Genomic DNA, 56827 nt, shown 5'->3' on the forward strand with positions numbered 1-56827 from the left:
GACAACGTGAACCCCACGATCGTGCCGCGCACCTCTACCGCGCGCAGCCGTGCCCCGCGGGAGAAGTCCGCCTGACCCGCCACCCGCCGAGGTGGAGGCCCGGTCCGCCGAGGGAGAGACCTGGTCGCCCGAGGTAGCACCGTGGATCGGGTCTCGGGCCGGCGCGGTCGGGTCCCCGGTGGGGGCGACCAGCGTTCTACGTCGGCAGCACCGAGGGGTGGTAGGCCCGGCCGGCGAAGTGGCGCAGGGCGGCGTCGAGGTCGCGCGCGACGGGGACGTCGAGGTCGGCCGTGAACGGGACGGTCGACAGCAGGCGCTCGTGCGTGAACGGCTCGGGGAGCACGAGGCGAGCGAGGGGCGCGGGGTGGTCGGCGACGTCGCTGCCGGCGTACGGGCACCACAGCAGCGAGACGGTGACCGAGCTGGCCGGGCCCTTCGGCACGAGGTGGGTGCTCGCCGGCCGGACGGCGGTGACGTGGACCGCGACGGCCTCCAGGTCGGCCCAGTCGAGCCGCAGGGTTCCGGCGCCGAGCGCCAGGCCGTCGCGGCCGACGGTCATGGTCTGTCGCGGCGCCCGCACGAAGGCCCAGACGGTCGCGGCGCCCAGCCCGCCGAGGAACGCGACGACGAGCGTCAGGAGCACCACCGCGACCGGGACGGGCACCTGCACCGACTCCGGGTAGAGCACGACCTGGCGCAGGACGAGCACGGCCGCGGCGATCAGCGCGAGCCCGAGGACGAGGAAGAACGGCCGCCGCTCGGCGAGGCGCAGGACCAGCGGGTGGTCGCCGTCGGGCGTCCAGGTCCCCGGCTCGGGCGGACCGTCGGGACGGGCGGGCGGCGCGCTCACGGCCGGACGTCGCGGTCGTCGCCGGCGAGCCACTCGCGCGCCGCGGCGACGAGCAGGGCGACGCCCAGGTCGAGCGTCGGCTCGGGGACCGGGGCGAAGAACGGGGAGTGGTTCGGCGCGACGCCGTCGGGCAGGTTGCCCATCCCCGTCGCGGTCGCGAGGTCGAACGCGGCGAACAGCGCCGGGTCGAACCCGCCGAGGTTCCAGTAGACGAGCGGGACGTCCGCCGCGGTGGCGAGGTCGCCCACGTCCTCGGAGCCCGGCAGCGGGGGCAGTGCGACGACGACGGGTCGGCCACCGGCGTCCTCGATGCGCCCTCGCTGCTCGTCGAGGGTGCGCGCGAGGACGACGCGGGTCCGCTCGGCGGCGACGGGGTCGTTCACCATGAGGTCGAACGTCGAGACCTCCTCGTACTCGGGCGCCGCGGGCGCACCGGAGGCTGCCGCCTCGGCGTCGACGATGCGGTGGATCGCGGCGAGCACGCGGCGGCGGACGTCGGGCGTGAACGACCGCACGTTGACCAGCAGCTCGGCCGAGCCGGGGATGATGTTCGCCTGGGTGCCGGCGCGCAGGGCACCGACGGTGACGACGGCGGACTCCCCCGCCCCGACCTCGCGCGACACGACGCCCTGCAGCCGCATGACGGTCGCGGCCGCCATGACGACGGGGTCGACCGTCGACTCCGGGCTGGACCCGTGCCCGCCCTTGCCGTGCAGGGTGACGCGGAACGAGTCGGTGGCGGCCATCGCGGGCCCGGCCGTGAGGTTGACGACGCCGACCGGGAGCGGCATGACGTGCTGGCCCAGGACGACGTCGGGCCGCCCGCCCGTACGGTCGAACAGGCCGTCGGCGACCATCGCGCGGGCTCCCCCGCCCACCTCCTCGGCGGGCTGGAACACGACGACGAGGGTGCCGGTCCAGGTGTCGCGGCGGGCGGCGAGCTCGGCGGCGGCCCCGAGCAGGCACGTGACGTGCACGTCGTGCCCGCACGCGTGCATCGTCCCGGACTCGTGCCCGTCGGGCGTGGTCGCGGTGTCCGTGGACGCGTACGGCAGCCCGGTGCGCTCGGTGACGGGGAGCCCGTCCATGTCCGCGCGGAGCAGGACGCGCGGACCGGCGCCGTTCGCGAGGACGCCCGCGACGCCCGTCCCGCCCAGGCCCTCGTGAACCTCGTAGCCCCACCCGCGCAGCCGCTCCGCGACGATGCCGGCGGTGCGGTGCTCGGCGAACGCGAGCTCGGGGTGCCGGTGGAGGTCGGTGTAGACGTCGGTGAGCTCGGCGGTGGTGAGCGGCGTCGCGGTCATGCACGCATGATCGCGCGCCGGGCCGCGGGAGGCGAACCCGGGCGCCCTCGTCGCCGCACACATCGCGGGCGGTCACGAGCCTGGCTCGCGTCCGCCCGCGCCGTGCCGTGCGCGGTCACGCGCCGACGGGCTCGCTCTCCCGCGCCGGTTCGCCGGCCCCGCCCCCGGCAGCGGGCGGCGTGCGGAGCAGCACCGCGCTGAGGAGCGCCGCGACGAGCGCGATGACCCCAGCTCCGAGGAAGACTGCCGAGTACCCGTCGGTGAGCGCGACGAGGTCGTCGCTCGCGGTCGCCCCGAACGCCGCTCCGACGGCCGTCATCGCGGCGAGCCCGAGCGCGGAGCCCACCTGGTAGCTCGTGTTGACGATCCCGGACGCGAGGCCGCCGTCCTGCGGCGGGGCGCTGGAGATCGCGGTGCCGAGCGACGGGATGAAGGCGAGCGACATGCCGAGCGCCGCGACGAGCGTCGCGGGCAGCACGTCGACGGCGTACGCGCCGTCGGGCCGGACGAACGAGAGCCACCCGAGACCGACCGCGAGGACGAGCAGGCCGGAGACGACGAGCGCCTTGCTGCCCCAGCGGGCGATGAGGCGCGGGGCGAGCGCGACCATCCCGACCATGACGAGCGCGGTCATCGGCACGAGCGCGGCGCCCGACGCGAACGCCCCGAGCCCGAGGACCTGCTGGAGGTACAGGTTGAGGTAGAACCACATCGCGACCCAGGCGGCGCCGAGCAGCGCCTGGGCGAGGTTCGCCGCGCCGAGGTTGGGCGTCCGGAAGATTCGCAGCGGCACGAGCGGCTGGCTGCGCCGCGCCTGGCTGACGACGAACCCGGCGAGCAGCAGGAGCGCCGCGCCGAGCACGAGCCAGGTCTGCGCCGCTCCCCACCCGACCTCGGGGGCTCGCACGACCGCGAAGACGAGGGCGCCGAGGCCCACCGTGACGGTGAGAGCGCCGACGACGTCGACGGACCCGCGCGTCCGCGACCCGGCAGGGAGCAGGACCCGCGTGACGGCGAGCACGAGGACCGCGATCGGCACGTTGATCCAGAACACCCCGGGCCAGCTCGCGTACTCGGTGATGAGTCCGCCGAGGAAGACGCCGGCGGTGCCGCCCGCGGGTGCCGCGGCACCGTAGACCGCGAGCGCCCGGGTGAGCTCGCGCGGGCTGGATCCGAAGATCGACATGAGCAGGGTGAGCGCTGCGGGGGCGACCAGTGCCGCGCCCGCGCCCTGGACGATGCGGCCGACGAGCTCGACGGCGACGCTGTCGGCCGCCCCGGCGACGACCGACCCGACGAGGAGCACCGCCCAGCCGATCGTGAAGACGCGGCGTGCGCCGAAGAGGTCGGCGAGCCGGCCGCCGAGAAGCAGGAGGCCGGCGAACGCGACGACGTAGGCGTTGAAGACCCACGACAGGTTGCCCGGCGAGAAGCCGAGGTCCTCCTGGATGCGTGGGAGGGCCACCCCGATGATCGAGGTGTCCATGATGACCATGAACTGTGCGGTGGCGATGAGCCCGAGGGCCCACCCCCGCCTCGATGCGTCCGACATCGAGCGTCCTCCTCCGGGCCCCGTCGGCCCCGCCTCGCCGCCGCGGACGGCGGCTCGTGTGACGACGGGGTCCCGTCGCCAGATACCCCATGGGGGTATCTGGCGGTGAAAGTACTATACGGGTGGGGGGTATGCAAGGGTCGCGTTCCGGGGGGTCAGCCCACGAACACGCAGAACGGGTGCCCGGCCGGGTCGGCGTAGACGCGCAGCGGCTCGTCCGGGTCGTCCGACCGGTCGTGGAGCAGCCGCGCCCCGAGCGCGAGGGCACGCTCGTGCTGCCGGTCGAGCTCCGCGACGTCCGGCACGGTGCAGTCGAGGTGGAGCTGCTGCGGCACGCCGTCGTCCGGCCACGTCGACGGCGGGAGCGCGCCGACCTGCTGGAACGCGAGCTGGACCCCGCTCGGCGCGGCGCGCAGCACGAGCCAGTCCGCACCCGCCGGGTCGGGCTCGCCCGCCGGTGGCGGCGCGTCGCCCGCGCGGTACTCGAGCCCGAACAGCGCGCGGTAGAACTCCGCGAGCGCGCGGGCGTCGGTCGTGTCGAGCACGACCTGGGCGATCCGGGGGAACACGTCGGCCACGGCGACCACCTCCGCTCGCCACCGTCGCGCGGCACGGGGGCGCTCGCAAGCAGGTCGACGCCGGGCGCGGGAGGATGGGCCGGTGCGAAGGCCGACGACCATCCCGCAGGAGGCGACGTGACCGACCAGGACGCGCGGCTCGCGCGGCACGTCGCCGAGGCGGCGGACGCCTGGCTCCGCGACCCGCTCGACGCCGGGGTCTACCGGCGCCTCGTCGACGCGACGCTCGCGTGGCGCGCCGGGGGCGGCCGCGTGACGCCGAGCACGACGGCGGCGCCCGCCCCGTTCCCCACCGACGCCCCGCGAGCCGTGACCGACGCCGCGGCGTCGACCGGCGAGGCCGACGACCCGGACGACGACGCCCGCTACCTCCGCCCCGAGCGCGCGCCGCGCGCGGTGGGCAGCACGCTCGCTGACGTCGCGAGCATGCTGCGCGCGCGAGCGATCGCGGCCACCCCGGAGAGCAAGACCCCGACAGAAGAGCCGCAAGAACGCGACGAGCAGGTCTGACCGGGACGTAGGGTGAGGTCATGACGCGCGTCCTCGTCACCGGTGCCGACGGCGGCATCGGCCGCGCGACGGTGCGCCATCTCCTGGACCGCGGGTACGAGGTCACGGCGCTGTCCACCGCGTTCGAGCACCCGTGCCCCGCCGACCGGCTCGTCGTCGGCGACGCCCGTTCCGCGGAGGGCGTGGGCCGCGGGCTCGAGGACGCGGACGCCGTCGTGCACCTCGCGGCGATCCCGCACCCGAACCTGGGCACCCCGCTCGAGGTGTACGCGACCAACACGACCGCGACCTGGGCCGTGCTCTCGCTCGCGGGTGAGCGGGGCGTGCGGCGCGCGGTGGTCGCGAGCAGCATCAACGCGTTCGGGGTCCCGATGAACCCGCACGACGTGCACCCCGCGTACTACCCCCTCGACGAGGACGTGCCCGCCGACGTCGCCGACGCGTACTCGCTCTCGAAGCAGGCGGACGAGGCCGCGGCCCGGGCCGCGTGGCGGCGGTGGGGCATCGACGTCGTCGCGCTGCGCTTCCCGCACGTGCGCGACGCGGCCGGCCTCCGGGAGACCGCCGACGCGGTCGCCCGCGATCCGCGCGTCATGGCGCGCGAGGGCTGGGCCTACCTGGACCTGCGCGACGCAGCCGGGGCGATCGAGGCCGGGCTGACGGCCGACCTCACGGGCGCGCACGTCGTCGGGCTCGCCGCGGACGACACGCTCCTGGACACCCCGACCCCCGAGCTCCTCGCCCGGTACGCGCCCGGCGTTCCCCTCACCTGCGCGATCGGACCGCACGACGGCCTCGTCGACACGCGCCGCGCGCGCGACCTGCTCGGCTTCCGCCCTCGACACTCCCTCCACCGCCCCGACGCCCGACCCACCCCGGAGACCCCGTGACCGACGCCCCGCTCAGCACCGTCCACCCCGTCGACCCGGCGTTCGCGAACCCCTGGCCCGCGCGCGACGGCACGCGCATCACCGGCGTGCGCGCGATCGTCACCGCGCCGGACGGCATCCCGCTCGTCGTGGTGCGCGTCGACACGAACGTGCCCGGCCTCTACGGGCTCGGGTGCGCGACGTACACGCAGCGGTGGCACGCCGTGGCCGCGTACGTCGAGCAGCACCTGGAGCGGATCGTCGTCGGTCGCTATCCCGGTGACATCGGCGACCTCGTGCGCCTCGCGCGGCTCGCGCCGTACTGGCGCGAGGGCCCGGTGGGGAACAACGCGATCTCCGGCCTCGACATGGCGCTGTGGGACATCGCCGGCAAGCGCGCGGGCATGCCGGTGCACGAGCTGCTCGGCGGCAAGGTGCGCGACGCCGCCGACACCTACCTCCATGCGAGCGGCCGCACCGTCGAGGAGACGATCGACGACGCGCGCCGGATCGTCGACGCCGGGTGGCGGCACGTGCGCATCCAGACCGGCCAGCCGGGCATCGGCCACTACGGCACGGCCCAGGACCCCGAGCCCGGGTACCCCGCCGCGCCCAACCCCCACGGGTGGAGCGTCGAGGAGTACCTGCGCCGCACGCCGCGGCTCTTCGCCGCCGCGCGCGAGGCGCTCGGCGAGCAGGTCGAGCTGCTGCACGACGTCCACTCGCGCCTCACGCCCAAGCAGGCCGTCATGCTCGCCCGGGCGCTGGAGCCCTACCGCCCGTTCTTCCTCGAGGACGTCCTCGCGCCGGAGCACTGGGACCGACTGCCCGAGGTGCGCGCCGCCTCGCCCGTACCCATCGCGGTCGGCGAGCTCGCGACGTCGTTCCCCGACGCCGCGCGCCTCGTGCTGGGCGGCGGCGTCGACCTCATCCGCTGCCACATCAGCGCGATCGGCGGGCTCAGCGCGGGCCGGGCGCTCGCGACGGCCGCCGAGATGGTCGGGGTGCGCACGGCCTGGCACGCGCCGGGCGACACGTCGCCGGTCGGCGCGGCGGCGAACGTCGCGCTCGACGTCACGTCCACCGCGTTCGGCATCCAGGAGGGCCACGTGTACTCCGACGCCGTGCACGAGGTCTTCCCCGGGACGCTGCGGATCGTCGACGGGTGGCTGCGCCCGCACGACGCGCCGGGCTTCGGCGTCGACCTCGACGAGCGCGCCGCGGCGCGCTACCCGGCGGACCTCGCGGGCCACGACGCGTGGGCCGCGGGGGTCCGCGCGCCCGACGGCGGCCTGGTCGCCCCCTGAGGGCGAGTCACCCCGCGGCGCACGTCGGGGTCGGGGGCTCGCCCGCGAGGCGCGCCTCGGTCCACCGCACGAGGTCCGGGGCGAGCGGGGAGTCGGCCTGCACGAGCCCGACGTGGTCCCGCCCCTGGTACGTGCGATAGTCGACCGGCTGCCCGGCGGCGCACCGCGCGCCGACGTACGCCTCCTGCGCCGTGGGGAGGATCAGCGTGTCGGACGCCCCCTGGGCGACGAGCAGCGGCGCGGCGACCGGACCGGTCGGCACGTTCTCGGCCAGGCGCTCGCCCAGCGGGCCGGCCGTCGGGTCGGTCGTCCACAGCGGCTGGTCCATCGACAGCGCCTCGGCGACGGAGACGAGCGCGCCCGGCTCCGACAGGCAGCGCGACGCCATCTCCCGCACGATGAACCGCGCTCCCGGGCGCACGTACCCGGCCGCGCCGCTGTCCGGGTAGATCGCGTCGTACGCCTCCACGACGAACGACGCGAAGACGCTGCCGCCCGCGACGTTCTCCAGGTGGGAGACCAGGCCGGTGAGGTCGCTCGCGGGTGCGAGCGCGGCGACGCCCGCGAGGGGGACGTCGGGCGCGTACTCGGGGGCGACGGCCCCGGTCCACAGCGCGGCGTGGCCACCCTGCGAGTGACCCCAGACGACGGTCTGCTCGCCGAGCGCCGCGCCGTCCAGCTCGCGTGCGGCGCGGACGGCGTCGAGGACGGACCGCGCCTCGCCCTGGCCGACGAGGTAGGGGTGCGGGCCGTCGGTCCCCAGGCCCACGTAGTCCGTGGCGACGAGCGCCCAGCCGTGCGCGAGGACGTCGTCGAGCAGGAAGAAAGCGCCGGACTCGAACGGCTCGGCGAGGACCGACGGCGCGCAGCCGCGCGCGTAGCCCGTCGTGCCGTGGGCCCACGCGATCACGGGCGGTGCATCGGCGTCAGCGTCGACGGCGTCCGGCACGACGACGATCCCGCTCGCCACGGCGGGCTCGCCCTCGTCGCGGGTCGTCGTGTAGAGGATGCGCCACGCCGTCGCGCCGTCGGGGATCTCGCGGGTGAACGGTTCGGCGCGCAGGAGCCGGCCGGGCTCGCCCGGGGCCGACGCGGGCGGGTCGTAGAACGCGTCGACCTGCGGCGCCGCGCGGTGCAGCCCGACGCTGACGGTCGCGAGCCCCCCTGCCGCGACGACGGCGAGGACCGCGCCGACGAGCGCGACCCGGCCGTGGCGGCGAGGCCCGGGCGGGCCGGGCGCCGCGGGCGCGCCTCCCGCACCGTCGGGCACGGCGGTGTACGAGGCGCCGGGTGGTCCCGCCTGCGCACGGGCGCGGCGGATCCCGGCGACGGCGAGGCGGACGCCGAGGACGACGACGCGGACGCCGAAGACCACCGCGACGACGAGCACCGTGACGTCCGGCCACACGAGGGCCAGCACGCCCAGCACCACCGAGGCCGCACCGAGCGCCAGGCGCGTCCAGCGGTCGACCCCTGCCGACCGGATCCCCTCGACCCCGTCCAGGACTCCCGCGACGACGAGCCCGACGCCGACGAGGACCGCGACGACCACGATCGACGGTGCCGGCCACACGACGACCGCCACCGCGAGCGCGAGGAACACCAGGCCGCGCGCGACGTGCGGCCAGCGTGGGCCCTGCGGTGCGCCGGGGTCCTCGCCCCGGTCGGGCGACCGGCCTCCGACGAGCTCCGTGATGCCGACCACGACGGCGCCGACGACGACCGCGACCACCAGCAGCGCGAGCGACGCGAACGGGCGCAGGAGGAGGACCGCGCCGACGACGGTGCACACGACGCCGAGCGTGACGGAGACCCACGGCGGGACCCTCTCCCCCGCGGCGGCGGCGGACGCACGCATCCTGGCTCCGAGGCGGCTCACGCCGCGAACGTACCGGGCGTGGTGGCGGTCCGCGCGCCGGCCCGTCGTGGACGCCCGACGTGCGGAGGCGGCTCAGGCCGGCGGTGCGGCCTCGTGCGCGGGGCGCAGGTCGGTGCGCGAGAAGTCGTCGCCCACGAAGAGGAGCCGGTCACGAGTCGCCGCGGCCAGCGCGTACGCGAAGCAGTCCCCGAGGTTCAGCCGCGCGGGGTGCCCGCTCCCCCGGCCGAACTCGCGGTACGCCTCGCGGGCGATCTCGGCGTGCTCGGCCGTGAAGGGCTCGACCTCGATCCCGTACAGCTCGAGGAGCGCGTCGAGCCGGCGGCGTTGCGCCGGGGACGACCGGTTGTCCAGGACGGCGTAGAGCTCGACGAGAGTGGGTGCGGCCATGCGCGGGCGGCTGGCTGCGAGCAGGATCTCGGAGAGCGTGTCGGCACCCGGCTCGCCCAGGACGACCGTGACGATCGCCGAGGTGTCGACGATCACCGAGGGAGACCGCTCTCGTCGTAGAGCGACGCCTCGGCGGCGCGCACGCCCTCGACGTCGAGGTCGACGCGGATCTCGTCGAGGAGCCGGGCGATCTCGGCGCGTCGGGCGGCGACGGCCTCGTCGCCCCTCGACCGGGACTCGAGCACCTCGTCGAGACGACGCTGGACCGCGTCCTCGATCGCGCTCGTCTGCGACTGGCCCGTGGTCTCCGCGAGCCGGCGCACCAGCGCGTGCGTGCGCTCGTTCTTGATGTTCAGGCTCATGGGCACCTTTCTACCCGTGTCGGACCGATCGTCTACCCAGGGTAGACGGGTCTGTCACGAACGTCCACGGCTCCCGCCAACCCGCCCGGTCGGCGGAGGACGCTGCGCAAGAAATCAACGGTAGATCGCAATATCGCTACAGAGTCTTGTGCTCACCCCGACGGCGCTCTAGTGTTCGGCACGAACGACCCTGCGCGGAGGTGCGACCGCGCAGCGGGCCGGAGGGTCAGCACGCCCTCCGGTGAGCACGGAGGCGGACGCCTCCCGAGAGAAGACGGGTCAACGATGATTCGCAGCACGAACCACCCCGCGGCACGGCGACGCGCCCGGGTCGCGGCCGCCACCGCCGTCGCCCTCACGCTCGTGGCGGGCACCGCGTCGTCGGCCCTCGCCCACGGCAAGCCCCAGCCCCCGGCCCCCGCGGTCGTGACGCGCGCCGCCGTCGACCCGGCGCTCGTCGAGGGTCGTGGGGCCGCCGTCCCGTTCCTCGAGCAGGAGGCCGAGAACGCCGTGACGACCGGGACCGTCATCGGCCCCGGTCGTGACGCGTACACGATCGAGGCCGAGGCGTCGGGGCGCTCGGCGGTCCGCCTCACGGCGGGCCAGAACGTGGAGTTCACGCTCCCCGCCGACGCCAACGCGATCACGGTCCGGTACTCGATCCCCGACGCCCCCACCGGGGGCGGGATCACCTCGCCGCTCGACGTGTCGGTCCTGCGCCAGGGCAAGAAGGTCGGGCTCGACCGGCGCATGACGCTCACGTCCGCCTACTCCTACCTGTACAACCAGTACCCGTTCACGAACGACCCGACGGCGGGCCTCCTCCAGCCCGGCTGGTGGGTCGCCGAGTGCGCGTGCGTCCCCGCGGAGACGACACCGACCCCGACGTTCGACACGCCCTTCCGGCCCATGAAGTTCTACGACGAGCAGCGCCTGCTGCTGGGCCAGACGTACAAGAAGGGCGACGTCGTCCGCCTCACCGTGCCCACGCGCGGCGCCGCGGAGTGGACCGTGGTCGACCTGCTCGACTCGGAGAAGGTCGCGCCCCCGAAGGTGCGCCTGCTCGCGGCGAACGCGCTGCTCTTCGGGGCGGACCCCACGGGCAGGCGCGACTCCGCCGACGCACTCGACAAGGCGATCGCGTTCGCCAAGAAGCACCGGCTCGAGGTCTACGTCCCGCCGGGCGTCTACCAGGTGAACCGGCACATCGTCGTCGACGGCGTGACGATCCAGGGCGCCGGGAGCTGGTACACGATCTTCACGGGCAAGGAGGTCGCGCTCGACGCGCCCGCGCCCGACGGGTCCGTGCACACCGGCGTCGGCTTCTACGGGAAGTACGCGGACGAGGGCGGCAGCACGAACGTGCACCTGCGCGACTTCGCGATCGTCGGGGACGTGCGCGAGCGCGTCGACACCGACCAGGTCAACGGCATCGGCGGCGCGCTCAGCGACTCGTCGATCTCCGGCCTGTACCTCCAGCACACCAAGGTCGGCCTGTGGTTCGACGGGCCGATGGACGACCTGCGCGTGGAGAACACCGTGATCGTCGACCAGATCGCCGACGCGCTGAACTTCCACGGGGGCGTGACGAACTCGGTCGTGCGGAACGTCTTCGTCCGGAACACCGGCGACGACGGCCTCGCGATGTGGTCGGAGAAGGTCGCCAACGCGGGCAACGTCTTCGAGAACAACACGATCCAGTCGAACACCCTGGCCAACGGCATCGCGATCTACGGCGGCACGGACAACACGGTGCGCGCGAACCTCGTCGCGGACCCCGTGCGCGAGGGCAGCGGGCTCCACGTCGGGTCGCGGTTCGGCGCCGAGCCGTTCGCGGGTCGCCTCGACCTCACCGACAACACCGCCGTGCGCGCGGGCACGCTCGAGCTCAACTGGAACATCGGGCTCGGCGCGATCTGGTTCTACGCGCTCGACCGCGACATCGACGCGGACGTCCGGGTCACCGGCGACCACTACCTCGACAGCACCTACAACGCGATCATGCTGGTCTCCGACTGGGGGGTGAAGGACCAGGTCGCGATCGAGGGCGTCGCGTTCAAGGACGTCCGGGTCGACGGCACCGGCACCTCCGTGGTGAGCGCGCGCGTGCGCGGCGGCGCGTCGTTCGAGAACGTGGACGCGCGGAACGTCGGCTGGGCGGGCGTCAACAACTGCGGCGCGTTCAACTTCCCCGACGGGGGCACCGAGTTCACGCTCACCGACCTCGGCGGCAACGACGGCACGTCGCTCAGCCCGTGGGAACCGGGCACCGTGAACTGGCTCGGCCGGTTCGTGCCCAACGCGCCGAGCTGCAACGACCGCCCGCCGGTCGTCGCTCCCCCGGCGCCCTCCCCCTGGGTCCAGCCGATCGGCTGACCCCACCCCCGCTGGGTGCATGAGACAGTCGCGGTCGGATCGACTCGGCCGCGACTGTCTCATGCACTCACGGGCGGGGCGGCGGGTAAGGTCCTTCGGTGCTTCTCCTCGGACCGGACGACGACGTCGTCGCGCGCCTCGGGCGCGTGCCGCGGCGGATCGCCGTGGCTGGGGTGTCGGGCGCCGGGAAGACGACGCTCGCTCGCCGGCTCGGCGCGCGGCTGGGAGTCCCGCACACCGAGCTCGACGCGCTGCACCACGGGCCCGCGTGGACGCCCCGGCCCGCGTTCCTCGACGACGTCCGCGCGCTGGTCGCGCAGGACGCGTTCGTCACCGAGTGGCAGTACACGACCGCGCGACCGCTCGTCCTCGCTCGGGCGGAGGTCGTCGTCTGGCTCGACCTGCCGACGCGCGTGACGATGCGGCAGGTGGTCGTACGGACGCTGCGCCGGTCCGTCCGGCGCGAGGTGCTGTGGAACGGGAACGTCGAGCCACCCCTGTGGCGCACCTGGTACCGGGCACCCGAGGAGAACATCGTCCGGTGGGCCTGGACGACGCGCCACAAGTACCGCGACCTGCCGGCAGAGGTCGCGCGGGACGCTCCGGACGTGCTCGTCGTCCGGCTGCGTTCGCGGCGCGAGGTCGAGCGCTGGCTCGCCGCGATCCCGGTCGTCGACGGCGCCTGACACACCTCGCGACGCCGGCACGGGGTACCGGTCTGACCGCTGTCAGACCGCCTCGGCCGCCACCTGGCGCGCGATCGCCTCGACGATGCGGACGTCGGCGTCGAGCCACGGCACGGTCAGCCAGCTCCCGGCGTCGAGCCAGGTCAGCTCGTCGTGCTCCACGAGCGGCTGCGGCTCCCCGGCGGTGATCCGGGCGAACCACAGGCGCATGACGTGGCGGTCGGTGATGATCCACGTCCCGTGGTCGGGCCCCACGAGCTCGTCACCGAGCTCGACGGCGACGCCCAGCTCCTCGCGCAGCTCGCGGTGCAGCGCCTGCGTCGGGGTCTCCCCGGGGTCGACCTTGCCCCCGGGGAACTCCCACCGACCTGCGAGGTGCGACGGACGGGACCGGCGCGCGCTGAGCAGGAGCCGCGGAGCGACGAGATCGTCGACGATCGCCGCGGCCACCACCAGTCTGCGCAGAGTCATACGCGGAGTGTCGCACGGCGTCGTGTCGTGCGGGTGACGCGGTCACGCCTCCGGCCCGCCATGGTGGACGGGCCGGCGGTCAGCGCAGGCCGGCCGCCCGTGCCCAGGCCACGGCCTCGGCGCGGGTCGAGACACCGAGCTTGCGGTAGAGGCTGCGGACCTGCGACTTGACCGTGTTGCGCGTGACGAAGAGCTTGGTGGCGATCTGCTCGAGCGTGACGTCCTCAGACAGGTTGGACAGGACGACCCGCTCGCGGCGGGTCAGCGGGGCGATCGGCGTGCCGATCAGCTCCGACGGGGCCGCCAAGGGGCGGACCAGCTCGATGGTGCTCATGTTCTCCTCCAGTGGCTCTCCGGTCACGTCATCCCCACGTGGCGAGTTCCGGTGTGTTGCTACAAGAAGAGACGGACGAAGGTCCCGTTCATGACGCGGCTTTTCACCCCGAGATCTGACCGAACGTCAGAAGCCGAGCGCTGGACGCCGACACGATCGTGTCTTGGCAGGTCAGGGGTTCTTTTCCGGACGACAGAACCGGCGCCGGACAGCGCGAAGGAAGGCCTCCACGCGCCGCCTGACGCCGGTTCCTCAGTGTGATCTACATCACACTTGGTCGATCAGATCAGTTCCCGACGTGCGCCGCGTACTGGTCCGGGGTGAGCAGGTCGCCCGTCTCCGTGACGTCGACCTTGAACAGCCAGCCGTCGGTGTACGGGTCGGAGTTGACGACCGCCGGGTCGTCGATCGCGGCCTGGTTCACCTCGACGACGGTGCCCGTGACGGGCGAGAAGAGCTCCGACACCGACTTGGTGGACTCCACCTCGCCGATGACGCTGCCCGCGGTCACCTCGGAGCCCACCTCCGGCAGCTCCAGGTAGACGATGTCACCGAGCGCCTCGGCGGCGGTCGCCGTGATGCCGACGACCGCCGGGTTCGAGCCGTCGATCCACTCGTGCTCCGCCGTGTACTGCAGGTGGGCCGGGAACTGGGCCTCGGTCATGGGGTTCTCCTTCGAGCTCTCTGGGACGGCTGGGCGGGTCAGGACTGCTGGGGACGACGGTAGAACGGGAGCGGCACGACCACCACGGGCTCCGCGCGGCCGCGCACGTCGACCGCGAGCTCGGTGCCCTCCGCCGAGAGCTCCGGCGTCACGTACGCGAGCGCGATCGGGTAGCCCAGCGTCGGCGAGGGCGACCCGGAGGTCACGGTGCCGACCCGGCGCGCAGACTCCCCCACCGCTCCCCCGGGCTCGGCGTCGGTGAGCACGACCGCGTAGCCCGCACGGGCGGGACGGCGCCCCAGGCCCTTCAGGCCGACGAGCACGCGCGCGGGCGCGGACGCCCGGCGCGCCGCGAGCGCGGCCCGCCCGACGAACTCGAGCGGCGTGCCGTCGTCGGCGACCTTGTCGAGCTTCACGACGCGACCGAGCCCGGCCTCGTACGGCGTGGTCGTGGTGTCGAGCTCGTGCCCGTACAGCGGCATGCCCGCCTCCAGGCGCAACGAGTCGCGCGCGGACAGGCCGGCCGGCACGAGGCCCAGCGGCGCACCGGCCGCGAGCACCGTGCGCCACAGGTCCGCGGCACGCTCCGCGGGCACGAACAGCTCGAAGCCGTCCTCCCCCGTGTACCCGGTCCGCGCGACGAGCGCGTCGACGTGCCCTGCGTCGGTCCGCAGCGCCAGGGGCACGGCGGCGTAGTACTTGAGGTCGCGCACCGCCTGCGCAGCGGCGGCGTCACCCGGGTCGGCCAGGCCCGCGACGATCTCCTCCGCGCGGGGACCCTGCACCGCGACGAGGGCCGTGTCCGCACCCTGGTCCAGCACGGTGGCGTCGAAGCCGGCGGCGCGGGCCACGAGCTCGCGCGCGACGAGGTCCGCGTTCCCCGCGTTCGCGACGACGAGGAACCGCTCCGCACCCAGCCGGTACACGACCAGGTCGTCCAGGACCGCACCGTCCTCCTGGCAGATCATCGTGTAGCGCGCCCGCCCCGGCGCGACCGCCGTGAGGTTGCCGACGAGCGCGTGGTCCAGCGCCGCCGCGGCCTGCGGGCCGGCGACCTCGATCTCCCCCATGTGCGAGAGGTCGAACAGCCCCGCCGCCTCCCGGACCGCGCGGTGCTCCGCGAGGTCGGACGTGTAGCGCAGCGGCATCAGCCAGCCGCCGAAGCTCGTGAGGTTCGCGCCCAGCGCGACGTGCTCGTCGTGCAGCGGGCTGCGCCTGTCCGTCGGCCTGACGGCCGGCTGGTCGATCGGATCGATCGGCTGGTCGGTCATGCGAGGTCTCCCGTCACGTAGGACTCCACAGGCGGGCACGAGCACACCAGGTTGCGGTCGCCCCGCGCACCGTCGATGCGGCGCACCGGCGGCCAGTACTTCCCCGCGCGAAGGCTCGCGACCGGGTACGCCGCGAGCTCGCGCGAGTACGGCTTGTCCCACGCCTCGGCGACGAGCGCCGCCGCCGTGTGCGGGGCGCCGCGCAGCGGCGACTCCTCCACGCTCCAGCGACCCGAGGAGACGGCGTCGATCTCGCCGCGGATCGCGACCAGGGCGTCGACGAACCGGTCGAGCTCGGCCAGGTCCTCGCTCTCGGTCGGCTCGACCATGAGCGTGCCCGCGACCGGGAACGACAGCGTCGGCGCGTGGAACCCGTAGTCCATGAGCCGCTTCGCGACGTCCTCCGCCGTCACGCCGGTCTCCGCGGTGATCGGGCGCAGGTCGAGGATGCACTCGTGCGCGACCAGGCCGTTCGGCCCGGTGTAGAGCACCGGGTAGTGGTCGGCGAGGCGGCTCGCGACGTAGTTCGCCGTGAGGACAGCGGTCTTCGTGGCCTCGGTGAGCCCGTCGGGACCCATGAGCGCGACGTACGCGTACGAGATCGGCAGGATCCCGGCCGACCCGTACCGCGTCGCCGAGACAGGGGTCGCGGTGGACGAGCCGGGCACGAGCGGGTCGCCGGGGAGGAAGGGGACGAGGTGCTCGGCGACGGCGACCGGGCCGACCCCGGGCCCTCCCCCGCCGTGCGGGATGCAGAACGTCTTGTGCAGGTTCAGGTGCGAGACGTCTCCCCCGAACTCGCCCGGCCGCGCGAGACCGACGAGCGCGTTGAGGTTCGCTCCATCGATGTACACCTGCCCACCGGCCGCATGTACCAGGTCGCAGACCTCGCGCACGTGCTCTTCGTAGACACCGTGCGTCGACGGGTAGGTGATCATGATCGCCGCCACGCGCGGGCCGTGGTCGGCCAGCTTGGCGCGCAGGTCGTCGAGGTCCACCTCGCCGCTCTCGGCCGTCCGCACCACGTCGACCTTCAGACCCGCCAGGGCCGCCGACGCCGCGTTCGTCCCGTGCGCCGAGGCCGGGATGAGGCACACGTCGCGCGCCGTGTCACCGCGCGACACGTGGTAGTCGCGGATCGCCAGCAGCCCCGCGAACTCGCCCTGCGACCCCGCGTTCGGCTGCACCGAGACCCCCGCGTAGCCCGTGATCTCCGCGAGCGCGGACTCCAGGCCGCCGATGAGCTCCTCGTAGCCCCGCGCCTGGTCAGCCGGCACGAACGGGTGGAGGTCCGCGAACTCCGGCCAGGAGATCGCCTCCATCTCCGCCGTCGCGTTGAGCTTCATGGTGCACGAACCCAGCGGGATCATCGTGCGGTCCAGCGCGAGGTCCTTGTCCGAGAGCCGGCGCAGGTAGCGCAGCATCGAGGTCTCGGAGCGGTGCAGGTGGAAGATCGGGTGCCGGAGGTACGGGGTCGCACGGGTCGCCCAGCCCGGGAGCGCGCTCGTGGTCGGGGCGGTCAGGGCAGCACCGTCGGCGGGGACACCGAAGGCCTGGAGCACCGTGGCGAGAGTCGCGGACGTGGTGGTCTCGTCGCAGGCGATCTGTACATGGTCGGAGTCGGGGTTGTACAGGTTCACTCCCGCGGCCGCTGCGGCAGCGACGACCGCGTCAGCGCGGCCGGGGACGAGAGTGCGGACGGTGTCGAAGAAGGTGTCGTGCTCCACGGTGACGCCGCCCGCACGCAGGGCGTCCGCGAGGGTCGTGGCGTGGGTGCGGGTCCGTTCGGCGATCGCGCGGAGGCCGTCAGGGCCGTGGTAGACGGCGTACATCGACGCCACGATGGCGAGGAGCGCCTGCGCGGTGCAGATGTTGCTCGTCGCCTTCTCGCGGCGGATGTGCTGCTCACGCGTCTGGAGCGCGAGCCGATAGGCGGTGTCGCCGTCGGCGTCGATCGAGACGCCCACGAGGCGGCCGGGGAGCGAGCGCTCCAGACCCTTGCGCACCGCCATGAACGCGGCGTGCGGGCCGCCGTAGAACAGCGGGACGCCAAACCGCTGGGCCGAGCCGACCGCGACGTCGGCTCCGAGCTCGCCGGGGGAGACCAGCAGCGTCAGGGCCAGCAGGTCGCTCGCGACCGTGACCAGCGCACCCGCGGCCTTGGCCTCCGCGACCACGGGGCGCCAGTCCACGACGCGTCCCGACGCCCCGGACTGCTGGACGACGACGCCCACGAGCTGCGCGTCGTCGTCCACCCCGGCGGGGAAGGCCCCCGCCGCGCGGGCCGCCGCGAGGCCGGCGTCCAGGCCGCCCGACAGGTCCACGACCACCACGGGCAGGCCGACGGCGTGCGCGCGGCCCAGCGTCACCGCGAGCGTCTGCGGGAAGAGGTCGGCGTCGAGGGCCACGTAGCCGCTCTTCGCGCGCGACGCACGCCACATGAGCGCGACGGCCTCGGCGACCGCGGTGGCCTCGTCCAGGAGGGACGCGTTCGCGACGTCGAGGCCGGTGAGGTCCTCGACGACCTGCTGGAAGTTGAGGAGCGCCTCGAGTCGGCCCTGCGAGATCTCCGGCTGGTAGGGCGTGTACGCGGTGTACCAGGCGGGGGACTCGAGGACGTTGCGGCGGATCACCGGGGGAGTGACGGTGCCGTAGTACCCGAGCCCGATCATCTGCGTCTTGACGACGTTCTTGCCGGCCAGCGCGCGCAGGTGGTCCAGCACCTCGGTCTCGGTGCGCGCCGCGGGCAGGTCGAGCGGACGCTCGGTGCGGATCGACGCCGGGACCGCCGCGTCGACGAGCGCGTCGAGCGAGGCGTAGCCGAGCTGGTCGAGCATCACGCCGACCTCGCGCCCGCGCGGGCCGAGGTGGCGCGGCGCGAACGCGCCGGTCGCGGCGTTGTGCCGTGAGCTGGGGTCGAAGGACGGCTGGGTCACGAGGGACTCCCGGTGGAGGGGACGACGGCGGGTCCCTCCCCGCTCTGTCATCGGACGCACGCGTCGACCTGAGAGTTTTGCCGGTCCGCCGTGCCACGAGGGCCGGGGCGCGCCGACTTGCACCGTCGGTGGGCCGAGGCCGCCGGAGTTCCGACGAGCGCACGGCCGCTTTCCAGAGTTGCCTCACCTCGACGGTACGGGGGCCTGAGAGATTCCCGGGGAGGGCTTGCTCCTTCGGCGCCGGCGCCGGTCGGTAGGACCGTGACGCCGAGCTCTCCCGTCGTGGTTCGGGCGGCTGTACTGCAGTTGTGGGCTCGATCATACCGGTCGGGCCGCGGCACGCGCCGAGGCGTCCGCTCCGTCGAGGTCTCACCTGGCAACTAATAACTACGGACCCCGAACGATCCGCGCTAGCGTCACCGCGGACGAAGCGACGACGCACGTGGGTGGGGGAGTCATGACGACCGAAGGTGCGGCCTCGCAGCCGCCGCTGGGGGAGCGGGTCCGACGCTGGACGACCATGTGGGGGCTGCTGCGGCACGCGGGGGTCCCCCTCGTGGCGGTGGGCCTCGCGCTGAGCGTCCTGCTCGCGCTCCTGCCGCTCGTGTCCATCGTCGCCCTGGGCCGCGTGCTCTTCCTCCTGCCGAGCATGACCGACGGCGCGGCGAGCGCCGGGTGGGACGACCTGCTCGCGGTGCTCGGCGTCGCGGTCGGGGCACTGGTCGTGCAGCAGCTCCTCGCGCCGTTCCAGACGGGGATCGTCGAGACGATCGGGCGTCGGGTCGACCAGCGCTGCATCGACCGTCTTCTCGGTGCCGCGCTGTCCGACGCCCCGCTCGCGCTGCTGGACGACTCCGAGGTGCTGGACGTCGTCGCCGACGCCCGCGCGGCGTTCGCGCGCCAGAGCATGAGCCCCGGTGACGCGGCCGGGGCGCTCGTCCCGCTCGTCGGCCGCTACGTGCAGCTCGTCGGCGCGGCCGTGCTCGTCGCTGTCGTCGTCTCACCGCTCGCGGGCGCCGTGATCCTCGCGACGGCCCTCGTCATGCGTGCGGGGGTGCGGGGCACGTTCAGCAAGCTCACCCCGATCTGGAAGACCCTGCATCCGCAGCGGCGCCGGATGTACTACCTGCGCGAGCTCGCGACCACGCCCGGGATCACCAAGGAGGTCCGCCTCCTCGGCGTGCTCGGGTGGCTGCGCGAGCGCCTGCGCCGGGAGACGATGGCGTACCTCGAGCCGCAGTGGACGGTCAACCGTCGGCTCCAGCTCTGGCCGTTCGTGGGGTTCTCGGCGATCGGCCTGGTCGGCGGCACGATCGTCCTGGTCCTGGTCGCGATCGACGACGTGCTCGACCTCTTCGCGCTCGGCGTCGCGATCCAGGCGGTGCTCATCCCCCTGCGGTTCGGCGTGTACTTCCCCGAGTGCGACGTGCGGACGCAGTTCGGCCTGCTGTCGTTCGACGCGCTGGAACGGTTCGAGCAGCGGCTGCGGTCCGCCACGCCGGAGGTCACCCGGGCGGACGACGGCACCCCCGTCCCGCGCGGGGTGATCCGGTTCGAGGACGTGTGGTTCCGGTACTCCGACGACGGCGCGTGGGTCCTGCGCGGCCTCGACCTCACGCTCGTCCCGGGCACGTCGACGGCGATCGTCGGGCTCAACGGCGCCGGCAAGACGACGACCACCAAGCTCCTCGCGCGCCTGTACGAGCCGACGCGGGGGCGCATCACCGTCGACGGGGTCGACGTGCGCGACCTCCCGCTCGAGGCGTGGCGGCGCCGCCTCGCCCTGATCTTCCAGGACTACGTCCGCCTCGAGCTCTCCGTCAGCGACAACGTCGGGCTCGGCGCACCCGAGCTGCACGACGACGCCGACCGGCTGCGCGAGGCGATCTCCGCCGCGGGCGCGGACGGCGTCGTGGCCGGCCTCGCCGACGGCCTCGACACCGTGCTCTCGGGCGGGTACGCGGGGGGCCGCGACCTGTCGGGCGGCCAGTGGCAGCGGGTCGCCCTCGCACGCGCCCTGCTCGCCGTCTCGGGCGGCGCGGACGTCCTCGTCCTGGACGAGCCGACGGCGCAGCTCGACGTGCGCGCCGAGGCCGAGTTCTTCGAGCGCTTCCTCGCCCACGGCGCGGTCGCCTCGGTGGCGCGCGAGCGCGCGGTGACGTCCGTCGTCATCTCGCACCGCTTCTCGACCGTCCGGCCGGCCGACCAGATCGTCGTCATCGCGGAGGGCCGCGTCGTCGAGCAGGGCACCCACGACGAGCTGCTCGCCGCCGACGGCCGCTACGCCGAGCTCTTCGTGCTGCAGGCCCGCCGGTTCCGCAGCGACTCGCCCGACGACAGCGACTCGCCCGACGACCCCGAACCCGACGCGCCCCGCCCCGCGACGGCCCTGACCTCCGGAGGTGCCCGATGAAGCGCGTCGCGCTCGCCGCCCGGTTCATGATCTCCCTGGCCTGGCGGACGGACCGGCGCCGCCTGCTCGTGGCGGTCGTGCTCCTGACGATCGGGTTCCTCGCCGGTCCCCTGGTCGGTGTCGGGCTGGGGCTCTTCACCGACGCGCTGGTCGACACCGACGTCGCGCGCGCCGTCGGGCTCGCGTGCGCGGTCGCGGCCCTCGTCATCGCCGAGCTCATGCTGGGCCACTTCGCCCACCTGTCGTACTTCGAGGTCGCGGACCTCCAGCAGCTCCGCCTCCTGGACGAGGTCGCCGAGCTCACGCACGGCTCGACGGACCTCGCCGAGCTCGAGGACCCGGACCGCGTCCGTCTCCTCACGTCGGTGACGGAAGGCCTGCAACGGGTCCGGCTGGCGCTCGAGGGCACGCTCCAGCTCGGCGGCATGGTGCTCCAGGTCCTGGTCACCACGGTCATCCTCGGTCTCGTCGAGCCGTGGCTGCTCCTGCTGCCCCTCGCGGCCCTGCCGCCCGTCTGGCTCGCCGACCGTGCGCAGCGGGTGCTCGACGCGGCGCGCGACGTCACCGCGGACGACGTGCGCCTCTCCCGGCACCTCGTCAGCGCCGGGACGACGGGTTCGTCGGCCAAGGAGATCCGGCTCTTCGGCGCGCGCCGCCTCGTCGCGGACCGGCAGCGCGCGGCGTGGGACCGCACGACGGCGGTCCTGTGGAGCGCGCACCGGCGCTCGGCGCTGCTGCGCGCGGCGGGCCAGGTGTGGTTCGCGCTCGCCTACGGGGCCGCGGTCCTCCTCGTGCTCCGCAGCGCCGCGTCGGGCACGGCGGCGATCGGCCAGGTCGTGCTCGTCGTCACGCTCGCCATCCAGGTCAGCACCCAGGTCGCGGGCGCGCTGTCGCTGTTCGGGAACCTGCAGGACGCCGGACGGACGGTCGAGAAGCTCCTCGAGCTGCGCGGGACCACGACTGCCCCCGGCCGGGTCGGCGCCGCGGGCCCGACGCCCGCCCAGGTCGCGCCCGCCGTCGGGCGGCTCCCGGCTCGCCTCGAGCACGGCGTGCGCGTCCAGGACCTGACGTTCACCTACCCCGGCGCGGACCGACCCGTCCTCGACGGCGTCACGCTCGACCTGCCCGCCGGGGCGACCGTCGCGCTCGTGGGGGAGAACGGCGCCGGCAAGTCCACCCTGGTCAAGCTCCTGTGCGGGCTGTACCGGCCGACGTCGGGCCGCGTCCTCGCCGACGACGTCGACATCGCCGAGGTGGCGCCCGGCGCGTGGCAGTCGCGCGTCGCGACGCTGTTCCAGGACTTCCCGCGCCTCGAGCTCTCGCTGCGCGAGGACGTCGGGATCGGACGTGTGGACGCGCTCGGAGACGACGACGTCCTGTGGGCCGCGCTCGACGAGGCCCGCGCCCGACCGATCGTCGAGCGCTCGGCGGACGGCCTGGACCAGGTCCTCGGCACGGGCTACGCCGACGGCGCCCAGCTCTCGGGCGGGCAGTGGCAGACGCTCGGGCTGGCCCGCACGCTCCTGCGCCCCGACCCGCTCCTGCTCGCGCTCGACGAGCCCGCGTCCGCGCTCGACGCGACCGCGGAGCACGCCCTGTTCGAGCGGTTCACCGAGACGGCACGGCGGACCGGCACGACCTCCGGCGGCGTCACGCTGTTCGTCTCGCACCGCTTCTCGACCGTGCGCGACGCCGACCTCATCGTCGTGCTCGACGGCGGCCGCGTCGCCGAGCTCGGCACCCACGACGAGCTCGCCGCCGCGGGCGGGTCGTACGCCGAGATGTACGCGCTCCAGGCCCGCGCCTACCAGTGACGGCCGTCTGACAGGGTGGAGCCATGACCGCCGACACGATCGCCGACGTGGTCCTCCTGCTCGTGCTCGCCGGAGCCGGGGTCCTGCTCGTCTGGTGCGCCCGGGCGACGGCGTCCGGTCGCGTCGGTCGCAACCAGGTCGCCGGGATCCGCACCGTGACGACGCTCGCGAGCGACGAGGCGTGGCAGACCGCCCACCGTGCGGCGCGGCCGCTGAGCGAGGCCGCGGGCTGGGTGCTCGTCGCCGCCGCCCCGGTGCTGTTCCTCGTCGGCGACGACGCGGGTCTCCTCGTCGTCAGCGTCGCGGCGGGACTGACGCTCGCCCTCACGGTCGGCGGGCTCGTCGTCGGGACCCGCGCCGTGCGGCGCGAGGCCGACCACAGCCGCTGACGCGCGCTCGGGCGGGCGGGATCCCGTCGGGCGGACCCCGCGTCAGGCGGGCTCGGAGACCAGCTCACGCTCCGCCGTCGGGCCGGGCTGGGGCACCTGGGCCGCGCGGCGCGACGCCGGGCGGCCGTAGGTGAGGTAGAGGGGGAGGCCGGTGAGGAGCAGGCCGCCGACGAGGTTGCCGAGCACGGTGGGGATCTCGTTCCAGACGAGGTAGTCCATGATCGTGAACTCGCCGCCGAGCAGCAGCCCGGACGGGAACAGGAACATGTTGACGATCGAGTGCTCGAACGACATGAAGAAGAACAGCATCACGGGCATCCACATCGCGATGGCCTTGCCGGGCACGTCCTTCGCGATCATCGCGCCGATGACGCCCATGGAGACCATCCAGTTGCACAGCATCCCGCGCACGAACAGCGTGAGCATGCCCGACGCCCCGTGCTCCGCGTACCCGACCGTGCGGCCCTCGCCGATGTGCCCGATCGCCTGACCGACCTCGTTGGGCGGGGTGTCGAACCCGTACGTCACGACGATCGCCATCATCACGGCGACGGCGAACGCGCCGAGGAAGTTCCCCGCGAACACGAGGCCCCAGTTGCGCAGCACGCCGCGCACGGTGACGCCGGGCCGCTTGTCGAGCCAGGCGAGCGGGCCGAGGACGAACATGCCGGTGAGCAGGTCGTACCCGAGCAGGTAGAGCAGGATGAACCCGACCGGGAAGAGGACGGCGCCGAGGATCGCCTGGCCCGTCGTGACCGTCACCGTCACGGCGAACGCGGCGGCGATCGCGAGGATCGCGCCGCCCATCGTGGAGCGCACGAGCGTGTCGCGCGTGGACAGCAGGACCTTGCTGGCGCCGGCGTCGATGATCGTCGGGACGAGCTCGGCGGGCTTGACGTAGGACATGGGCGGGCTCCGGTCTCTGAGGCGACGTCGCGGCAGGGGAGTGCCCGACGGCGCGTCCCACGCTAGGAACCCGCGGTTTCGACCGCGTTCCCGCCGGGGAGCGGCCTCGTTACCGGGGTCGCTCAGCGTGCGGGGCCGCCCTGTGAGAACTCGGTACCCGGCGCGGGCTCGACCACGACGGACCGGACCGTCGCGAGGCGCCGGACCGCGCGCTCGAGCGCCCGCGCGCGGCGCGGCGTCGCGCGGAACGTCACGACGATCCGCCCGGCCCGGCCGTCGTCGTCCACCGGCTCCGTCGCGAGCGAGTCGAAGCTGACCCCGCGCGTCGAGAACACCCCGGTCAGCGCCGTGAGCGTGCCCGGCTGGTCGAGGCCGTGCACGGTCGCGACCCACGCGGTCTCCGCCTGGCCCGACGACGCCCGGTCGCCCGCGCGGGCCGGCTCGCCGAGATCGTGAGCGCGCGACGGCGCGGCCGGGGCACCTGCGGCGGTCCCGGTCCGCTCGGGCCGTCCCGACCGGTCGTCCCGGCCGGGCGTCGCGCTCGCGGCGACCATGCGCCCGACGCCGTCCGCCGCGTGCGCGAGGCGGCGCGCCTCGTCGTCGGGCAGGTCGTCGAGGAGCACGCGCGTCCACCCGCCCGGCCCGAGGACGACGGGGACGCCGAGCACGCCCCGGTACGGGGCGCCGTCGGGCCCCGAGGGCATCCCGTCGAGGCGCCCGTCGAGCTCCCCGTCGAGGGCCACCTGCCCGGCGACGACGATCTCGCGGCCGTCGAGGATCACCTCGAGCAGGTCGACGGTCGCGCTGGCCGTCCCCGCGGGCGTCTTGGCGCCGGACTGGTGCGTCATCCAGGGCCGCGTGACGAGCCGCAGGTCGGCCGGCCACGTGTCGATGAGGTCGAACGCGGCCCCCATGCCCTCGGCCGCGACGCGCGCCAGCTCGGTCTTCGCCGCGGCGATCTCGGCGGGCAGCGCGTCGAGCGTGCGGCCCCGGCGCAGCGCCGCGACGGCGCGGGCGCGCTCGTCGGCGTCGAGCCCGCTCACGCGGACCGTCGACCACAGCGGCACGGCGTCCTCGCCGTGCTGGCCACCGACGAACCCACCGACGCGGTGCCGACGCACGCCCAGCTCCACCGCGAGCTCGCGCCGGAACCGCAGCGTGTCGAGCCACGCGCCCATCCCGAGCACGCGGTGCCGCCCGAGCCGTTCCGCCATGACCGCGACGCCGAGCTCCACGGGGTTCGTCACGACGATGACGACCTCGTGCCCCGAGCCGTGCCGCGCGATCGCGTCGGCGTACTCGGCGAGCACGGCGCCGTTCGTCGCCGCCAGGACCCGACGGTCGGGGTCGGCTCCCGTCCGGGCCGGGGGAGTGAGGCCCGCGGCGACCACGATCACGTCGGCCGTGACGTCGTCGGGGGAGTGCGCGACGTCGAGGAGCGGCGCGTGCTCGTCGTACGCGTCGACCAGGTCCGCGCGCAGCCCGTGCACGGCCCGGCCCGACGCTCCGCCCGCGCGACCGACGAGCTGGAGCCGCGCCGTCGGCGGGAGCACCCGTCGCTCGACGATCTGCGTGCACACCTGCCGGCCGACGTCCCCCGTCGCCCCCACCACCGCTACGTCCACCCCGGCAGGCTACGTCGCCGACCGATGAGTCCGGTCGCCTCGGCGCGTCATGACCGGTGAGGACGCACCGGGACGAGAGGAGCAGGACGATGACGACCGCCGACCCGACGGTGAAGAACCTCGACGGCTACGGGACGCCGCCGATCGAGTGGGCGCGCGTGCACGACACGCTGTTCGGCCGGCTCCCGCAGGAGCCCGGGGCCGGCGGGCCGAACCGGCACACCACGTGGCTCGCGACGACCGACCCCGACGGGAAGCCGCACGTCGTGCCGTTCGGCGCGCTCGTGCTCGACGAGGAGATCTTCCTGTGCTCCGGCGAGGGCACGCGCAAGAACCGGAACCTGCACCGCGACCCGCGCTGCACGCTCACGGTCGCGACGGAGCCGTTCGACCTCACCGTCGAGGGCCGGGCCGAGCGCGTCACGGACCCGGATGCCCTGGAACGCGCGGCCGCGGGCTTCCGCGCCGACGGGTGGCCCGCGACCGTCGACGGCGACGCGCTCACCGCGGAGTTCAGCGCGCCGTCGGCCGGCCCGCCGCCATGGGCCGTCTACCGCCTGGTCCCGGAGCGAGTGTTCGCGTTCGGCACGGCCGAGCCGTACGGCGCCACCCGCTTCGACCTCGCGCCGCGGTAGAGCCCAGGTCGCGCGAGGTGGAGGCCTGGTCGTGACCTGGCTCTACCCCGACGGGTCAGGCGAAGGCGATGTCCGCCGCGGCGGCGACCATCTCGTCGAGGACCGCGGAGACGACGGGCCGGGGCTCGTGGCGGGTCGCGCGGTGGCGCGCGACGAGGCGCCGGGAGCCGAGGCCGGGCAGGCCGACGACCGTGACGCCGTCGGGCACCTCGTCCGACGCGCCGCCCTCGACAGCGAGCGCCGGGAGCATCGCGACGCCGAGCCCGGCCGCGACGAGGGACAGCGCGACGTCGAAGTCGTAGTAGTTGTGCCGCGTGCGCACGGTCCCGCCGAGCCCGCGGGACAGGCGGCGCAGGGCGCGCGCCGCGGCGGTGCCGGGCTCGGGTCCGAGCCAGACGACGTCGCGCACGTCGTCGAGGCGGGTCGGGGTGGGCATGCTCGCCGGGACCACGAGCCGCCACGGCTCGTCGAGCAGCACGATCTCGCGCGTCCCGCGCGGCGCGGGGGAGTCGGCCTCGTAGTCGCGCTCCAGGAGCACGACGTCGAGCTCACCCGCGCGCAGGAGGCGCAGCGCCTCGGTGGGCTCGCGCTCCTGCACGTCGAGCTCGATGCCCGGCGCCGTCTCCGCCAGGCGCCCGGCGACGGGCGCGACGACGGCGCGGATCGCCGTCTGGAACGACCCGACCGCGACCCGGCCGCTGACCTCGTCGCCGAGCGCGGCGAGCGCCTTGCGCGCCTCGACGAGCTCCGTCTCGATGCGCTCGGCCGTCTCCGCGAGCACGCGCCCGGCCGGCGTGAGGGTCACGCCGCGCGGTCCGCGGTCGAGGACCGCGACGCCCTCCTCCGCCTCGAGCCGCTGGATCTGCTGCGAGACCGCCGACGGGGTGACGTGCAGGAGATCTGCTGCCGCGAGAATGCCCCCACCGCGGTGCACGGCAAGGAGAAAACCAAGTCTGCGTGGGTCCGTCGCCATGTAGAGATGCTAAACGGCCGGTGCAGAATACTTCGATTGTGCTGAAGCCCCGGAGGCCTCACACTTGTCGTGGCGCCGGTCGGTTACCTCCTCCTCCTTACGGGTCGGCGCCCGAGCTTCCGCACCACCCGCGCCACCAGCCACCGGCCCGGAGCGCACAGCCACCGCAGCGTCGCGGTACCCCCTCCACCCCTCTTCGTCACCGGAGTACCGCTGTGCCCGTCACCCTCGACGCGTTCGTCATGTTCCTCGGCTGGATCGGCGCCGCCGCAGGCGTCGTCGCCTACGCGATGGTCAGCCGCGGCCGCTGGGCCGCGTCCTCCGCCCCGTTCCAGCTCACCAACCTCACCGCCGCGGGCCTCATGGGCATGGTCGCCGCCGCGAACGGGGTGTGGCCGTCGGTGGCCGCCAACATCGTGTGGATCCTCATCGGCGTGCAGGCGATCGTCGTGATCGTCCGCGCGCGGGCGCGCCGCCGCGCGGCCGTCGACGACGCGGCGACCCCGGTGGCTGCGGTCGTCCCGGGAGCACCTGGCGCCGTCCCGGATCTCGCGCTGCCCGACGTCGAGCCCTCGCCCCGCGAGGTCGGGCTCGCCGCCTGACCCGACCGGCTCCCAGGTCGGGACCTTCGGCCCGGTCGCGAGCGGGCCGTCCGGCACTAGCATCCTGGGATGCGTGAGGTTGAGGTCCCGGTGCTCGACCCGTCGCCGTCCCAGCTCCGGCTCATGGCGGCCGCCGAGCGCCTGGTGGCACGGCACGGGCTCGACGGCGCGAGCTCGCGCGCCATCATCCGCGAGTCCGGTCACCGCAACAACTCCGCGATCACGTACTACTTCGCGTCGCGCCAGGGCCTGCTCGACTCCGTCTACCGGTGGCGCAGCAAGCCGATCAACGACCACCGTCGGGCACTCATGGACGAGATGGTCGCGGCGGGCACCCAGCGAGACCCGGAGGCGCTCGTCCGGGCGTTCGTGACCCCCTACGTCGAGGCGCTCGAGCGCTGGCGTCCCAGCTCGTGGGCGCGGTACACCGTTGCGTCGCTCGCGCAGTGGCCCGTGGTCTTCATGGGCGACGTGACCCGGGACGTCAAGCGCTACGAGGGTACGGAGGTCCCGCTCAACGTCACGCTGGAGCTCCTGGGATGGATGCGGGAGGTGGCGTGCGACGGCCGCGAACCCGACGCCGGGCTCCGGGTCGCCGTCCTCGTGCGGTCGATCAACGCCACCATGGCGGCGTGGGAGCAGGACGTCGAGGAGGACCGGCTCGACCAGGTGCCGCTGGCGACGCTCGCGGACGAGGCGATCCGGCTCGGCACGCTCGTGCTCGGCGCCTGAGCGCGCGACCGCGCGCCGGCACCCGCCCGGCGTGCCCCGTCACGCCCGGGAGCGACGCCGTCGTGCGCCGATCGCACCCGTACCCGCGATGACCAGAAGTCCTGCCGCGACGAGGGCCGCCCCGGCGTCCACGCCGGTCGCGGCGAGACCGCGCCCCCCTGCGGTGCCGGGTGCGGACGACAGGCCGGTCGGGTCCGGCGACGGCGACGGGCCGGGGGTCGCCGTCCCGGTCGCGACGAGGGTGAAGTCGAGGTCGGTGACGGGCCCGTCCGTCACGTCGAACGTCACGTTCGACTCGCCGTCGAGCGCGTAGCCGTCCGGCGGGGCGACCTCGGCCGTGTACCCGGTCCCCGGCGGGAGGTCGACGCTCCATGCGCCGTCGTCCCCGCTCGTCGCCGTCCCGACGACGTCGCCCGCCGCGTCCCGGACCGTCACCGTGGCGCCCGGGACCGGGTCGTCCGCGTCGTCCGAGACCGTGCCGCCGACGGGCTGCGCCGACGGGACCGGCGTGATGACGAAGTCCTGGTCGAGGCGGTTCTCACCCGCCGCGGTGATCGTCGTGGAGCGCTCGGTCACGCCCGCGGTGTACCCGTCGGGCACGGTGAGCGTCACCGTGTAGGCCCCCGCAGGGAGCGCCCCGGTGGCGTAGACCCCGTCGGTGCTCGTCGTGAGCGTGACGTCGCCCCCGGGCCCGGACACGATGACGGTCACGCCGGCGACCGGGGTCCCGGCGGCGTCGAGCACGGTGCCCCCGACCGACCCTGGTCGCTGGACCTGGAAGTCGACCCCGGTCACGTCGTCCGCGGTCACGGTGACCGTCTGCGTCGTCGGTCCGTCGGCCGTGTATCCGAACGGGACCTCGACGCTCACGGTCCACTCGCCGCCGGGGGCGATGCCCTCGACCGTGTACGTCCCGTCGGCGGCCGTCGGGACGGTGAAGGTACCCCCCGGACCAGAGACCGTCACGACGGCGCCGGGCACGCCCGCGCCGCCTGCCGTCACCGTCCCGGACACCGCTGCCGGCGCCTGGACGACGAAGTCCTGGTCGGTGATCGGCACCTCGCTGCCCGCCGGGACCTCGACCGCCTCCGGCGACGTCGACACGGTGTACCCCGGTGGCGGCACGACCGAGAACGTGTGCGTCCCGACCGGGACGTCGTCGAGCAGGTACGCACCCGTCGAGTCCGTGGTCGCGGTCCGCGGTCCGCCGGGTCCGTCGAGGGTCACGACCGCGCCGGGTACGGGCGCGCCGTCGGCGGTGCGGACGAACCCACTCACCGGTACCGGGACGATCTCCCGTACGAGGAAGTCGACGAGGGTCGCGTCGGACGTCGACAGGTCGGCCGGCAGGCGCGCCGGGCCCTCGACGACGTACCCCGGGTGGTCGGTGGTCGGGGCCGGCGGGGCGATGACCTCGACCGTGTAGCCCGCCGCAGCCGCATAGCCCGGGAACGCGTACGCGCCGTCGGCGCCGGACGTCGTCGTGGCCAAGACCGTCCCGTCGGGGCCGAAGAGCGTGAGGGTCGCACCCGCGACCGGTCCGGTGACCGCCGGGTCGTCGGGGTCCTGGAGCCGGGCCGTGCCCGTGACATCGCGAGCGAGCGAGGCGAACCACGTCTGGTAGACGGGGAATCCCGAGCGCTGGAAGAAGTACACGGTGAGGCTCGTGAGCGGAACGGTCGGGCGAAACCAGCCCGCGGCCCCGGACGTGTCGAGCCCGGCCGCGTTCCCCAGAACCTCGCCCGTGACCGGGTCCCACGTCGCGACGTCGTCCGCGGTCCCCGTGCACGACGGCCGCGGCGAGACCGCGCAGTAGTTGAAGCCGCCCTGCCACCCGAGCTGCGCTCCGGTCACGAGCTGTCCGTCGGCGCCGCGCGCGACGACGACCGCACGGTCGGCGTCGATGTCGCCGAGCACGAACGCCCAGCCACCGGCGGGTGTCGGGCGCTCGAACGTGTACGTCGTGGTCGAGGGCGACGTCTGGTTGTCGGCGCGCGGCCGGAGGTTGAGGTATCCCTGGCCCTGGCTCGACCCGAACACCGCACCGGGCGGCGTCGCGGGGCTCAGCCACGTGGTCGAGCCAGTCTGGACGCCGACCTGGCCGCCGCGCGAGTCGGAGGTCACGGTCGCGGCGGGGAACCCTCTGGCGGGCAGCCGGACCGTCGTCGTGAACGCACCGGCGGACCCGGCGAGCGGGTCCCACGCGCCCCAGCCGGCGGTCGTGACGGCCGTCGCGGCGGGCGCCGGGACGACCACCGCGGTGACGAGGAGCAGCAGGAGCGTCGCGGCGCCGCCGGCGAGGCGGGTCGCGAGATCGGTGGCACGTCGCTGAGGTCGCACGACCCCCACGGTATGAGACACCTGCCCTAAGCGCACCGGCAGGAGCGGGTGAAGCGAACCCGCGACGGTTCGCTCGCCGCGCGCATCCCTCCTCGGCCTGCTTACCCTGCCCCCGACGAACCAGGGCACCTGTCTTATCTTCGGGGGCGTGGGGTGGGCACCACCAGAACGTTCGCACGGCGCGCGGTCATCGGCCTCGCGGCGTTCGCGGTCGCGCTGGTCGGCGCCGTCGTGGACGGCGGCCTGCGCCCGACCACCGCGGCCGTCGCCAACTGCACGCCTCTGGCCGGGTTCACGCGCTGCACGGTCGTCACGTTTCCCAGCCCTGCCGGCAACCAGACCGTCCGCATCCCCCCGGGAGTCACCCAGGTCGACGCGCGGATGTGGGGAGCCGGGGGCGGAGGGGCCGCAGCGACGCCCCTCTCCACTGCTCCGGGTGGCGGAGGCGGCGCGTTCGTCGCGGGCATGATCCCGACGGCGGGGGGCGAGGTCTGGGACGTCACGATCGGCTGGGGCGGCTACGCCGCCAGCACCCTCCAGCCGTTCGGGCAGGGCGGACCGGGCGGCGGCGCGCTCGGCGGCACGCCGCACGGCTCCGCCGGAGGAGGCACGACGGCGCTCTGGACCGGCGCGGCGTTCGCGTCTTCGCCGCTCCTCGTCGCCGGCGCCGGGGGTGGCTCCGCGGCGGGGTCGTCCGGCCGCGGCGGCGGTGGCGGTGCCGCCGGGGAGACCGCGCAGCCGGGAGAAGGCGGTCACGCCTCCAACCCGACGGGTGGGTCACCGGGCGGGGGCGGACAGCCCGGTGTCGTCGCGGGCTGCTCCAGCCAGGCGACGGCCGGGTCGCAGTACGCGGGCGGCGCGGGAGGCTCGGGCGCCGAGGGCGGGGGCGGGGGAGGCGGCGGCTGGTTCGGCGGCGGCGGCGGGCAGTGCCAGCCCACGGCGGCGACCGGCCAGAACGGCTCGGGCGCGGGCGGGTCGTCGTACATCGCCCCCCAAGTCACCGCGCAACGAACCGCTGCGGGGCAACCGGGCGCCGCCGCGGGGACCAACGCGCAGCCGGGGGGCACGGGCGACCCCGCCTACACCTTCGCCGGGAGCGTGGGGATCGGAGGCATGACGCTGGGCGAGGGCCAGGCGGGCGGCGCCGGCATGCTCGTGCTGCAGTGGGTCATGCCGGCCCCCACGATCACCGCCCCGGCCGACGGGACGCTGTCGGCCGTCGCCGCGCCCGTCGTCACCGGGACGGCCGGGGCCGGGAACACCGTGACGGTGACCGACGGCCCGGGCGGCCCGACCGTCTGCACGGCGACCGCCGCCGCGGACGGGACGTGGTCGTGCACCGCGAGCTCTCTCGCCGACGGTGCGCACACCCTCGTCGCGACCCAGACGAACACCTTCGGAGACGTCTACCCGGAGAGTGTCGTCGTGACGTACACCGTGGACACGACGCCGCCAGCCACCCCTGCCGTCACCGGTCCGTCCCGGACGGCCGACACGGCAGCGACGATCACCGGTACCGGCGAGGCCGGGAGCGCCGTGACCGTCCGCACGGGCGCGGGCGGCGCGGTGTGCGGCCCGCTCACCGTCCCCGCGTCGGGTGCGTGGTCCTGCACGCCGTCACCCACGCTCGTGCTCGGCGCGAACACCCTGGTCCCCTCGGCGGCCGACGCCCTGGGGAACGCCGCGACCGGGCCGGCGTACGTCGTCACGGTCGTCCCCGCGCCCGTGCCGCCCCCGCCGCCCGTCACGACCCCCGCGCCGACGCCCGTCGTCACGACGCCTCCGCCTCCGGTCGTCGCGCCGGCGCCCCCGCCCGCGCGGCCCGCCCCGGCTCGCGCTCCCGCCCCGAGCACGCCTGCCCCGGCCGACGAGCCCGCGGAGGCGCCCGTCGTCGAGGAGCCGGAGCCGGCCCCGGAGGTGGTCGCGGCAGCACGCCCGCTGACCATGAACGTCGCGATGCGGGCCGGCGCCATCCGGCGCGGTGAGGTCGGTCGGTTCGACACGACCCTCGGGCCCAACCCCACCGACGAGGCAGTGACGCTCACGCTCACGGGCCAGGTCAACCGGGGGTTCCTCTACCGGTCCGTGCAGGTCGACCCCGAGGCCGCGTGCGACGTCGCACGCGTGACGTTCTCGTGCGACGTCGTGCTCGATCCGGGCACGTCGGCGCAGGTGACCATCCGCCTCCTCGCGGACGCGCTGACCGCGCCGTCGACGGCGCGCCAGCAGCTCTCGGTCGCGGCCGCCGGGGTCGGGGACGGGGGCTCCGGCGGCGGGTCGGGCGGCGCGGCCGACCTCGCGAACACCACGACCGTGACGACGTCCGTCGAGGACGGCACCCTGACCGACACGCAGCAGCTCGCGGCGGCGATCACGGACCAGCCCGGCGCTTTCCTCGTCATTCTCACGCTGCTGCTCTACGCGCTCGCGGCGACCGTCGCGCAGCGCAGGACCGACGGACCGACCACACGACCCACGGAGCGACCATGACCAGTCAGGTGGAGGAGATGCTGGCGGACGACGACACGCGGCCCGCACCTCGGTCGGGACGTCGTCGGCGGCGTAACCCCGCGCCACGGATCCTCGCTGCCGTGGCGATCGTCCTCGTCGCCTACTACGTCGTCATCGCCCTGACGGGGACGCTCAACGCCTCCACGACGGTCACGATCGAGGGCCAGCAGAGCGTGGACGGCGAGGACTACCTCACGCTCCAGATGAAGACGTCCGACGTGGACCTCACCAACCGCGTCCTCCAAGCGACAGTGCTCCCCATCCCGCACGGAGAGTTCGTGGGCGAGCGTGCCGGCGAGATGTCGAAGAACCTCCGGATCGAGATCGTCTCCGGCGGCCAGACGACGTCGGTCGTGACCTACCCGGGCGAGTCGATCGTCGACCCGACGACCGTGGTCCTCGCGCTCGACCGTGGCGACACCTTCTACCCGTGGGATCGCCCGTTCTCCGACTTCCGCGTCAGCGTGAGCGACGACGAGACCGGGGAGGACGTCCCGTTCGAGCTGACGATCGAGAACTCGGCACGCCCATGGGTGCTCACCGCCACAGTGGGCGAGCCCGAGACGGTCGACGGCGTGTCCGTGCTCCCGGTGACGCTCGACGGCAGCCGCGACGCGCTCAGCGTCACGCTCGTCGTCTTCTACCTGCTCGCCATCCTGCTCACGACACTCATGGCCGTCGTGACGATCGGCAGTGCGATCCTCAAGAAGAAGCTCGAGTTCGCGAACGTCATCTGGCTGTCCGCGACGATGCTCTCCTTCCCGGCACTGCGGTCCGCCATGCCGGGAGCGCCGCCGATCGGGACCGCGCTCGACTTCATCGTCCTCTTCCCGTGCATCTGCATCGTCGCAGCGATGCTCGTGTGGACCGGGGCGCACCTGCTGTGGCGCGAGTCGAAGGACCTGCGTCGCCGGGACCTCGACGACGACGAGGCCGCCGCGGCGGCGGCTGCGACGTCGGCGGCCGACTCCTGAACTGCTGGTCGCCCGACACGTCCCTACACCCCTGCGGGCGTGATGAGCCCGATCAGCAGGCCCATCACGAGCACGGTGACCAGCTCGTGCGCGGCGTTGAGGACCGTGAGCCCCGCCGGCCGGCCCTCGAACGCGTCGTGCGTGACGAACCGCGCGGCGGTGAACCCCGCCCACAGCACGACGGCGGTCAGCAACGCGTTGCCGAGGTAGCCGCCGCCGTAGAACGACCACGAGAGGTACGTCGCGCCCGCGAGGACCCACGCCGTGACGAAGCTGACCACGACCGTGACGACGATCGGCACGACGGCGTCCCGGCCCTCCCCGGACGGCTCGACCTTCGCGACGCGCATCCAGTAGGTGCCGAACACCTTCGGGGTGTACCAGACCGAGCCCACGACCATGCTCGACACCGTCGCGGCCAGCACCGCCCAGTAGTTGATCTCCGGAACCATCGGACCGCTCCCTCGCGTCGACGCCTCGCTTCGGAGCGTAGCGCTCAGGCGCTGGCGTCCGCCTGCGGTTCGACGACGACGTCGACCACGACCGCGCGATGGTCGGACAGGCCGGTGTCGACGGCGGTCGCGGGGCCGAGCGCCCGGACCGTCGCCTGCCCGGGCGTGGTGTCGACGAGGACATGGTCGATCTGGCGCACGGGCCGGTCCGTGGGGTGCGTGAGCACGTCGGCGAGCGACGTGAAGCCGCTGAGCTCGGCGGGCTCCGGCGCGCGCAGGTTGAGGTCCCCGAGCAGCGCGAGGGGCCGGGGGAGCGGCGCGCACGCCCGGACGAGCGACCGGAGCTGGGCCGCCGTGAACTCGGGGCGGGACGTCGTGTGGGTCGTGACCACCGTGAGCGGTCCCCACGGCGTCACGACGGCGGCCGCGAGCGCCGCACGGGGCTCGTCCGGGACGACGCGGAAGGGGACGAGGCGCGCGGCACCGCTCACCGAACCTGGCGTCCGGCGGCGGACGCGCGAGCGCCACGGCATCCGGTCGAGCTCGAGCCGCGACCACCGCGCGACCGGGAACCGGCTGACCAGCCCGATCCCGTAGGACGCGACGCCGGGCACGCGCCGCACGCCCGCACCCGGCCGCGCGGCCCGGACCCACGCGCCGCCAGCGCCGCGCAAGGTCGGGGAGAAGTGCCGGTGGTCGGCGCGGAGCGCCTCCGCGGCGACCGCGACGAGGTCGACGCGCTGCGAGCGCGGGGAGTCGCGCTCCACCTCCTGCAGCGCGAGCACGTCCGCGTCGAGGTACGCGACCGCGCGCGCGAACCGCTCGACGTCCACCGTCCCGTCGAGCGCGGCGCCGTGCAGGGCGTTGAACGTCGCGAGGCGCAGCGCGCCGTCGGGTCGAGGAGGCAGTCCTGACGAGGTGGGTTCGGTCGGCACCGCACGATCCTCGCGCGAGCCCGCGACGGTCGCGACCAGACGCGTCAGAGGGTGCGACGCCAGGCGACGATGCGCTCCACCGCTTCCGCGACGGTCTCCGGGGCCGCCGCGAAGGACAGGCGCACCCAGTCGCCGCCGCGGACGCCGTCGAAGTCCGTGCCCGGGGTGAGCGCGACGCCCGCCTCGGCGAGCAGCCGCTCGCACCACGTCACGGAGTCGAGCCCGTCCCCGGAGACGTCCGCGTAGACGTAGAACGCGCCGTCGGCCGGTGCGACGCGCGACCACCCGAGGTCGTCGAGCCGCGACAGCACGAGCTCGCGCGACGCCGCGTAGCGCGCCACGTTCTCCGCGGCGGCCGCGTACCCCTCGGGGGAGAACGCCGCGACGCCCGCGTGCTGCGCGAGCGCGGGCGGCGACAGCGCGACGTTCCCGGCGAGCGCGTCGACCGGTCCGACGAGCTCGTCGGGGAGCACGAGCCACCCCAGGCGCCAACCCGTCATCGCCCAGTACTTGGAGAACGAGTTGACGACGACGGCCCCCTCGCCGACGTGCCGCGCCGCCGTCGGCAGTGTCGCAGGCGACGCGCCCGTGGGGTCGCCGTACGTGATGCCGTGGTAGATCTCGTCGCTCACGAGACGGACGTCGTGGTCGGCGCACCACGCCGCGACGGCGTCGAGCTCGGCGGGCAGGATCATCGTCCCCGTCGGGTTCGCCGGGCTCGCGACGACCAGGCCGTCGAGACCGCCGTCGTAGTACGCCTCCATGAGCTGCGACACCGTGGGCTGGTAGCGCGTCTCCGGGCCGCAGTCGAGCTCGACGACCTCGCAGCCCAGCGCGCGCAGGATGTTCTTGTACGCGGGGTACCCGGGGCGGGCCAGCGCGACGCGGTCGCCGACGTCGAACGCCGCGAGGAACGCGAGGAGGAACCCGCCGGAGGATCCGGTCGTCACCGCGACGCGCGCCGGGTCGACCTCGACGCCGTACCAGCGGTCATAGTGCTCCGCGATCGCCCGGCGCAGGGCCGGCACGCCGAGCGACTCGGTGTACCCGAGGTCGCCGTGCTCCAGCAGCTCGATCGCGCGGCGCCGGACGACGTCCGACGCCCCCGTCGACGGCTCGCCCGCGCACAGGTTGAGGACCGACGCCCCCGCGTCGCGCAGCCTGTTCGCCTCCGCGAGCACCTCCATCACCGCGAACGGCGGCACGTGCGAGCGGCGTGAGACCTTCATCGACCCGGACATGGGGCCATCATGCCGGGTCCACCGGACCCGGCCGCTGCCGAACCCGGGCTTGTTCCTCACGCGCCGGGCATCGCGGGGAGGAAACCCGGGTTCGACGCGGGCCGGGTCATCCGTTCGAGGGACGCCGAGAGGCCCGACAGAGCCGGGTCGGTCGTCCGGGCGACGCGCCGTCGTCGGGCGGCGGGGTCGGATGGCTGGCATGACCGAGGACGTGTGGGACGACGGCTCCGACGACCGGGCGGGGGACGATCGCGCCCGGGACGGTCACGGGCGCGACCGCCGCGACGAGACGTTCCGGCCCGTGCGGGGGTGGGGCGTGCTGTGGCGCAGCGCGTTCGTGCTGTGGCACGGCGGGCACGAGTACGTCGTGGACGTCGACTTCCTCGACTGGGACGAGCGCATCCGGCTCTACCGCGACCGTCGCCTCGTCGACGAGCAGCGGTCCCGCGCCCGGTTCGACCTCGGCGGCGCGGCCCTCGAGGCCCGGATGAGCCTCTACGGGATGCGGTACGTGCGCGTCGTCGACGCCGTCGGTAACCGCCAGGACGTCGCGCCGATGCCCGGGACCGCCGAGGCGTGGCGCGACCGCATGGATCGCGAGCGCCCGACGGCGAGCCGCGCCGTCGGCGTCACGGCGTGGGTCGTGCTCGTGGTCGCGCTCGTGACGCAGGTGCCGCAGCTCCTCGACCTCGTCTCCGGGTTCACCGGCTGGACGCCGCCGTTCGTGCCCGACCTGCCCGCCTCCGTGAACACGGTGCTGTCCGTGGCCGGAGTGGTCGCCGCCGTCGACCGCGGGCTGCGCCGCCGCTACCACCCGCTCCTGGACGGCTGACCGCCGTCTCGTCCCGCACCGCCCCGCGTGCTTAAGGTGGACGAACGCCGACAGAGGAGGTTCTGGTGTTCCGACGACGGTCCCGCAGCACCCCCGACGACGACCCGGTCCGGCGCGCCGCGCAGTACCGGGTCGACCGCGAGACCGCGCGCGAGGAGTCGGAGCGCGGGGACCCGGGACACACGGACGTGCCTGGTCCCGCCGGGGACGCCGCACCCGCCGAGTCCCCGGTGTCTGACGATGACGCTGGGCCCCGCGGCCCGCGGCGTGTACGACCCGAGGACCGCGCGATGTACGTCGACGCGGTGATCGATCAGGCCATCCGACGAGGGGAGTTCGACGACCTCCCGCTCGCGGGCAAGCCGATCCCCGGCCTCACGGGGACGCACGACCCGGACTGGTGGCTCAAGTCCGTCATCGAGCGCGAGCAGCTCACGGGTCTGGGCCCTCCAGCGATGCTGCTCAAGCAGGAGGACCGGGAGCTCGACGACCGGCTCGACCGCGAGCTCGACGAGTCGACCGTCCGCGAGATCCTCGCGGACTTCAACGCGCGCGTCGTCGACGCCCGCCGCCAGCTCCTGGGCGGGCCGCCCGTGGTCACGCCGACGCGCGACGTCGACCGCGAGGTCGCCCGCTGGCGCGCACGGCGCGGGCGGACCGCCTAGCCCCACGGCCTACCCCGCAGACCGCTGCCCATCGCACGGAGCAGGCGGGAACCATCCGCCGGACACACGACACGGGGGTCGTCATCGGGCTGATGACGACCCCCAGGTCGTGTTCGGCGGTGGAGCGGGCGCAGGAGAGCCTCGGCCCCGCTAGCGGCCCTGGAGCGCGCGGACGTTGTCGCCGAACGTCCAGCCCTTGGAGCCGTCCCAGTTGATCGACCACGTCATGAGGCCCTTGAGACGTGACGCGTACGGCTGGTACGCCTGCGTCACCAGCGACGGCGCCATGTAGCCGCCGCCCGCGCCCGCCTGGGCGGGGAGCCCCGGGACCTGCTTGTCGTAGGGCACCTTCACCGTGACGCCCTGGATCGTCAGGCCGGCGTTCAGGCAGTCGGTCTGCTTCTGGAAGCCCTGGACGGTCCCGGCGCCGTAGGAGTCGCCGCTGCACCCGTACATCGAGCCGTTGTAGTACTGCATGTTGAGCCACCACAGGCGGCCGTTGTCGACGTACTTCTTGATGATCGGCAGGTACGAGCCCCAGATCGAGCCGTACACGACGCTGCCGCCGGTGACGTACGCCGTCTCGGGCGCCATCGTGAGACCGAACCCGCTCGGCATCTCCGCGAGGACGCCGTCGATGATGCGGATCAGGTTCGACTGCGACGTCGACAGCGTGCTGATGCTCCCGCTGCCGGACAGCCCCGTCTCGATGTCGATGTCGATGCCGTCGAAGTGGTTGTCGCGCAGGATCGGCACGACCGTCTCCACGAAGCGGTCCGCGACGGCCGGGCTGGACAGGTCGATCCCGGCGGTCGCGCCGCCGATCGACAGGAGCAGGCGCGTGCCGTTCGCCTTCGCCGCGCACATCTCGGCGGGCGTCGGCACGTCGACCCCGGTGTCCATGCCGTCCTGCCACAGAACGGTGCCGTCGGAGAGGATCACGGGGAACGCGAGGGTGACGACGTTGTAGCCGTGCGCGGAGATCCGGGCGTCGTCGATCGGGATGTGCCCCAGGCCCGGGTGCACGCCGTTGGACGCGCCGTCCCAGCTCTCCCAGTACCCCTGGAGCACCTTGCCCGCCGGCTTGCCCTGGACCGCGCAGTCGGTCGGATCGGTGGGGTCGGTCGGATCGGTGGGGTCCGTCGGGTCGGTCGGATCGGTCGGATCGGTGGGGTCCGTCGGATCGGTGGGGTCCGTCGGATCGCACGTCCCGCCGTCGGTCCACAGCGTCGGGGTCGAGGCGGGGTTCCAGCCGGTGCCGACGTAGGCCGTGTGCGTGACGCGCGCGGTGTACGTGCGCCCGCCGTACGTGACCTGGGCGCCGGCAGCGTACGTGGAGCCCTCCGCCCAGACGATGGTCGAGCACTGGGCCGCGGCCGCCGGGGCGAGCGCACCCGGGACGACGGCGGCGCCGCCCACGAGGGCCGCCGCCAGAGCGACGGTGGCCGCTCCGGCGAGGAGCGGGGTCGGACGAGATCTCACGGGGGCACCTCGGGTTCGGTCGCACGGCGGCCGAGGCGGGCGCCGTCGGCCGATGATGCCGCCAGTCTGCAAGCGCACGACCGCGTCGCGCATGAGGGAGAACCACACGATCCGCGCCCCTCGCCGGGGCGCAGAGGCGCGCGGGGTACGGGTGGTCCCGGACCTCCCGGCCGTGGCCGGCCGGCCGGGCGACGTGTCCCGTACCGAGCGCGCGCGAGCGGCCTCCCGCCCGCGCGCCTAGGGTCGGCGGCATGGCCGACTGGCAGCCCGACGTCCTCGGGGACGACTACGAGCAGCTCACGCTGCCGCTCGCCCCGGACGACGAGGGCGACGTCGTCGCCACGCTCGTGCGCCGCCGCCGGGCCGGGGGCGCCGGCACCCCGGCGGGGGGCGACGACGGACCCGGCGCCTACCTGGACGTCCTGTACGTCCACGGCTGGTCGGACTACTTCTTCCAGACCGAGCTCGCCGACTTCTGGGAGGCGCACGGCGCGCGCTTCCACGCGCTCGACCTGCGCAAGTACGGGCGCAGCCTGCGCCCCGGCCAGACCCCGGGATACGTCACGGACCTCGGGGCGTACGACGAGGACATCGAGGCCGCGCTCGCGGCGATCGGCCACCACGGCGACGGGCGCTCGCCGCGCGAGCTCGTGCTCATGGGCCACTCCACGGGGGGCCTGACCCTCAGCCTCTGGCTCGCCCGGAACCCCGGCCGCGCGGCGGCGCTCGTCCTCAACAGCCCGTGGCTGGAGTTCCAGACGCGCGAGGTGGGTCGCCTCCTGCTCGAGCCCGTGATCGGGGCCCGCGCCCGCCTCACGCCGACGCGCCCGCTGCCCAACGTCGACCTCGGCTTCTACACGCGCTCGGTGAGCAAGGACTTCGACGGCGAGTGGACGTACGACCTCGCGTGGCGCCCCCAGCACGGGTTCCGCACCACGCCCGCGTGGCTGTCCGCCGTCTTCCGCGGGCAGCAGACGGTCGCGCGCGGCCTGGCCATCGGTGCGCCGGTGCTCGTGCTGCTCTCCGCCCGCAGCACGCTGCTCCCGCGCTGGACGCCCGAGATGATGCACACGGACACGGCGATCGACGTGGACGGGGTCGCGCAGCGCTCCGTCCAGCTCGGCGACCTCGTCACGGTCGCGCGCCTCGACGGCGCCCTGCACGACGTCGTGCTCTCGGCCAGGCCCGTGCGCGCGCTCGCGTACGGGCGCATCGCGCAGTGGGTCGGCGCGTACCTCCCGCGACCCGCGCCCGTCGTGCCGGTCGCGCCCGACGACGCCGCCCCCGCTCCCGGCGCCGCACCGCCCGCGTCGCGCCGGCTGGGCCCGCTGCTCTCCCGCCTCGGCGCGGGTGCCCACCGCGCCGGGCGCGCCGTCGCGCGCGCGGTCGGCTCCGCCGTCGGGACGCTGCGCGGCACGAGGGCCGGCCGCCGGTGAACGGAGTCCGCAGGAGGCCGGCCCACGACGCCGCACGCCCGCCCTGGGCGTCCCGCCGCACCGAGCGGGGTCGCGGGCCTACGGTGGGCACGTGAGCCAGGCACTGGACGAGGGGCCGTTCTTCCACGGCACGAAGGCCGATCTCCGGACGGGCGACCTGCTGACCGCGGGCTTCCGGTCGAACTACCGGCCCGAGGTCACCATGAACCACGTGTACTTCACCGCCCTCGTCGACGGCGCGGGCCTCGCCGCCGAGCTCGCGGCCGGCGACGCGGCCCCTCGGGTCTACCAGGTTGAGCCGACGGGTCCGTTCGAGGACGACCCCAACGTCACCGACAAGAAGTTCCCGGGCAACCCGACGCGGTCGTACCGGAGCAGCGCACCGCTGCGGGTCGTCGGCGAGGTCACCCACTGGCCGCGCCTGAGCGAGGAGGCGCTGGCGTCCTGGCGCGCGCGACTGGCGGCACTGCTGTCCGACGAGCGGGGCGAGATCATCAACTGAGGGCTGTCGCGCCCAGGCATCGGGCAGGCGTCGTCTACCCCCGCAGGGGGAGGGCGCCGGGTCAGGGTTCGCACCGTCGGTGGATACCCCGGCGGCAGGGCGGCACTACCGTCGGCGACGTCGTGCGTGGCGTCGCCAGTTGAAGGAGCGGTTCGAGTGTTTCGCGAGGTCCCCGTCCTCCCCGTCGTGGTCCCGCTGGGGGCGGTGGTCCTGGCGGTGCTGCTGTGGCGTCTGCGCCGGGCCGGGCGGCTCACCGTGCCGCGGGCCGCCGTCGCGCTCGCGCTCGCCGTCTACGCGGCCGGGGTCGTGGCCAACACGGTGTTCCCGATCTTCCTCGACAAGCCGGTGAGCAGCGCCCCGTGGAACGCCCACCTGGCCCTCGTGCCGCTGGCGGACTACGAGGTCGCCGACGCGGTGATGAACGTCCTCGTGTTCGTGCCGCTGGGCATGCTCCTGCCGCTCCTCCTGGCGCGGACGTCGTGGTGGCGCGCCGTGGCGGCGGCGGCGGCCTTCAGCCTGGCGATCGAGGTCGTCCAGTACGTCACCTCGCACCTGCTCGGGGGCGGCCACATCGCCGACGTGAACGACCTGCTCTTCAACGTCGTGGGCGGCGTGCTCGGCTACGCGCTGTTCGTCCTCCTGTGCCGCGTCCCCGTGCTCGACGCGTTCCTCGAACGTCTCCGCTGGTCCGCAGGACCGCGAGCGCGCCTGTGCGAAGCGGACCTGCGTCGCGTGCATCCGCACTGACGGTCGCCCGGGTCCGCGGCGTGTCGCGGCGGCGGAGCGCGACCGCCCGACCGACGCTCAGCCGTCGAGCTGCGTGCGGACGAAGTCGACGATCCCGTCCGCGGCGGCCTCCACCTCGGCGAGGCAGTCCTCGAAGTCCTGCTGACCGCCGTACCAGGGGTCGGCGATGTCGAGCACGTGCTCGGGATCCCCCGGTGCGACCCGGGGAGCGGCCGGGTCGAACGAGCGGTACATCCGCACCGGGGCGTCGTCGTCGAGGCGCCGCAGGGCGCGCGCGTGCTGGGACGTCATCGCGAGCACGAGGTCCCGCGCGGCGAGGTCGCCCGCGCGCACCTGGCGGGCGCGGTGCGTCCCGTCGACGACGTACCCGTGCTCGGCGAGGACGCTGCGCGCACGGCGGTCGATCGGGTTCCCCCGCTCCTCGTCGCTGATCCCCGTCGAGTCGACGACGACGCGGTCGCCGAGCCCGGCGGCCTCGAACCGGTCGCGCAGCACCACCTCGGCCATGGGGGACCGGCAGATGTTGCCGGTGCAGACGGTCATGACGCGGTAGGGCGCGGGGGCCTCGGCACTAGTCATGGGCCCATTCTGCGGGAGGCGCGCGCGCTCCTCACGGGGCGCGCCGTCGTCGGGCGCCCCGCGACCGCCGCGTCTACCGTGAGGACATGATGATCGGGGCGGGGTCGGGGCGGATCGCCGTGACGGGCGCGAGCGGGCTCCTGGGGTCGAAGCTCGCGTTCCGCCTCGCCGCCGAGGGCGCGACCCAGCGCCTCGTCGTGCGCGACGCCGCGCGGGCGCCCAGCCTCGGCGACGACCCTCTCCCGGAGTCGGACGTCGCCGTCGTCGGCGGGTACACGGACACGCGCGGGATGGTCGCGGCGTTCACGGACGTCGACACCGTGTTCCTCGTGTCCGCCCGCGAGGACCTCGACCGCGTCGCGCAGCACCGCGCGGCGGTCGACGCCGCCATCGCCGCCGGGGTGGGGCACATCGTCTACGTGTCGTTCGTCGGCGCGGCGCCGGACGCCGTCTTCACGTTCGCCCGCGACCACTGGCGCACCGAGGAGTACATCCGCGCGACGGGCGTGCGCCACACGTTCCTGCGCGACAACCTGTACCACCGCGGGCTCGCGCTCATGGTCGGCGACGACGGCGTGATCCGCGGACCCGCGGGCGACGGCCGGGTCGCGTCCGTGTCGCACGACGACATCGCGGACGTCGCGACCGTCGTCCTGCTCGACGCCGACGCGCACCGCCACGACGGCGCCACCTACGACGTCACGGGACCCGAGGCCCTCACGCTCGACGAGGTCGCGGAGTCCCTGGCCGCCGCCACGGGTCGCGAGATCACCTACCACGCCGAGACCGTCGAGGAGGCGTACGCGTCGCGCGAGAGCTACGGGGTGCCGCAGTTCGAGGTCGACGGGTGGGTGTCGTCGTACACGGCGATCGCCGCGGGCGAGCTCGCGCACGTGAGCGACGTCGTCCCCCGGCTCGTCGAGCGCCCCGCGCAGTCGTTCGCCGCGTGGCTCGACGACTACCCCGAGGAGTGGGCGCACCTGCGTCCCGCCTGACTCCCGGCGCCGGCCGCTCGGCGCGCCACCGCGAGATCGACCGGCTGGTGCATCTCCGCGTCTCCACGCCGTGCGCGAAAACCCCTGGCGCGGTCCGCGGGGGCGGACGTACCGTCGTCGTACACGCGAAAGGAGGTGGTCCTGGAAGTGAAGATTCTTCGGACTCGTGAGGTGGTTGCGCGCTAGTCGTCGCGCAACCGATCCAGCAACGGACCGGATGCGGTGAGCCCGTGAACCGGGCGGGGTCTCCCGAGGGGAGGCGCCCGACGGCGAGCGAGTACCACGCAACCACCGGAGCCCGCGGGCGTCGTGCCCTCGTCCAGCACGACAGGAGGAACCCTCCAGCCCGCGGGCTTCTCGCTGCCCGCCCACTCGCTGAGTGCGGTGTATGTGTCGTCCGGATCCCCTGACGACGACACATGCCCAGCACTCAGCGGGTGGCGGGGGCCGGCTCCGGGACGTGACCTGCGTCGTCGGGCGCGGTCGTCCGCTCAGGCGCCGCGGGCGCGGTGGTGGCCCGACGACGGCGCGGCGCTCCCATCGCGACCGCCGCGAGGGCGAACGCCGCGACCGGGACCCACAGCGCGGTGTGGAACGCGGCGAGGCCTGCGTCCGGCCCTGTCGCGTCCCCGAGGGCGAGGACGCTGACGGCCGTCGCCGCGGAGATGCCGATCGCCGCACCGAGCTGGAACGCCGTGTTGAGCACGCCGCCGGCCACGCCCTGCTCCGCGTCGGTCACGCCCGTGGTCGCCGCGATGGCGATCGGCCCGTAGACCAGGGCGAACGCGACCCCGACGAGCGCCATCGACGGGACCATCACGGCGTACGTCCAGTCGAGCCCCGACGCGAGGAACCACGCCGCGGCGAGCGTCCCGGCGACGAGCCCCCCGACGATCACGCGTGGCACCCCGAACCGCTCCACGAGGCGCGGCGTGAGCACGGGCGCGAGGACGACGTCGATCGCCATGAGGAGCATCGCGAGCCCGGTCTGCAGCGGCGTCCAGCCCCGCAGCTCCTGCAGGTAGAGCGTGAGGAGCACCTGGAACCCGTAGAACCCGCCCGCGAAGAGCACCGCCGTGACGTTCGCCCGCACGAGCTCGGTCGAGCGGAAGAGCCGCAGCGGGAGGAGCGGGTGCGGGGCGCGGCGCTGCCGTGCGACGAACGCCCCGAGGAGCACGGCACCGCCCCCGAGCGCGGCGACCGTCCACGCCAGCCCCTCGCCCGGGTGCTCGAGGCGCACGATGCCGACGGCGAGCAGGACCATGGCGCTCGTCGCCAGCACGGCGCCGAGGACGTCGAGCGCGCCGCGGACGCGGCCCGTCGCGTCGCGCGGGACCGTGACCAGGGCCAGCGCGAGGAGCACGACGGCGAGCAGCACCGGGGCGAAGAAGACCCACCGCCAGTGGATCGCGGCCAGGAGCCCGCCCACGACGAGCCCGAGCGAGAAGCCCGCCGCGCCCGCGGCGCCGTAGACGACGAGCGCGCGGTTGCGGCGCGGCCCCTCGGCGAACGACGTCGTGATGAGCGACATCCCGGCCGGCGTGAGGAACCCGGCCGCGACGCCCGTGACGAAGCGTGACAGCAGGAGCATCCAGGCGTCGGTCGCGAACCCGCCGAGCCCCGAGAAGACGAGGAAGACGAGCAGCCAGAGGACGAACATCCGGCGGCGGCCGTAGAGGTCGGCCGCGCGCCCGCCGAGCAGCATGAACCCGCCGTACCCGACGACGTACGCCGTCACGACGCCGCCCAGCTCGCCCGTCGCGAGCCCCAGGTCGGCCCGGATGCCCGGGAGCGCGACAGAGAGCATCGCGATGTCGCTCCCCTCCAGGAAGATCGCCCCGCACAGCACGAGGAGCAGCCCCCAGTCCCGGAGGGTGAAGCGTGCGGCCGCCCGCACGCTCTCGCGGCTGCGGCTCGTCGTCCCGTCGGTCATGACCGTCCCCTTCCTCCTGAGCACCTCTCGGTACTCGGTTACCTCTTGATACCGAGCCCATCGTGGGACAGGATCAGGAGGCATGGAAGACGGCACATTCGACACACCTGGTATCACGGTGGATACCGTGGCGGCGCGCGGACGGAACGCGGAGGTGCACGACGTCGCTCACGGCGGCGCGCACGACGTCGTCGGGGACGCAGGCTGCGACCCGCGGCCGCCGTCGAAGTGGGAGAGCGACGTCGAGGTCTGGCAGTGGGACGCACGCGAGGACTGCGAGGTGCGGCAGATCCTCGACCGCATCGCGGACAAGTGGTCGCTGCTCGCCATCGCGCTGCTCGACCGCCGGGTCATGCGCTTCACCGAGCTCAAGCGCGAGATCGACGGGATCAGCCAGCGCATGCTGTCGCGCACGCTGCGCCAGCTCGAGCGGGACGGCATCGTCGAGCGCACGGTCTACCCGACCGTCCCGCCGCGCGTCGACTACGCCCTCACCGAGATGGGCCGGTCGCTCCACGCGACGACGAAGGCGCTCGTCGTGTGGACCGAGGCGCACCAGGAGCGCATCGCCGCCGCGCGCAGCGCCTACGACGAGCGCGAGGCGTCGCTCCAGGACCTCTGAGGGCTCCAGGTCACGCGACCGCGGTCGCGAGCACGCCGAACGTCGGGTCGGGCGAGATGGGGGACGGTGCGGGCTCGTCGCCCGCCGGACCGCTCGTCATCTCCCACGTCCCGTCGCTCTCGACGCGGACGGCGGCGGTGCGGGCCCCGGACGCGTCGACGACCTTGACGCTCCCCCCGAACGGCCGCCCCGGGAGCTGCGCGAACGCGGCCCGGACGAACCTCGACGCGGCGTCGGGCAGAGGGTCGCCCATCTGGAGCGGGCGCACGTGCCAGATGCCGAACGGGCGCGGCTCGAGCACGACCGCTCCGCCCTGCGCGCCGACGAGCAGCGCGGCGTTGGTGCGCTCGTCCGCGATCGCCGCCGCCTCCACCCACTCGGTCGCGGTCGTGAGGACGCGCGTGAGCGGGACGACGTTGCCGACGGGTGCGAGCACCTCGCCCTCGACACGCGCGAGCCGCCGCACGACGAGCGAGCTGAGCCCCGCCGCGAGGAGGGGCGAGTCGGCGGGCACGTCGGGAAGGCGCAGGTTCTCGCGCGTCCTCGTGGCGGCGGGTCCCTCGTTGAGCGACAGGAGCACGAGCAGCTCCGGCCCCGTGAGCTCGATGAGCCCGTCGTCCGGACGGCTCGCCGCCTCGGTCTGCGTGGTCATCGGTCGTCCCTCTCCTCGTGCGGACCGCGGCCGCGGTCCGGCGCACGGGCCGCGGTCACCACGGCCATACCTTCTTCAGCGTCTCGGTCGCCCCGTCGACGAAGTCCCCGCCCGCGTCCCACACGTCGCCGGCGAGGTCGGCGGCACCGTCCGCGAGGTCGCCCCCACGATCCCACAGCCAGCCCGCGCCGTCGGCGATGCGCTTCGTCACGGGGACGTCGCCGGAGAGCAGGGTCGCGACGCCCCACACGGCTCCCGCACCCGCGATCGCCCAACCGACCGGGTTGCTCGCGAGGAAGATCGCCGCGCCGATGCCGGCCGCGCCGAGCCCCGCGGTGATGACGCCGTCCGTCCCCTTGAACCCGTCGCCCTCCGCGAAGCCCTCCCACGCCTGCACCGAGCCGCTGTACACCGAGTAGCCGTCGAACACGAACCCGGCGCCCTTGAGCACCTTGCCGGCGGACGCGAGGTTGTCCGCGAGCCCCGCCACGTCGAGCGGGTCGTCGAGCTTGTTCATCGCGGCCCAGGCGTCGACTCCCTGGGACGCGACCCAGTTGAGCACGCCGCCCTGGGTCATGTCCGTCGTGAGCCACGACGGCGGGACCAGCCAGTCCGGCGGACCACCGTCGCCACCCTGGGTCACCGGATCGCCTGGCCCACCGGGAGAACCCGGTCCGCCGGGCCCGCCGGGCCCACCAGGGCCGCCCGGGCCGCCCGGCCCGCCCGCGCCACCGTCGCGGCTCGTCGCGTCCTGCTGCTCGGCGTTGCCGCGCAGGAGGTCGGCGGCGTCCGTGAGCAGCGCGGCGGTGCCCGTCAGGCTCGGCCGCAGGGTCGACGTCCACGCGGTGCGGAACTCGGCGGCGTCGGAGCCCTCCCAGCCCGCTCGGCCCACGGCCGTCTCGATCGCTGCCGCGGCCAGCTCCAGGGCCTGCGCGCCGTCCGCCACGCGGCCCGCGAGCGAGCGCAGGGCCTCGACGTCGGCCCCGTACATCCCGCTGCTCATTCCTCGCCCCTCTGCGCTCTCACCCGCACCCCCCGCACGCTCCCGGGTCGGCCACGCCGTGCCGGCGCCGCCGACAGGGTACGGAGGCGGAGCGGGAGAGGTCGATGGTGACCGGTCCCCATGCCCGTCAGGACGGACGCACGCCGCGGCGGCGGTCGTCGGCCACGAGCGCGCGGTACCGGCGCCACTGCCGGACGGCGAACCGGCCGAGGAACACGCAGGCCAGCACGCCGACGGCCACCCAGCCCCAGGGGAACGGGTCGCCCGCGTGGTAGCTGCGGAAGCCCTCCGTCCAGCCGTACACCTGGGCGCGGTACCAGCCCAGCACGAAGACCGCGACGACGGCGGGAGGGACGACGGCGGCGAAGGTCAGGAACCACGCGTACGTGCGCGCCTGCTTCGTGTCGCCCACGAACCGCGTCCCCGGCGCCCCGTCCATCCGTCCACCTCCGTGCTCGGGCCTCCGGGCACCCTACCCGGCGCCGGCCGACCGGCCGAGGCGGTCTCGCCCGCCCCGTCGGCCGGCGTCCGTCAGCGCACGAGGTGGGGCTCGACGAGCTCGACGTACCGGCGGGCGAGCGTCGCCACGACGTCGGCGCCGGGCGCGGCCCAGACGTCGGCGTGGAAGATCTCGACCTCGACGTCACCGGCGTAGCCCGCCGCCGCCACCGAGCGCGTGAACGCGGCGAAGTCGACGTGGCCGTCGCCCATCATGCCGCGGCCGAGCAGCGTGTCCGCGGGCAGCGGGGTGATCCAGTCGCACACCTGGTAGCTGACGATCCGTCCCGCGGCACCGGCCCGCGCGATCTGCTCGTGGACCTTCGGCTCCCACCACAGGTGGTAGGTGTCGACGACGACGCCCACCTCCTCGGGCGCGAACGGCTCGGCGAGGTCGAGGGCCTGCTCGAGCGTCGAGACGACGCCGCGGTCCGCCGCGAAGATCGGGTTCATGGGCTCGATCCCGAGCGTCACGCCCGCCTCGCGCGCCGCCGGGACGAGCGCGGCGATCGCGTCCGCCGCGCGCGCCCGAGCACCGATCAGGTCCCGGTCGCCGTCGGGCAGCCCGCCCGGGACGAGGACGAGCGTCGGCGCGCCGAGGGCTGCCGTCTCGGCGATCGCGGCGAGGTTGCTCGCGTGCGCGGCGGCACGCGCGTCCGGGTCGCTCGCGGTGAAGAAGCCGCCGCGGCACACGGACGACACCCGCAGCCCGGCGTCGCGCACCCAGCGCACGGCGGTGTCGAGCCCGACGTCGGCGACCGGCTCGCGCCACACCCCGATCGCCGGCAGCCCCGCGGCGACACAGCCGTCGATCGCCTCGCGCAGCGACCAGTGCGCCGTCGTGCGCTGGTTCAAGGAGAGCCGCGCGAGCCGAGGATCGCCGGCCCCCGGCGTCGCCACCCGCGCTGCCACCCCGCTCGGCACATCGATCCCCGCCACGTCCCCGCCGAGCATGCGGTGGTCGCCCGTCCCGGGGCTCTGACGGGCAGCAGCCGCAAGCTCGGTGGGCACCACCGCGCGCTCGGCCGGTGAGGAGTCCCGCGCGGGACCCGACGGGAACTCCGAGATCTCGGTACTCACGCGACCACCGCCGCGACGCCGGCGTCGGCACTGCCACGGGCGGCGCCCGCCTCGATCCCGGCCGCGGCGAGGACGAGGCCGAGGCGGTGCGCGGCGAGGTCCGGTTCCGGCAGGAGCTGAGCCTCGTTCGCGAGCTCGAAGGCGCGCGCGAGGTGCACGACGCTCCGGGCCGACTGCAGCCCGCCCACCATCGTGAACCCGGGCTGGTGACCCGCGAGCCACGCGAGGAAGGCGATCCCGGTCTTGTAGTAGTACGTCGGCGTCTCGAACACGTGCCGCGAGAGCGCGAGCGTCGGGGCCATCTCGGCGTCGTAGCGGTCGAGGTCGCCGTCGTCGAGCGCCGTGAGCGCGGCGGAGGCGGCGGGGGCGACCGCCGCGAACGCGCCGAGCAGCGCGTCGGAGTGCCGCTCGCCGTCACCGCGGATCAGCTCGGGGTAGTGGAAGTCGTCGCCGGTGTACAACCGGACGCCGTCGGGAAGTACGGCGCGCAGACCGACCTCGTGCGACGCCGAGAGCAGGGACACCTTGACCCCGTCGACCTTCGCGGCGTGCGCGCGCACGAGGTCGACGAACGTCGCGGTCGCGGTGTCGACGTCGCCGGAGCCCCAGTACCCGCGCAGGTTCGGGTCGAACGCCTCACCGAGCCAGTGCAGGATCACGGGCTCGCGCACCTGGGACAGGATCGCGTCGTACACGCGCACGTAGTCGTCGGCCGACGTCGCGACCCGCGCGAGGTGGCGCGACGCCATGAGGATGACCTGCGACCCCGTGCCCTCGACGAGCTCGACCTGCTCGGCGTACGCGCCGATCACGTCGTCCACGGTCCGCAGCTCGTCGGGCGACCGGTGGTCCGTCCCCGCGCCGGACGCGATGCGCGCGCCCAGCTCACGGGCCTGGGCGGCGCTGCGCGACACGAGCTCCTGGACCGCCGGCCAGTCGAGACCCATGTTCCGCTGCGCGGTGTCCATCGCCTCGGCGACGCCCATCCCGTACCGGAACAGGTGCCGGCGGAACGCGAGGGTCGAGTCCCAGTCGACGACGGCGGGCGCGCCGGGGACGTTCTCGCCCCGCGGGTCCGCGACGACGTGCGCCGCGGCGAACGCGACGCGCGACGCGTACGGGCCGGGGTGGTCCGCCCACTCCCGGGGCGCGCGCAGCTCGACGAGCCGCGTGCCGCCGTCGGGCAGCGGGATCCCCACCCCGCCCGTGCCGCTCACGCCCCCGCCCCGGACGCCGAGCCCAGGGCCTCGGACGCCGTACCGAGCTCCACCCGACGTCCCTCGCGCGACGACGTGTACCCCGCGTCCACGAGGCGCAGGCCGCGCACACCGGCGTCGAAGTCGTACGGGTGCGGCCGCCCCGCGTGGACGTCGCGCAGGAACTCCTCCCACTGCGCGCGGAACCCGTTGACGAACTCCTGGTTGTCCGGGATCTGCTCCCACTGGGCGCGGAAGTCCTGGTCGGTGGGCAGGTCCGGGTTCCACACGGGCTTGGGCGTGCGGGCGCGCGACTGGATGCGACACCCGAACAGGCCCGCGACCGCGGACCCGTGCGTCCCGTCGACCTGGAACTCGACGAGCTCGCCCCGGTCCACGCGCACCGCCCACGACGAGTTCACCTGCGCGAGGATCGGGCCGTCCGCACCGGCGAGCTCGAAGATCCCGTACGCCGCGTCGTCCGCCGTCGCGGCGTAGGGCTCGCCGTGCTCGTCCCAGCGCTCGGGGATGTGGGTCACGGCCTTCGCCATGACCGCCTCGACCGGCCCGAACAGGTTCTCCAGCACGTAGTTCCAGTGGCAGAACATGTCGAGGACCATCCCGCCGCCGTCCTCGGCGCGGTAGTTCCAGCTCGGGCGCTGCGCCGGCTGCCAGTCGCCCTCGAACACCCAGTACCCGAACTCGCCGCGGACGGACAGGATGCGGCCGAAGAAGCCACCGTCGATCAGTCGCTTGAGCTTGAGCAGGCCCGGCAGGTACAGCTTGTCGTGCACGACGCCGTGGATCACCCCGGCCGCTCGCGCCGCCTCGGCGAGCTCCTCGCCCTCGGCGACCGACTCCGCGATCGGCTTCTCCGTGTACACGTGCTTGCCGGCCGCGAGCGCCTTGAGGATCGCCTTGGTCCGCTCCGACGTGACCTGCGCGTCGAAGTAGATCGTGGCGGTGTCGTCCGCGAGCGCCGCGTCGAGGTCGGTCGTGTACTCCGCGACGCCGTGGCGCGCGGCGAGCTCCGCGAGCTTGGCGCGGTTGCGCCCCACGAGGACGGGCTCCACCTGGAGGCGCGTGCCGTCGTCGAGCTCGACGCCGCCGTCGTCCCGGATCGCGAGGATCGAGCGCACGAGGTGCTGGCGGTAACCCATGCGCCCGGTCACGCCGTTCATGACGATGCGCACGGTACGGGTGGTCGGTCGGTCGCCCCCTGCGGCGTCCGTGGTCTGGCTGGTCATGCGGGCGGTCATCCGTTCTGCGAGAGCGAGCGCTCGGCGGGCCGGCCGCCGAGGTAGAGCTCGGAGAGCTGGGGGTCGGCGAGGAGCTCGGGCGCGGGTCCGGTGATGTGGACGCGGCCGAGGTCGAGCACGCACCCGATGTCTGCGGTCTCGAGCGCGCGGCGCGCGTTCTGCTCGACGAGCAGCACCGCGACGCCGGCGTCGCGCATGCGCACGACCTGCTCGAACACCGTCGACGTCGTCTTGGGGTCGAGGCCCATGGACGGCTCGTCGAGCAGCACGACCTCCGGGCTCACCATGAGCGAGCGCGCGAACTCGACCTGCTTCTGCTGACCGCCGGACAGCAGGCCCGCGAGCTGCTTCCACCGCTCGCCCACGATGGGGAAGAGGTTCTGCACGAACGCGACCCGCTCCGCGATCTTCTGCTTGTCGCGCAGGGTGTACGCGCCGAGCAGCACGTTCTCCGCGACCGTCATCTCGCGGAACACGCTGTGCCCCTGGAGCACGTGCGCCAGGCCGGACGTGAGCATCTCCTGCGGACCCTGGCCCGTGACGTCGCGCCCGCCGACGAGGATGCGGCCCGAGCGCGGCTTGAGCAGCCCGCTCGCGACCTTGAGCACGGTCGACTTGCCCGCGCCGTTCGGCCCGACGAGGCACACGACCGTGGCCGCCGGGACCTTGATCGTCAGCCCGCGCAGCACCATCGCCGCGCGGCCGTACCCGGCCTGGATGTCGTCCAGCTCGAGGAGGTACTCCTGCTTCGCCCCCGTCCCGGGGGTCGGGTCAGACACCAAGGTAGGCCTCCAGCACTCGCGGGTCGGCTTGCACGACGGCGGGGGTGCCCTCGGCGATCGGCCGGCCCCGGTCGAACACGATGACGTGGTGGGACAGGCTCATGACCATGTCCATGTTGTGCTCGACGACGAGGAACGTCTTGCCCTCGGCGTTGAGCTCCTGCACGAGCGTCCCGATGCGCCCGATGAGCGCCGGGTTCACGCCGCCCGCCGGCTCGTCGAGCATGATCGTGTCGGGGTCGCCCATGAGGACGCCCGCGAGCTCGAGCAGCTTCTGCTGCCCGTAGGAGAGGTTGCGCGCCTCGGCGTTCTCCAGGTGGTCGATGCCGACGCGCACGAGCAGCGCGCGCGCCTTGTCGATCTCCTCGGGGTTGCGCGCCCCGCCGAGCAGCTCGCGCACCGTCGTGCGTCGGACGGCGACGAGCATGTTCTCCAGCACCGTCATGCGCGGGAACACGCGGCAGAGCTGGAAGCTGCGCCCGATCCCGGCGCGCGCGATCTTGTGCGGCGCGCGCCGCGTGATGTCCTCGCCGCGGAACGTGACCGTGCCGGAGTCGGGCTTGATCATGCCCGTCACACAGTTGAAGAACGTCGTCTTGCCCGACCCGTTCGGGCCGATGAGCGCGTTGATCTTGCCGTGCTGGAACGTGACCGTCGCGTCGCGGACGGCGTGGACGCCGCCGAACGACTTGGTGAGGCCGACGGTCTCGAGGTTGCGGGTCGTCGGGGGTGCGGTCGTCGTCATCGGTCCTTCTCCTCTCCCGTGCCCTCTGCGGTCGGCTCGCCGTCGGGTCGTCCCTGCACGACGGCGGCCGTCGGCTCGCCGGTCGGCTCGCCCGCCGCGGCGCGGTTGCGCTCGAGGAGCTCGGCCGCGGTCATCTCGCGGATCGAGGAGTCCTGCGGGCCGAACCGCTTCACGAGCGACTGCGCCGCGGGGATGATCCCGTCCGGCATGAAGAGCACGACGACGCCGAGCAGCAGGGCCGTGGCGACGAGGTGGAACTGGGTGTCGCCGAACTCGAGCTTGAAGTACTCCAGACCGGTACCGACGACGACGGCGCCGAGGAGCGGTCCGAAGAGGTGCCGGACGCCCCCGAACAGGGCCATGAGGACCATGTAGGAGCCGAGCATGATGGAGAACTGGAAGATCGGGTCGAGGTCGCCGAACCACAGGGCGTACATGCCGCCCGCGAGGCCGGTGAAGGTCGCCGAGACGACGTAGGCGACGAGCTTGTAGTTGCGCGTCGGGACGCCGAGCGCCTGCGCCTTGTCCTCGTCCTCGCGGATCGCCTTGAGCCCGGTGCCGAAGCGCGAGCGGTCGATGACCCACCAGGCGACGAGCATGACGACGAGCAGCGCCGCGAACAGGTAGAAGAAGGTGCGGTGGTGCTCGGGGCGCAGCAGGTCCGGGAACGGTCGCGGGACGACGAGGCCGTCCGACCCGCCCGTGAAGGATCCCCACGCCTGGAAGACGAGCAGCAGGATGAGGACGAACGAGATCGACACGATGACGAACGACGCGCCGCGCACGCGGAGCGCCGCGATGCCGACGGGGATCGTGATGAGCAGGACGATCAGGCCCGCGACGAGCCACGCGACGAAGCTCGGGAGCCCGAGGTCGCGGATCAGCAGGCCCGTGCCGTAGGCGCCGAGCCCGAAGAACGCGGCGTGCCCGAGCGAGACGTACCCCGTGAAGCCGCCCATGAAGTTCCAGGCGGTCGCGGTGCACGCGTAGCTGAGGACGACGATGCCGGCCGACAGGATGTAGGCGTTGGGCGCCATCGTCGGGAAGGCCAGGACGAGCACGGCGAGGACGACGAGCGCGGCGAGGCGGACGACGCGACCCCAGGGGCGGCGTGCGGTGGGTGCGACGACGGCCGAGGCCGTGCCTGCGCCGTCGGGCACCGCGCGGGCGGCCGCGCGGCGGCTCGCGGGACGGGTGTCAGAAGCGTTGGGCAAGGCGACCTCCGAAGAATCCCTGGGGCCGCAGCATCAGCGTCGCGAACAGCGCGACGTAGAAGATGGTCTGCGCCCACGTGGTGCCGAGCGGCACCTGGAGCAGGCTCTGGCCGACGCCGAGCACCATGGCGGCGATCGCGGCGCCGGGGATGGACCCCAGGCCGCCGACGACGATGATCGCCATGAGCGGGCCGATCCAGTGCCAGTGCAGCGACGGGTAGATCGTCGCGTCGAGCGACAGCGCGGTCCCGCCGATCGCGGCGGTCGCGAGGCCGAGGCCGAAGCCGTAGCCCGCGACGCGGTCGGTCTTGATGCCGACGAGCTGCGCGGCCTCGCGGTGCTGGATCGTCGCGCGCAGCGCCTGGCCGAACCGGCTGTGCTTCATGAGCAGGTACAGCAGCGCGAGCGAGAGCGCGGCGAGGCCGAACGCCACGAGCTTCACGACGGCGATCCGCGCCCCGAAGAACTCGATGCTCGCGCCCGAGTAGGGGAGCTGGATGCGTCGCTGCGTGCCGCTCCAGACGAAGCCGATCATGCCCTCGATGAAGAGCGCGACGGCGAACGTCAGGAGGACGGACATCATCGTCAGCGTCGCGGGCCGCAGGCGCGTGATGAGCAGGCGCTGCATGCCCACGCCGACGAGGAAGAACAGCGGCACCGTGATGACGAGCGACAGCAGCGGGTCCATGCCGGTCTGCTGGTTGAAGAACCAGGCGAGGTACGCGGCGAGGATGAGGAACGCCGAGTGGGCGATCATCACGACGCGCATGACGCCGAAGTACAGGGTGAGGCCCGCTGCCAGGAGGGCGTAGAGCCCTCCCAGCAGCACGCCGAGCACGAGGCTCTGGAAGAGGAGCGTTCCCGTCACGTGCGGATCACCAGGCCGGCTTGGGGAAGACGAAGTCGGCTTCCTTGGCGTCCTGCGGCAGGACGATCTGGATCTCGCCGTCCACGTACTGCTGGATGAGGTGGGCGCCCTGCGGCTTGCCTGTCTCGTCCCAGGTCAGCGGCCCGACGACGGTCTCGACCTCGTTGCTGCGCAGCCACGAGATGAGCTCCTGCTGGCACTCGCCCTGCTCGGCGCACCCGACGGCCTCGACCGCGGCGGCGACGACCTGGCCGGTCGTGTACGCGTTGGCCTCGTCCTCGCCGGGCGGGTTGCCGTGCAGCTCCGTGTACCGCTCGACGAAGTCGACGTTGGACGGCCAGCTCGCGGTCTCGGTGTAGCCGGTGGGGGAGAGGATGCCCTCGGTCTTCGAGCCGATCGCCGCGGCGAACTCGGGGTTGGTCGGCGCGGTGGAGAACGCCGCGAGCGTGGGCTGGTAGTTGAGCTGCTGGAGGGCGACGATGAGGTTCACCGCGTCCTGGTACTGCGTGCCGCCGATGACCATGTCCGCGCCGGAGTCGCTGATCTTCGCGGCGATCGAGGAGAAGTCGGTCGTGTTGGGCGGGTAGACCTCGTCGACGACGATGTCGAGCCCCGCGTCGGCGAGCTTGTCGCGCAGGCCGTAGGCGGTGCCCTGGGCGAACGGGTCGTCCATCGACGCCACGGCGACCGTCTGCGGACGCTCGCCCTCGGGCATGTCGAGGATGTGGTCCGCGAGGTAGTTGTAGTGGTCGTCCGCGACGGCGGGCGCGGCGTAGAACAGGTTCTCGAAGCCCTGCTCGAACACCTCGGCCGCCGCACCGGCCGGCTCGACGAAGAGCATCCCGTACTCCTCGGCGAC

General features: G+C 74.2%; 53 protein-coding genes and 1 riboswitch (1 of these 54 cut by a window edge). Of the genes, 20 read left to right on the forward strand and 33 right to left on the reverse strand.

The genetic code is table 11. The features are described from left to right. Positions 1-196 precede the first annotated feature (196 nt). The 4 genes from NF338_RS00005 to NF338_RS00020 all read right to left on the reverse strand — a co-directional run bounded on the left by NF338_RS00005 (position 197) and on the right by NF338_RS00020 (position 4284). A complete protein-coding gene (locus NF338_RS00005; protein WP_264028900.1) occupies positions 197-850 on the reverse strand; it encodes a hypothetical protein in 654 nt (217 codons plus the stop codon). Beyond that, entirely contained in the window at positions 847-2154 is a 1308-nt protein-coding gene (locus NF338_RS00010) for an amidohydrolase (RefSeq protein WP_264028901.1), read from the reverse strand. Before NF338_RS00010 ends, NF338_RS00005 begins: the two co-directional genes overlap by 4 nt. Before the next feature lie 115 nt (positions 2155-2269). Further along, the gene (locus NF338_RS00015) at positions 2270-3706 is read right to left on the reverse strand and encodes an MFS transporter (RefSeq protein ID WP_264028902.1); all 1437 of its coding nucleotides are present in this window, start codon (positions 3704-3706) and stop codon (positions 2270-2272) included. A 155-nt stretch (positions 3707-3861) separates the two neighbouring features. Continuing rightward, entirely contained in the window at positions 3862-4284 is a 423-nt protein-coding gene (locus tag NF338_RS00020; protein ID WP_264028903.1) for a VOC family protein, read from the reverse strand. 117 nt (positions 4285-4401) lie between these two features. Between NF338_RS00020 and NF338_RS00025 the strand changes: the two genes are divergently transcribed. The 3 genes from NF338_RS00025 to NF338_RS00035 are packed head-to-tail and all read left to right on the forward strand — an operon-like array spanning position 4402 to position 6970. Beyond that, on the forward strand, positions 4402-4794 hold the full coding sequence (locus NF338_RS00025) for a hypothetical protein (RefSeq protein WP_264028904.1): 393 nt from the start codon (positions 4402-4404) through the stop codon (positions 4792-4794). Positions 4795-4814: 20 nt separating this feature from the next. Further along, positions 4815-5684: an NAD-dependent epimerase/dehydratase family protein gene (locus NF338_RS00030; RefSeq protein ID WP_264028905.1), complete on the forward strand. Its 870-nt coding sequence runs from the start codon at positions 4815-4817 to the stop codon at positions 5682-5684. Beyond that, positions 5681-6970 carry an enolase C-terminal domain-like protein gene (locus NF338_RS00035; RefSeq protein WP_264028906.1) on the forward strand — a complete coding sequence of 430 codons (1290 nt, stop codon included), beginning with the start codon at positions 5681-5683 and terminating at the stop codon, positions 6968-6970. Before NF338_RS00030 ends, NF338_RS00035 begins: the two co-directional genes overlap by 4 nt. 7 nt (positions 6971-6977) lie before the next feature. On the opposite strand, the gene NF338_RS00040 is transcribed toward NF338_RS00035, so the two are convergent. From NF338_RS00040 to NF338_RS00050, 3 genes are all read right to left on the reverse strand, one after another. Then, complete coding sequence (locus tag NF338_RS00040) at positions 6978-8849, reverse strand: lipase family protein (RefSeq protein WP_264028907.1); 1872 nt, start codon at positions 8847-8849, stop codon at positions 6978-6980. Positions 8850-8921: 72 nt separating this feature from the next. Next, positions 8922-9332: a type II toxin-antitoxin system VapC family toxin gene (locus NF338_RS00045; protein ID WP_264028908.1), complete on the reverse strand. Its 411-nt coding sequence runs from the start codon at positions 9330-9332 to the stop codon at positions 8922-8924. Then, positions 9329-9598, reverse strand: coding sequence for a type II toxin-antitoxin system VapB family antitoxin (locus tag NF338_RS00050; RefSeq protein WP_264028909.1), 270 nt, complete (start codon positions 9596-9598; stop codon positions 9329-9331). Before NF338_RS00050 ends, NF338_RS00045 begins: the two co-directional genes overlap by 4 nt. Positions 9599-9883: 285 nt before the next feature. On the opposite strand from NF338_RS00050, the gene NF338_RS00055 reads away from it, so the two are divergent. Both NF338_RS00055 and NF338_RS00060 read left to right on the forward strand, forming a co-directional pair. Then, a complete protein-coding gene (locus NF338_RS00055) occupies positions 9884-11974 on the forward strand; it encodes a glycosyl hydrolase family 28-related protein (protein WP_264028910.1) in 2091 nt (696 codons plus the stop codon). A gap of 98 nt (positions 11975-12072) precedes the next feature. Beyond that, entirely contained in the window at positions 12073-12660 is a 588-nt protein-coding gene (locus NF338_RS00060) for an AAA family ATPase (protein ID WP_264028911.1), read from the forward strand. Between the two features lie 42 nt (positions 12661-12702). On the opposite strand, the gene NF338_RS00065 is transcribed toward NF338_RS00060, so the two are convergent. From NF338_RS00065 to gcvP, 5 genes are all read right to left on the reverse strand, one after another. After that, on the reverse strand, positions 12703-13131 hold the full coding sequence (locus NF338_RS00065) for a (deoxy)nucleoside triphosphate pyrophosphohydrolase (protein WP_264028912.1): 429 nt from the start codon (positions 13129-13131) through the stop codon (positions 12703-12705). A gap of 79 nt (positions 13132-13210) precedes the next feature. Beyond that, positions 13211-13465, reverse strand: coding sequence for a helix-turn-helix domain-containing protein (locus NF338_RS00070; protein ID WP_264028913.1), 255 nt, complete (start codon positions 13463-13465; stop codon positions 13211-13213). Between the two features lie 286 nt (positions 13466-13751). Next, entirely contained in the window at positions 13752-14129 is a 378-nt protein-coding gene (gcvH, locus tag NF338_RS00075; protein ID WP_264028914.1) for a glycine cleavage system protein GcvH, read from the reverse strand. A 38-nt stretch (positions 14130-14167) separates the two neighbouring features. After that, positions 14168-15400: a glycine cleavage system aminomethyltransferase GcvT gene (gene gcvT, locus NF338_RS00080; RefSeq protein ID WP_264028915.1), complete on the reverse strand. Its 1233-nt coding sequence runs from the start codon at positions 15398-15400 to the stop codon at positions 14168-14170. Then, the gene (gene gcvP, locus NF338_RS00085; protein WP_264028916.1) at positions 15397-18387 is read right to left on the reverse strand and encodes an aminomethyl-transferring glycine dehydrogenase; all 2991 of its coding nucleotides are present in this window, start codon (positions 18385-18387) and stop codon (positions 15397-15399) included. The genes gcvT and gcvP overlap by 4 nt, the downstream gene beginning before the upstream one ends. Before the next feature lie 131 nt (positions 18388-18518). Beyond that, positions 18519-18626: riboswitch (glycine riboswitch) on the reverse strand. 167 nt (positions 18627-18793) lie between these two features. On the opposite strand from gcvP, the gene NF338_RS00090 reads away from it, so the two are divergent. From NF338_RS00090 to NF338_RS00100, 3 genes are read left to right on the forward strand one after another with little or no spacing between them, the layout of a single operon-like run. After that, the gene (locus NF338_RS00090) at positions 18794-20749 is read left to right on the forward strand and encodes an ABC transporter ATP-binding protein (RefSeq protein ID WP_264028917.1); all 1956 of its coding nucleotides are present in this window, start codon (positions 18794-18796) and stop codon (positions 20747-20749) included. After that, positions 20746-22563 carry an ABC transporter ATP-binding protein gene (locus NF338_RS00095; RefSeq protein ID WP_264028918.1) on the forward strand — a complete coding sequence of 606 codons (1818 nt, stop codon included), beginning with the start codon at positions 20746-20748 and terminating at the stop codon, positions 22561-22563. The genes NF338_RS00090 and NF338_RS00095 overlap by 4 nt, the downstream gene beginning before the upstream one ends. Positions 22564-22586: 23 nt before the next feature. After that, positions 22587-22952: an SdpI family protein gene (locus tag NF338_RS00100; RefSeq protein ID WP_264028919.1), complete on the forward strand. Its 366-nt coding sequence runs from the start codon at positions 22587-22589 to the stop codon at positions 22950-22952. Between the two features lie 42 nt (positions 22953-22994). On the opposite strand, the gene NF338_RS00105 is transcribed toward NF338_RS00100, so the two are convergent. Both NF338_RS00105 and NF338_RS00110 read right to left on the reverse strand, forming a co-directional pair. Next, entirely contained in the window at positions 22995-23858 is an 864-nt protein-coding gene (locus tag NF338_RS00105; protein ID WP_264028920.1) for a formate/nitrite transporter family protein, read from the reverse strand. Between the two features lie 122 nt (positions 23859-23980). Next, positions 23981-25483 carry a lactate/malate family dehydrogenase gene (locus NF338_RS00110; protein WP_264028921.1) on the reverse strand — a complete coding sequence of 501 codons (1503 nt, stop codon included), beginning with the start codon at positions 25481-25483 and terminating at the stop codon, positions 23981-23983. An 89-nt stretch (positions 25484-25572) separates the two neighbouring features. On the opposite strand from NF338_RS00110, the gene NF338_RS00115 reads away from it, so the two are divergent. Further along, positions 25573-26118, forward strand: coding sequence for a pyridoxamine 5'-phosphate oxidase family protein (locus tag NF338_RS00115; protein WP_264028922.1), 546 nt, complete (start codon positions 25573-25575; stop codon positions 26116-26118). A gap of 55 nt (positions 26119-26173) precedes the next feature. Here NF338_RS00115 and NF338_RS00120 read toward each other — a convergent pair whose 3' ends face one another. Continuing rightward, the gene (locus tag NF338_RS00120; RefSeq protein ID WP_264028923.1) at positions 26174-27091 is read right to left on the reverse strand and encodes a LysR family transcriptional regulator; all 918 of its coding nucleotides are present in this window, start codon (positions 27089-27091) and stop codon (positions 26174-26176) included. Between the two features lie 215 nt (positions 27092-27306). On the opposite strand from NF338_RS00120, the gene NF338_RS00125 reads away from it, so the two are divergent. Together NF338_RS00125 and NF338_RS00130 are read left to right on the forward strand one after the other, a co-directional pair. After that, a complete protein-coding gene (locus tag NF338_RS00125) occupies positions 27307-27693 on the forward strand; it encodes a CBU_0592 family membrane protein (RefSeq protein WP_264028925.1) in 387 nt (128 codons plus the stop codon). Positions 27694-27762: 69 nt separating this feature from the next. Beyond that, positions 27763-28425, forward strand: a complete 663-nt coding sequence (locus NF338_RS00130) for a TetR/AcrR family transcriptional regulator (protein ID WP_264028926.1) — start codon at positions 27763-27765, stop codon at positions 28423-28425. Between the two features lie 39 nt (positions 28426-28464). On the opposite strand, the gene NF338_RS00135 is transcribed toward NF338_RS00130, so the two are convergent. Then, positions 28465-30765, reverse strand: a complete 2301-nt coding sequence (locus NF338_RS00135) for a collagen binding domain-containing protein (RefSeq protein WP_264028927.1) — start codon at positions 30763-30765, stop codon at positions 28465-28467. A gap of 153 nt (positions 30766-30918) precedes the next feature. Here NF338_RS00135 and NF338_RS00140 point away from each other — a divergent pair, with 153 nt between their 5' ends. Together NF338_RS00140 and NF338_RS00145 are read left to right on the forward strand one after the other, a co-directional pair. Then, entirely contained in the window at positions 30919-33255 is a 2337-nt protein-coding gene (locus NF338_RS00140) for an Ig-like domain-containing protein (protein WP_264028928.1), read from the forward strand. A gap of 101 nt (positions 33256-33356) precedes the next feature. Then, positions 33357-34250: a DUF4436 domain-containing protein gene (locus NF338_RS00145; protein WP_264028929.1), complete on the forward strand. Its 894-nt coding sequence runs from the start codon at positions 33357-33359 to the stop codon at positions 34248-34250. Between the two features lie 23 nt (positions 34251-34273). Here NF338_RS00145 and NF338_RS00150 read toward each other — a convergent pair whose 3' ends face one another. The 3 genes from NF338_RS00150 to NF338_RS00160 are packed head-to-tail and all read right to left on the reverse strand — an operon-like array spanning position 34274 to position 36866. After that, complete coding sequence (locus tag NF338_RS00150; RefSeq protein WP_264028930.1) at positions 34274-34702, reverse strand: DUF1761 domain-containing protein; 429 nt, start codon at positions 34700-34702, stop codon at positions 34274-34276. A 44-nt stretch (positions 34703-34746) separates the two neighbouring features. Then, a complete protein-coding gene (locus tag NF338_RS00155) occupies positions 34747-35637 on the reverse strand; it encodes an endonuclease/exonuclease/phosphatase family protein (protein WP_264028931.1) in 891 nt (296 codons plus the stop codon). Positions 35638-35681: 44 nt separating this feature from the next. Next, positions 35682-36866 (reverse strand): pyridoxal phosphate-dependent aminotransferase, encoded by a 1185-nt coding sequence (locus tag NF338_RS00160; RefSeq protein ID WP_264029364.1) that lies wholly within the window; start codon positions 36864-36866, stop codon positions 35682-35684. Between the two features lie 211 nt (positions 36867-37077). Between NF338_RS00160 and NF338_RS00165 the strand changes: the two genes are divergently transcribed. Beyond that, positions 37078-37710 (forward strand): hypothetical protein, encoded by a 633-nt coding sequence (locus NF338_RS00165; RefSeq protein WP_264028932.1) that lies wholly within the window; start codon positions 37078-37080, stop codon positions 37708-37710. A 290-nt stretch (positions 37711-38000) separates the two neighbouring features. Next, on the forward strand, positions 38001-38375 hold the full coding sequence (locus tag NF338_RS21020; RefSeq protein WP_412845739.1) for a DUF1992 domain-containing protein: 375 nt from the start codon (positions 38001-38003) through the stop codon (positions 38373-38375). A 150-nt stretch (positions 38376-38525) separates the two neighbouring features. Here the strand turns inward: NF338_RS21020 and NF338_RS00175 are convergent, their stop codons facing one another. Beyond that, complete coding sequence (locus tag NF338_RS00175; RefSeq protein ID WP_264028934.1) at positions 38526-39857, reverse strand: carbohydrate-binding protein; 1332 nt, start codon at positions 39855-39857, stop codon at positions 38526-38528. A gap of 251 nt (positions 39858-40108) precedes the next feature. On the opposite strand from NF338_RS00175, the gene NF338_RS00180 reads away from it, so the two are divergent. The 3 genes from NF338_RS00180 to NF338_RS00190 all read left to right on the forward strand — a co-directional run bounded on the left by NF338_RS00180 (position 40109) and on the right by NF338_RS00190 (position 42542). Further along, positions 40109-41293 (forward strand): alpha/beta hydrolase, encoded by a 1185-nt coding sequence (locus NF338_RS00180; protein ID WP_264028936.1) that lies wholly within the window; start codon positions 40109-40111, stop codon positions 41291-41293. Positions 41294-41384: 91 nt separating this feature from the next. Then, positions 41385-41795 (forward strand): NAD(+)--rifampin ADP-ribosyltransferase, encoded by a 411-nt coding sequence (gene arr / locus NF338_RS00185; RefSeq protein WP_264028937.1) that lies wholly within the window; start codon positions 41385-41387, stop codon positions 41793-41795. Positions 41796-41951: 156 nt separating this feature from the next. After that, entirely contained in the window at positions 41952-42542 is a 591-nt protein-coding gene (locus NF338_RS00190) for a VanZ family protein (protein WP_264028938.1), read from the forward strand. A 57-nt stretch (positions 42543-42599) separates the two neighbouring features. Here NF338_RS00190 and NF338_RS00195 read toward each other — a convergent pair whose 3' ends face one another. Further along, complete coding sequence (locus NF338_RS00195) at positions 42600-43121, reverse strand: low molecular weight protein-tyrosine-phosphatase (RefSeq protein WP_264028939.1); 522 nt, start codon at positions 43119-43121, stop codon at positions 42600-42602. An 86-nt stretch (positions 43122-43207) separates the two neighbouring features. Between NF338_RS00195 and NF338_RS00200 the strand changes: the two genes are divergently transcribed. Continuing rightward, positions 43208-44116, forward strand: a complete 909-nt coding sequence (locus NF338_RS00200; protein ID WP_264028940.1) for an SDR family oxidoreductase — start codon at positions 43208-43210, stop codon at positions 44114-44116. A gap of 430 nt (positions 44117-44546) precedes the next feature. Here NF338_RS00200 and NF338_RS00205 read toward each other — a convergent pair whose 3' ends face one another. Next, positions 44547-46049 carry an MFS transporter gene (locus NF338_RS00205; protein ID WP_264028941.1) on the reverse strand — a complete coding sequence of 501 codons (1503 nt, stop codon included), beginning with the start codon at positions 46047-46049 and terminating at the stop codon, positions 44547-44549. An 82-nt stretch (positions 46050-46131) separates the two neighbouring features. On the opposite strand from NF338_RS00205, the gene NF338_RS00210 reads away from it, so the two are divergent. Then, entirely contained in the window at positions 46132-46671 is a 540-nt protein-coding gene (locus tag NF338_RS00210; RefSeq protein WP_264028942.1) for a winged helix-turn-helix transcriptional regulator, read from the forward strand. A gap of 10 nt (positions 46672-46681) precedes the next feature. Here the strand turns inward: NF338_RS00210 and NF338_RS00215 are convergent, their stop codons facing one another. The 11 genes from NF338_RS00215 to NF338_RS00265 form a co-directional block, all read right to left on the reverse strand. Then, a complete protein-coding gene (locus NF338_RS00215; RefSeq protein ID WP_087470475.1) occupies positions 46682-47323 on the reverse strand; it encodes a hypothetical protein in 642 nt (213 codons plus the stop codon). Between the two features lie 55 nt (positions 47324-47378). Continuing rightward, entirely contained in the window at positions 47379-48326 is a 948-nt protein-coding gene (locus NF338_RS00220) for a WXG100 family type VII secretion target (RefSeq protein WP_264028943.1), read from the reverse strand. Positions 48327-48453: 127 nt separating this feature from the next. Further along, positions 48454-48765, reverse strand: coding sequence for a hypothetical protein (locus tag NF338_RS00225; protein WP_264028944.1), 312 nt, complete (start codon positions 48763-48765; stop codon positions 48454-48456). 92 nt (positions 48766-48857) lie between these two features. Further along, complete coding sequence (locus tag NF338_RS00230) at positions 48858-49904, reverse strand: sugar phosphate isomerase/epimerase family protein (RefSeq protein WP_264028945.1); 1047 nt, start codon at positions 49902-49904, stop codon at positions 48858-48860. Continuing rightward, positions 49901-51121: a dihydrodipicolinate synthase family protein gene (locus tag NF338_RS00235; RefSeq protein WP_264028946.1), complete on the reverse strand. Its 1221-nt coding sequence runs from the start codon at positions 51119-51121 to the stop codon at positions 49901-49903. Before NF338_RS00235 ends, NF338_RS00230 begins: the two co-directional genes overlap by 4 nt. Then, a complete protein-coding gene (locus NF338_RS00240) occupies positions 51118-52347 on the reverse strand; it encodes a Gfo/Idh/MocA family protein (protein ID WP_264028947.1) in 1230 nt (409 codons plus the stop codon). The genes NF338_RS00235 and NF338_RS00240 overlap by 4 nt, the downstream gene beginning before the upstream one ends. Positions 52348-52355: 8 nt before the next feature. Beyond that, on the reverse strand, positions 52356-53138 hold the full coding sequence (locus NF338_RS00245) for an ABC transporter ATP-binding protein (protein WP_237841047.1): 783 nt from the start codon (positions 53136-53138) through the stop codon (positions 52356-52358). Continuing rightward, positions 53131-53886: an ABC transporter ATP-binding protein gene (locus NF338_RS00250; protein ID WP_264028948.1), complete on the reverse strand. Its 756-nt coding sequence runs from the start codon at positions 53884-53886 to the stop codon at positions 53131-53133. The genes NF338_RS00245 and NF338_RS00250 overlap by 8 nt, the downstream gene beginning before the upstream one ends. After that, positions 53883-55100, reverse strand: coding sequence for a branched-chain amino acid ABC transporter permease (locus NF338_RS00255; protein WP_239576584.1), 1218 nt, complete (start codon positions 55098-55100; stop codon positions 53883-53885). The genes NF338_RS00250 and NF338_RS00255 overlap by 4 nt, the downstream gene beginning before the upstream one ends. Beyond that, entirely contained in the window at positions 55084-55968 is an 885-nt protein-coding gene (locus NF338_RS00260; RefSeq protein WP_264028949.1) for a branched-chain amino acid ABC transporter permease, read from the reverse strand. The genes NF338_RS00255 and NF338_RS00260 overlap by 17 nt, the downstream gene beginning before the upstream one ends. A 7-nt stretch (positions 55969-55975) precedes the next feature. Then, on the reverse strand, positions 55976-56827 hold the 3' portion of the coding sequence (locus NF338_RS00265) for an amino acid ABC transporter substrate-binding protein (protein ID WP_264028950.1). The gene runs 387 nt beyond the window's last position; 852 of the gene's 1239 nt are visible here — the last part of the coding sequence; its start codon lies beyond the right edge, outside the window; the stop codon is at positions 55976-55978.

The organism is Cellulosimicrobium sp. SH8, assembly GCF_025818875.1.
In the GTDB taxonomy this organism is placed as follows: Bacteria; Actinomycetota; Actinomycetes; order Actinomycetales; family Cellulomonadaceae; genus Cellulosimicrobium; species Cellulosimicrobium cellulans_D.

Excerpts from the sequence above, each read along its gene's own strand:
- NF338_RS00115 (WP_264028922.1), top strand. The coding sequence starts at position 25,573 with ATGACGACCGCCGACCCGACGGTGAAGAACCTCGACGGCTACGGGACG.
- NF338_RS00180 (WP_264028936.1), top strand. The coding sequence starts at position 40,109 with ATGGCCGACTGGCAGCCCGACGTCCTCGGGGACGACTACGAGCAGCTC.
- NF338_RS00165 (WP_264028932.1), top strand. The coding sequence starts at position 37,078 with ATGACCGAGGACGTGTGGGACGACGGCTCCGACGACCGGGCGGGGGAC.
- NF338_RS00160 (WP_264029364.1), bottom strand. The coding sequence starts at position 36,866 with ATGAAGGTCTCACGCCGCTCGCACGTGCCGCCGTTCGCGGTGATGGAG.
- NF338_RS00100 (WP_264028919.1), top strand. The coding sequence starts at position 22,587 with ATGACCGCCGACACGATCGCCGACGTGGTCCTCCTGCTCGTGCTCGCC.
- NF338_RS00210 (WP_264028942.1), top strand. The coding sequence starts at position 46,132 with ATGGAAGACGGCACATTCGACACACCTGGTATCACGGTGGATACCGTG.
- NF338_RS00030 (WP_264028905.1), top strand. The coding sequence starts at position 4,815 with ATGACGCGCGTCCTCGTCACCGGTGCCGACGGCGGCATCGGCCGCGCG.
- NF338_RS00225 (WP_264028944.1), bottom strand. The coding sequence starts at position 48,765 with ATGGACGGGGCGCCGGGGACGCGGTTCGTGGGCGACACGAAGCAGGCG.
- NF338_RS00065 (WP_264028912.1), bottom strand. The coding sequence starts at position 13,131 with ATGACTCTGCGCAGACTGGTGGTGGCCGCGGCGATCGTCGACGATCTC.
- NF338_RS00205 (WP_264028941.1), bottom strand. The coding sequence starts at position 46,049 with ATGACCGACGGGACGACGAGCCGCAGCCGCGAGAGCGTGCGGGCGGCC.
- NF338_RS00215 (WP_087470475.1), bottom strand. The coding sequence starts at position 47,323 with ATGACCACGCAGACCGAGGCGGCGAGCCGTCCGGACGACGGGCTCATC.
- NF338_RS00015 (WP_264028902.1), bottom strand. The coding sequence starts at position 3,706 with ATGTCGGACGCATCGAGGCGGGGGTGGGCCCTCGGGCTCATCGCCACC.
- NF338_RS00220 (WP_264028943.1), bottom strand. The coding sequence starts at position 48,326 with ATGAGCAGCGGGATGTACGGGGCCGACGTCGAGGCCCTGCGCTCGCTC.
- NF338_RS00095 (WP_264028918.1), top strand. The coding sequence starts at position 20,746 with ATGAAGCGCGTCGCGCTCGCCGCCCGGTTCATGATCTCCCTGGCCTGG.
- gcvH (WP_264028914.1), bottom strand. The coding sequence starts at position 14,129 with ATGACCGAGGCCCAGTTCCCGGCCCACCTGCAGTACACGGCGGAGCAC.
- NF338_RS00090 (WP_264028917.1), top strand. The coding sequence starts at position 18,794 with ATGACGACCGAAGGTGCGGCCTCGCAGCCGCCGCTGGGGGAGCGGGTC.
- NF338_RS00070 (WP_264028913.1), bottom strand. The coding sequence starts at position 13,465 with ATGAGCACCATCGAGCTGGTCCGCCCCTTGGCGGCCCCGTCGGAGCTG.
- NF338_RS00130 (WP_264028926.1), top strand. The coding sequence starts at position 27,763 with ATGCGTGAGGTTGAGGTCCCGGTGCTCGACCCGTCGCCGTCCCAGCTC.
- NF338_RS00105 (WP_264028920.1), bottom strand. The coding sequence starts at position 23,858 with ATGTCCTACGTCAAGCCCGCCGAGCTCGTCCCGACGATCATCGACGCC.
- NF338_RS00050 (WP_264028909.1), bottom strand. The coding sequence starts at position 9,598 with ATGAGCCTGAACATCAAGAACGAGCGCACGCACGCGCTGGTGCGCCGG.
- NF338_RS00010 (WP_264028901.1), bottom strand. The coding sequence starts at position 2,154 with ATGACCGCGACGCCGCTCACCACCGCCGAGCTCACCGACGTCTACACC.
- NF338_RS21020 (WP_412845739.1), top strand. The coding sequence starts at position 38,001 with ATGTACGTCGACGCGGTGATCGATCAGGCCATCCGACGAGGGGAGTTC.
- NF338_RS00250 (WP_264028948.1), bottom strand. The coding sequence starts at position 53,886 with ATGACGACGACCGCACCCCCGACGACCCGCAACCTCGAGACCGTCGGC.
- NF338_RS00200 (WP_264028940.1), top strand. The coding sequence starts at position 43,208 with ATGATGATCGGGGCGGGGTCGGGGCGGATCGCCGTGACGGGCGCGAGC.
- NF338_RS00055 (WP_264028910.1), top strand. The coding sequence starts at position 9,884 with ATGATTCGCAGCACGAACCACCCCGCGGCACGGCGACGCGCCCGGGTC.
- NF338_RS00120 (WP_264028923.1), bottom strand. The coding sequence starts at position 27,091 with ATGGCGACGGACCCACGCAGACTTGGTTTTCTCCTTGCCGTGCACCGC.
- NF338_RS00240 (WP_264028947.1), bottom strand. The coding sequence starts at position 52,347 with ATGACCAGCCAGACCACGGACGCCGCAGGGGGCGACCGACCGACCACC.
- gcvP (WP_264028916.1), bottom strand. The coding sequence starts at position 18,387 with ATGACAGAGCGGGGAGGGACCCGCCGTCGTCCCCTCCACCGGGAGTCC.
- gcvT (WP_264028915.1), bottom strand. The coding sequence starts at position 15,400 with ATGACCGACCAGCCGATCGATCCGATCGACCAGCCGGCCGTCAGGCCG.
- NF338_RS00195 (WP_264028939.1), bottom strand. The coding sequence starts at position 43,121 with ATGACTAGTGCCGAGGCCCCCGCGCCCTACCGCGTCATGACCGTCTGC.
- NF338_RS00150 (WP_264028930.1), bottom strand. The coding sequence starts at position 34,702 with ATGGTTCCGGAGATCAACTACTGGGCGGTGCTGGCCGCGACGGTGTCG.